Raw genomic sequence first — 57,671 nt, forward strand, 5'->3', positions numbered from 1 at the left:
TCAATCTGCTCAGCAATGATCTCTGAAGCCCCTAAAATATCATCTTCATTCTCGTATATCATGATGACTTTTGAATGACTGCTGCTCAAACTGGCTTTTGACGACATTGAGAATAGTTCCTTTATTGCAGTCTTTCTTAAATATTAGAGCTGTATGTATAAATAAGCGAGTTCAAAACCACAAAATATTACTGATATAACATTTTGATGTATATTTGCTGTTATGGATTAAAAATCACATTTCCCACCTGATTCACCGTACAGTGTAACTTCTTCACGTACCAAAATTAATGCCTTCTCTATATTTTCAATCAATGTACTGCATTGCAATTTATTTTTTATCTCGGCCGACTTTTCAAGTAATACTAATAGGTGCACAGACTGCTCAGCACCTACTGCCGCAGCAGATGTTTTTAAAAAATGTGCTTGTTCTTTTATTTCAGCAAATGCTTCATCATGATAAAAAACAATAATTTTTTTTAATGATTCCGTAGCTTGCTCTAAAAAATGAGTTTGAAACTTATGGATCATAACTGAATCATCTCCAATCAGATCCAACATGGTATGTCTATTTAATATTTTTAAATTTGAATCAGTCATCCACATGCCACTTATCGATGATGTCCTTTAAGTCTTTTAATAAAATAGGCTTATTAACAAAATCATCTATTCCCGTTGATAAACCGTAATCCACATCTTCAGTCATTGCAGCACCTGTTATAGCCACAATAGGTGTCGTTCTTTTGTTATATAATTTTTCTAAGTAACGAATTTTTTTGGTCATTTCATAGCCGTTAAGGTTAGGCATATTACAGTCAGTGAAAATAATTTTGTAATCGGCATTCTCCCAATGTTTTATACCATCAATACCATCTAGAGCCAGATCACATTGATAGCCTAATATAGACAGCTGTTCAAGGATTAGCTCTTGATATAAAAGGTTATCTTCTACAACTAAAACATCAGCTTTCATCGATGTTGTTGCTGTTATGTCTGACTCTATTTTGTCATTAATCACATCTCGCACTCCTCATTGTGACATAAGTATCCTTACCGATGTGATAAACAGCATACATATTATAGCGTACGATTTATCACAAAGAAGGCACGTAATGGATTGAATAGTTAGTTTATTAGGGTTCACTACTGTTCTTGAGCATATCGGTAAGAATAGCAGTTTTTTGCTATTTAGCTTGGCCATCAAAACTGATACGAAATTCACATCATTGGGTATCTATTTCTAGCAGATAATTTGCAGGGTATGGAAATATCATCATGAGTTAAGTCGTTTTAATCATAAAATTAAATAAGGGGGCATTGCCAGACACAAGTACCGCCCTAATAGAACAACAATCGCTGAGTAAGCACCCTAGAGAAAATCATACTCAGCAACCTATTCTGAAGCTAATCAGTCGATTTAGAGCCTGCAATCATATAGATTCGAAACAGAGCGATGTTAACAAACAACCCTAGAAACGCCACGAGCACTTCAACCATTAACTGTAGCGGGAAACCTACTGCTTGAGCTAAAGTTGAAAGTGATCCTCCTATCAGAGAGATGGGGATGTATAACATCAACACCATTAATGTTTTAAAAGCAATGGGTCCACTGAGTTTAAAACTCCCTTTGATCGCCTCTAAAGGAGTCAGTCGCTCAACGACAACCATGAAATTCACATAGGTAAGCCTAGCAAAGACATAGATGCTCATCGTCAGTCCAACCAACCATAAGGGACCAAATGCGGCAAATAGCATCACTGGAGCAAGGATCATCAAACCAGAAAGAACACCTGCGAGCAATAACCCTGGTACAAAGTTCAGACTAGTTTTAAGGATTAAAGCAGTATTGGCTTCATGGCCCTGTGAACGTAGTTCAAGAAAAATCGTTAATGTTGCAATGAGAAATGAAAATACCAATAAAAGTGCCATAACAGCTACCATATGGAGGCCACTGAATTGTGGATTCTCCATATCAATATTCATCATTTCCATTCCCAGCCACAGCTGAATGCTCACTTGAATGAACAATATTGGAATAGTAAGAGCTGCTAACTGACTAATATGATTGCGAAAGAAGTTATAAGCTTCGCTAAATATCGCGGACAATGACATGCAAATTTCCAGTAGATAAAAGTAAATATATTAATAGAGGAATAGGATACCCAAAAATCAGTTTTTTTGCACAGCTCAATTATCGATAGCTTAGTAATCGTTATCTAGGGTCTATTTATCTTTCGAGCTTGAATTTTGCTCAATCTCAATGGATTAAGTAAAAAGCCCGCAACACAGCAATAAATCCATTGAGATGAGCGCTAGTACAAGGTTCGCTGACCCTTTCTACTATGCTGTCACTTCTGTAAAATAACTGACTACACAAATCCTGCCTTGTATAAAAAATCAACACCCCCTTGCAAAAACAACCATGAAAGATCAACATACCCTAGTATCAAGAGTAAATAATGCTCCTTTGCTTATATTAAAAAAGCTAGAATAGTAGTGTAAATTCGATTTATACATTATAGGAATGACAAATATGAAACGAGTCACAACGTTTAGTTTACTGATAAGCTGCAGCCTACTAACAATACCCGCTACTGCAAGTTGGTTTGATGATCTCTTTGCCAAAGAGGAGGTGAAGCCTGCTGTAACACAACCCCAAGACACCGATCTTGTCAGTAATATAATGTCTCAACTCGGACTAAGCCAATCTCAAGCAGAAGGCGGACTAGGCAGCCTATTAACTTTGGCTAAATCGTCATTAGATGGGGGGGACTTCAGCTCTATTTCCACTGCTATTCCTAATGTCGATGAATTACTCTCTGCAACACCTGAAATAGACAATAAGTCTGGTTTATCAGGCATACTTTCACAAACTGGCGACCTTGGTGCATCATTGCAAGGTGGAGCGCAAGTGTATGATGCGTTCGCAAAATTGGGAATATCCAAAGAACTCGCTGCCCCGATGATAAATATAGTAAAAGGTTATTTAGATACTAATGCAGGTGATGGGACAAGTGACCTATTAATGAAAGGCTTAAGTGCCATTCTTTAATCAATTGATTCAACATTATCATTCATCTTATCTTTTTATTAATGAAGATAAGATGAACTCATCCGCTCTCCTAGACTCTAATAATCTAAACTTATTTAATCTAATGACTTATTGGTGGATCTGTTAATGATCGCAAAATTGAAACAATTTTTAACTTCACACTCCCAAGCTTTGACGCCAGAAGAGCAAGAACATAACCTCAACTTAGCCGCTGTGAGCCTATTACTTGAGGTTGTTTTTGCTGATGAAACACTCTCAAAAGAAGAACAAGTATTATTGCCCTCTATATTAACCTCTACATTGCGCTTGGCGCCTTCTGAAGCTGAAGATCTCATCGAAGAAGCAACCAAAAGACAAGCAAGTTCAACTTCACTGTATGAATTTACTAACGAAATTAATCAACGATTTAATGTTCAACAAAAACAAAAACTCATCTTATCGATGTGGAAGCTCGCCTACTCTGATGGTCACCTATGTCGATATGAAGATCAAATTATTCGCCGTACAGCTGAACTCCTCTACCTTAAGCACAGTGAGTTGATTCAAATGCGCAACCTTGCTATTGAGAAAGATTAGTACAAGCCCACTCATCAACAATCAAAAACCAAGCTGAAGATATTTGCACTATCCTCTAATACATTGAATGCGCATTAAATGGACTTTCTGCCACCACAAAAATGGATATAAGCCAGCAGTTAACAACAAGGCATAAACCATATTCAGTCCAAGTGCACTCGCCAGCAACAGACACAGCCCAGCACTTAAGCACACCAAAGGAAGAAAACGTCGACTCAGCAATTTAACTGCCGCGAACATAGAAGCCAGATAAATAATCACAAATACACCATTACTCCAAGCAATCAGCTGTGCTAATTCCTGTTCGCTCACATAGGCCAATACAATCACCACAGCCATTATGCTCAAAATAGCATTTAAAGCCCTAACTGGTACTTTATATTGATTAAGATGAGTAAAATATTTTGGTAATACCCCTTCTGTACTCAAACTCCACACCAAACGAGACAAACTCGCCGTATAGACATTAACAGTAGCTAGCCCACTCGCAATACCGAGAACACCGACCACTTGAGCGCCGTAACCACCAAATAGTACATCAAACACACCCACCATCGCGACATTGGCAGTACTTGGCAGCATGAGTAAGAGGAAGGTACAAGCAAGATAAACGAAACCAACCAAAACAGTGCCTATCATCATAGCTGGGATCATGTCTTTCTCAGGATGACGAAAATCATTGGCCAGATGCGTCATTGCTTCAACCCCGAGAAAGCTCCAAAAAGCAATGCCTGAAGCGGCCATAATCAAGCTTACATCTGGATTGACATTCATGGAAAATGACTTCATATCAGACAAATTCATGCCTCCAGCACCAAATAATGCAACCACTACAGAGACGATGGCTAATGTCAATGTAAACTGCAATTTCGCAGAAACCTGAATACCTCGAAAATTCAACACACACAAGATACCTAGCAACATCAGCTCCGTTGCAACTTGTGCCCAACCAGAAATAGACACTAATGCATTAACAAATTGAAATGTCATTATGATGGCAACAGGTGCCCCCACTGGCACCACAAGTAAGAAGAGCAAGCCTATCGTTCGACCTAACGTTTGTCCAAATGCTTTTTCCACGAAGTAAGCAGGTCCAGCGGCATGGGGATAAAGACTTGCCAAACGACCAAAAACCAGAGTGACAGGAATAATAGCCAAAGTCAGTATTAGCCACGCAATTAATGCCCCACTTCCAGCAACTTCTATGGTCATCTGTGGCAAAATAAATACTCCAGTCCCTAGTAAGGTTGTTGCCATTAACCCTGCACCTTGCCAGCGACCTATTGTTCCCTTACTACTTGAATTCATTTCACGTTCCTTAATGACTAAAACAACGACTGACAGCAATACACAAAATAAATGTTGCCACTATCATTGAGTACCATAAGTTTGTAGTCATACCTTGATATTGATAAGCTCAGTATAAGCGTTTACATAGCTGCAAACTGACGTCATCAACAGACAAACATACTGCTTACGCTGCCATAATATTGGCTTTAACCTCTTTTGCCGACAAAATGGCGGTGAGTGCACACAAGCTTACATAAATAACTCGCTATCTATTTTTGAACTATGGAAACTAATCACTTGGATAAATTCGATAAAGCCATCATTGGTTGCTTAAGACAGGACGCTCGTCAAAGCGTATCTCACATCGCAGGAACCGTTAATTTGTCACGTTCGGCGGTATCTGAACGAATTAAAAAATTAGAACAACAAGGCATTATTCGTGGTTATCAGGTACTACTGAGCGAATCACAAAAAGAGGGAGTGTCAGCCTATTTCGAAATCCAACATCAACGCCCTAGATGCGCCGATGTCGTGCACGTTTTTCAAGCTATTCCCGAAGTGATCACCTGCCGAGGGATCACTGGCGATATGGATTTACTTGTTTATGTACAAGCTAATTCAATGAAACGACTGCACGAAATACGTGAAAACATTGAGGTTCAAACCGATATTATCAAGATTAAAACCCACGTTGTAATGAGCGAATGGATTGGATAATGATAGCTAAACAATTTTCCTTTAAACTGAATAGGGGTACACTATGTACAAATCATCTCTGGTGTAGTGGCAGAATTCAGTCTGTCGTGCAGTAATAGCGTTCAAGGTCGTTAAGTACTTCTCGTATCTAGTATCCTGCCTCGCTCTACTTCATAACCCCATTTAGTCGTGCATTAACCAAATTTCAGGTAGCTATTCATGCAAACCAACAAAAAAGCCGAATTAAACCTGCTGTGGGGCACGCTCATTTTAGAAGAGCTTTCTCGCTTAGGCGTGCAACATATATGCATGGCGCCAGGATCTCGATCAACTCCGCTAACTTTAGCAGCAGCAAAACAAACTAAATTAAAACAACATCAGCATTTCGATGAGCGTGGCCTTGGTTTTATGGCTCTTGGCCTAGCCAAAGCGAGCCAAACGCCGGTTGCCATTATTACCACTTCAGGGACCGCTGTTGCCAATCTGTATCCGGCAGTGATTGAAGCTTGGTTAACCCGTGTGCCTTTAATTGTGTTATCTGCTGACACACCACCAGAATTGATCGATTGCGGAGCCAATCAGGCTATCACTCAACTAGCGATTTTTGCTCAATATGCAAAACAGATAAACCTACCAACACCCGATGTGAGCATACGCCCAGAAGCATTGCTAACCTTGCTGGACGAAGCTATCAGTAATCAAAACCAGCCAGTTCATATCAACTGCATGTACAGAGAGCCTCTTTACCCCGCAACAATGAGTGCTGATTTTTCTCAGTATCTAAACACCTTAGGTAACTGGCAACACACCAGCAACGCTTACAATCAGTATGGAAAATCGAGCTTAGTGAGTCTTCCGAGTCAAGAGACTATGATGCGCTTTGTTCACGGTAAGGGAGTGATCATTGTCGGTATTCACTCACCACAAGAAAACCCCGAAGCATTAATCACTCTGTCTCAAAAACTAGGTTGGCCATTACTCACTGACGCACAATCTCAGCTCAGGCAACATCCTGGTGTCATTGGTCATATCGACCAATTGCTGCATCAACCGAAAGCCAAAACCCTCTTAATGCAAGCCGAACGCGTCCTCGTTGTAGGAGGTCGTTTACTTTCTAAGCATCTTGTTGATTATCTTGCTGAACATAAATGGAAGAGCTACTGGCAAATATTACCAGAACAAATGAGACTTGATCCCAGTCATAATGCGAAACAAATCTGGCATGCCAGTATTGAAGAATTAACAGCACTTTCATGGCCTCGATCATCAGATGCAAACTGGGCTCTTCAACTGACATTACTCAACGACAGATTAGAAGAACTGTTCGAACAGCAGATAGATAATGCTGAATTTGGCGAAGCCATGATCATTCGTACGATTGCAAAATCACAGAACAAGCAGCAGCAATTGCTTATTGGCAACAGCTTACCTATACGTCTGTACGACATGTTTGCCCCTATCACTACAGAGCAAGGTGCTGTTTTTACTAATCGTGGTGCATCAGGCATCGATGGCCTACTCGCCACCGCTTGCGGTGTTGCTAAACACAAAGGTACGGCTACGACGTTAATTATCGGCGACCTATCTCAACTCCATGATCTAAACTCTTTAGCCATAGCCAGAACAAGTACTAGCCCGTTAGTGATTGTTATTTTAAACAATGATGGCGGCAACATTTTTAATTTACTGCCTATACCTGATGAGAAACTTAGGAATGATTATTATCGTCTCCCTCATGGACTTGAATTCGGTTATGGTGCCGCTATGTTTGGCTTACCCTACAACCGAGTTGAAGATCTAGAAGGGTTCATCGACGCCTATCAAGATGCCATTGGATATCATGGCACTTCTGTTATCGAAGTTATCATAGGACAAGAGCAAGCCAGCAAACAAATTACCCGCGTCGCTAATTGGATTAAACAAAGCTAATGAACACCTATGAACTAACAAGCATCATTACACTAAACTCATGTTAGCGGTAGCTTGTTACGGAAATAGTTCAAACCCAGTACTGGTGATGGTTCATCGTTTTCTCGGCAGTAATAACCACAAATTTTTAGCCTTAGCTGTACATTAGTAGAAACGAGCACAAATCAAGATACACACACGAATAAAACTGGCCACAACGTACACTTGGCTTACCCTAAAAATAACAGCCATAGGCTAATCCAGATATTACCCGAGGAAGCACTTTGAAGATCAATACTATCGAGCTCTATCAATATCAGGTCCCACTAGATAAATCACTCTCAGTAGGGAAGCAAAAAATAGATATTCGTCAAGGTCTTATCCTTAAAATAAATGCGTTAGATGACACCATGCTACCTTGTATTGAACAAGTTGAAATAAGCCCTCTATCGGGTCAAGATATAGAAGATAACCCTATAATAGGGTTTAGCAAGGAAAGCCTAGAACAAGTCATTAATGAAATAGAACAGACCTTGCCGCAGCTTATTGGCCTATCACTGGGCAGCTTGCTCGAATTAAGTCAGCAAACTCAACTCCCCTCTCTCGCTTTTGGATTAAGCTTACTTAATACCAAATTCAGGGGACAGTTAATCGGTCAGCGTATATCTTTAGAAACAATGAGATCTATCCCTCTTATCTATCCAGAGAAACATGAATCTTTGGCTATGATCCAAGAGCGAATTCATTCATTGCCACTAAATACACATTCAATTAAAGTCAACGTGGCTCAAACCTCACTAGAAGAGGACATTCAACTCATTCATGGCATTTTAGCCGTACGCCCAGAGCTCAAACTCAGACTAGCTGCCAATCGAGGTTTCGAGCTAGAACAAGCAATAGAGTTTGCCGCTTGTCTGCCACTGCACGCCATTGAGTATATTGAAGAGCCCTGTATCGATCCCAGAAAGAATCAAAGCTTTTATCATGCCATAGAAATGCCCTGGGCCTTAGACGAAAGCTTAAATGACCCTAATTACCAATTTACTATGCAAGATGGACTGATCGCCTTAATCGTTAACCCTATGCTTTTCGGCAATCTTGAAAAGCTACAGGCTCTACAAGTTCAAGCCCAACATGCTGGTGTTCGGATGATAATCAGCTCAAGTGTAGAGTCCAGCCTAGGCATAGAAGCATTAGCAAGGTTAAGCCAGATAATGACTCCTGATGAACTTCCTATACTGGATACCTTAAGCGCATTCAATACTGATATTTTGATATCTTCGGGCAAAGCTAAGCTGCTTGATTTAGATTCACTGACTTTAATCAAGCGCTATTAATCAGAGAACGCTTGGTTACAACCAATTCAATATTCATACGCTGATTTCTATTCAAAGGATCTCAAACTGTTCAATGCAAAGCAGTACAATATTTGAAAGTCTCCTATAAGTTGGTTTTCAAAGCTCTGCATGCTGTGTTGAATGATTTAGATATACGACTGTATGGATACAGGAGCAAAAATAGTCCTTTCTTTCAGGGCTTTGAATTTCTGTTGAATGAATAACGATTTAATGCAATTGGTATAACAGGGCTCATAATCAGAACATGGTGCGGTGGCTATCATAGAGAAATACCGCAATTTAATTCGTATATACCCAAACTACCTCATAATGCAGGGATCTGCCTGCCGGGAAGTGACAGGGTTCGAGGACGTTAATTGATCCTGTATTACTTTACCTTTTGCCATCAATGGCCTCGTACCTCCTATGTCCATATAGTCGTAATTCAATATTTCATAACGAAGAAATAAGGTGCTTTTTGCCCTGTGACAGTTGCCGTAAAATACCTGCATCGATATCAAGAAGCGAATAGCCATTATCTCAATCGCTGTCTTGCTAAGCTATCCTACCGAGACTCTGAAATGAGCATCTTGAAATAGCTGGGTATAATAGTAAAGAGCAACAATCAAAAAGCAAGGGATTAGGTCTTATCATAGAACGACAAAGCATTCTTTAGACGTCGATCTCAGAAAAATAGTGAAATGATCTACCGCTATCGTTTAGATAACATAACCAGTACGCCTTCTCTCAAGGCTCCACCAGATAAATGTAAGCTATCAATTTCAAGCAAGTCAAATAGAGCAAGTAAAATAGACAATCCAGCAGCAAAAGTGGGAGCTCTCTCTTCGCTAATGCCAAGAATATCAAGCATTGAAGCAGATGATTGAGATAACACTTCTTGTTTTAATTGTTTAAGTACATCCAATGTGATCGTACCTGGCAACTTTCTATTATCAAGGATCTCTGCCACAGATTGTACACTGCCAGAGGCACCCACAACACTATGCCAACCTAATTGCTTAAGTGCACCCAAATGATCGCCCAGCACTGATCTAACTTCAGAGTTGGCATCATCAAAATTTAACTGTTTGAATGGAAAAGAGGCAAAGAACTTATGATTAAAAGTCACACAACCGATGGCTAAGCTATTTTTTAATAAGACAGTATCACCATCACCGATAATAAACTCTGTACTTGCTCCACCAATATCTATCACTAAACGGCGGCCTATTCCTGACGTCGTTGCTACCATACCTTGATAAATAAGCTCAGCTTCACGCATGCCTGAAATAATCTCAATAGGGTAACCTAAAATGGGGATCGCACGCTGACAGAAGTCATCTGCGTTGGTGATATTTCTGAGCGTTGCAGTTGCAATAATAGTAATCTTGTCAGCAGGGATTGCGTGTTTTTTAAGCATATGGCTAAACATGAATAAACAATCCAAGCCACGTAATAACACCTCCTCACTTAAGGAACCATTATATAGGATCCCATCTGCAAGCCTAACCTTACGTTTGTATTTAGCAATAATATGTGGGCGGCCACCAAGCGTCTTAGCAACCAACATATTAAAGCTATTCGATCCTAATGTGATCGCAGCATAAAGAGGTGTTTTAGGCATTAATGAACCATTTAAGAGTGCCTGCGTACTTGATCATGTCGACGTGGTGTACTGTTTCGATTACCACTACGGTTACCACTTTGAGGCCGTGCACCATTACGCCCTTGAGGACGAGGATTGTGTTTTCTATGTACTCGCACCGGAGCAGGAATATCGTCTAGTAACCCTTCACTGTCATAGTTAGACACAGGAATAGAATGGGTAATATATTCCTCAATCGCTGGTAAGTTTAAAGCATACTCTTCGCAAGCAAAACTGACCGAAACACCCTTTTTCCCTGCACGACCTGTCCGGCCGATTCGGTGTACATAGTCTTCACAATCATCAGGTAAATCATAGTTATATACATGTGATACATTTGATATATGCAAACCACGAGCCGCAACATCCGTCGCCACAAGAATGTCTAATTGACCTTCGGTAAACTGTTCAAGGATGCGAATACGCTTCTTTTGAGGAACATCGCCAGTTAATAATCCAACTCTATGCCCATCACCTTCTAACCATGACCAAACATTTTCACAGCTGTGTTTAGTATTGGAAAATACAATCGCTTTTTCCGGCCAATCTTCTTCAATCAAGGTGAGCAGAAGGCGAATTTTCTCATCCATAGACGGGTAGAAAATTTCCTCTTTAATATTTTTAGAGGTCTTTTCATTGGGTGATATAACGACTTTTTCAGGCTCATTCATATGATCATAAGCCAGTTCTTGTACTTTCATCGACAGTGTCGCTGAAAACAGCATATTTAAACGTGATTTAGCATCAGGCATACGCCTAAATAAAAATCGAATATCTTTAATAAAGCCAAGATCGAACATACGATCAGCTTCATCTAAAACAACAGTTTGAATAGCACTTAAATTAATAACACCTTGACGCACATAGTCGATAATACGGCCTGTCGTACCAATAAGAATATCGATGCCTTGATCCAACACTTTACGTTGAGTATCGTAGCTTTCGCCACCGTAGACAATACCCACTTTTAAACCTGTATGTTTCGCGAGTAATCCTGCGTCTTTCGCTATTTGAATTGCCAATTCACGTGTCGGCGCCATAATCATCGCTCTGGGCTGATTTAACTGACGGCCTTCAGGGATAGATGTAGAAAGAAGATGTTCAAAGGTCGCAACAAGAAAAGCAAGTGTTTTGCCCGTTCCTGTCTGTGCTTGACCCGCAATATCTTTTTTCTGTAATAAAATAGGTAAAGATAGGGCTTGAATCGGTGTGCAATATTCAAAACCGCTCTCGTTAAGTGCTGTTTTTATCTCTGTATGTAGAGAAAAGTCGGCAAACTTTTGATTTGATAAATGTGTTTCGCTCATAGCGGCAGCATACCAGTTAGGGGGGCAATAAGAAACTCAATCGTTTGAAATAGCGCCTAATTATAAAAACTAGCATTAAAGGCAAGAAATTGGGCCTTGAAAAGTTATTTCAAAGCCCAATATACAGGTTAAGCCATTAACAAACCAGCAATGGCCACCCAACTGGAGAACATCATGAGCGACAAAATAATACACCTCACTGACGATAGCTTTGAAAATGACGTAATAAAGTCAGCATTACCTGTCGTCGTCGATTTTTGGGCGGAATGGTGCGGGCCCTGCAAAATGATAGCACCGATCCTAGATGACATTGCCGACGAATATGCCGATAAAGTAACAATCGCTAAAATGAATGTTGACGCTAACAGTGTTTCACCTGCTAAATATGGGGTCCGTGGTATACCGACTTTACTCATATTCAAAAATGGTGAACTTGCAAGTACAAAAGTAGGTGCTCTTTCTAAAACTCAGCTTAAAGAGTTTATTGATACGGCCTTAAACACGCTTTAAGCACATTAAATCACCGATTAAATACCCTAAAAGCGCCCTTCGACAACACTTATTCAATAAATGTTGTCGAGTTTAACTAATATACCTAGACGCACAGCGACTATAGTGCTACTTTAATAAGCAGACCTATTTCCAACTAGCTACTTTTCGCTATTCATTCAATATTCATCCTTTTATAATCATTGAATAAAAATAGCATTTATCTCGCATAAAAAAGACCCATCTACGATGAATTTATCAGAATTAAAAGACACCTCAATTTCAGATTTAGTATTGCTCGCACAAGAAATGAATGTTGAAAACCCTGCTCGAGCACGAAAGCAGGATGTTATATTTTCAATACTAAAAGCCCACGCCAAAAGCGGTGAAGATATTTTCGGTGGTGGCGTATTAGAAATTCTACAGGACGGATTTGGCTTTTTACGAAGTGGAGACGCTTCTTACCTAGCCGGTCCTGATGATATTTATGTATCTCCAAGCCAAATCCGTCGTTTCAGTTTACGGACTGGTGATTCTGTTTTTGGTAAAATTAGACCTCCAAAAGAGGGCGAACGTTATTTCGCACTTTTGAAAGTATCCGAAGTCAATTTTGACAAACCAGAAAACTCTCGAACAAAAATTTTATTCGAAAACCTGACGCCTCTACATGCCGAAGAACGCATACGCATGGAACGTGGTAACGGTTCGACTGAAGATATTACTTCACGGATCCTTGACCTATGCTCACCAATTGGTAAAGGTCAACGTGGACTCATTGTTGCGCCACCTAAAGCAGGTAAAACACTGCTTTTACAAAATATGGCTCAAAGCATTACCTACAACAACCCTGATGTGGTGTTAATGGTATTGCTGATTGATGAGCGTCCAGAAGAAGTGACTGAGATGCAACGCATGGTTAAGGGAGAAGTGATTGCTTCAACCTTCGATGAACCAGCGAGCCGACATGTACAAGTTGCTGAAATGGTGATAGAAAAAGCTAAGCGTTTAGTTGAACACAAGAAAGATGTTGTCATCTTACTCGACTCGATCACACGCCTAGCACGTGCTTACAACACTGTCATTCCATCATCAGGTAAAGTACTGACTGGTGGTGTCGATGCCAATGCACTACATCGCCCTAAACGTTTCTTCGGTGCTGCGCGTAATATTGAGCACGGCGGGAGCTTAACCATCATAGCCACAGCATTAGTTGATACCGGCTCTAAGATGGATGAAGTTATCTATGAAGAATTTAAAGGTACCGGTAACCAAGAGTTACATTTATCTCGTAAAGCGGCTGAAAAACGCGTCTTCCCTGCTATTGACTTTAATCGCAGTGGTACACGTCGTGAAGAAAAGCTAACCACAGCAGATGAACTTCAGAAAATGTGGATTTTACGTAAAATCTTACATCCAATGGATGAAGTCACAGGCATGGAATTTCTTATCGATAAATTGGCAATGACCAAGACTAACGATGAGTTTTTCACCGCGATGAAGCGCGCTAAAAGCTAGATAACATTCCTGTTGTAAAAACGATAAAAGCCACACTTGTTGTGGCTTTTTTGCGTCAGAAACGCTTATATTTTAACTTAGTGACACATGCTCAAACTTACCCCATCATAAAAATAATCATCATGTTAAATATGATTTATCAACCTCACCGCATAGTAAACTTCAACATGATGGCTCTATTTCTTATTTGTCTTACTTTTAAATACTGCATGGTATAATACCTATAATTGCAGCATTTACTCGAGACAATCCCATGCCTTGGATCCAATTAAAAATTGATACAGACAATCAACACGCCGATGCACTAAGTGATCTATTAATGGAGGAAGGTTCTCTATCTATTACCTTAGAAGATGGTAAAGATACCCCAATTTATGAACCTACATTAGGCGAAACCCCATTGTGGAACCACACCGTAGTCACCGCACTGTTCGAAGCAGATCGCAACCTAAATTTGGTAGTGGAAGCATTAGCATTACAGCCATACTTAGGCCACAGTTTTAGTTATAAAATTGAGCAAGTCGAAGATAAAGATTGGGAACGAGAATGGATGGATAATTTCCATCCTATTAAGTTTAGTGAGCGTTTATGGATATGCCCTAGCTGGCGTGAGATACCCGATCCTACGGCCGTTAACATTATTCTCGATCCAGGCCTTGCTTTCGGAACAGGGACTCATCCAACAACTGCCTTGTGTCTAGAATGGTTAGATAGCCTTAATTTTGACAATAAGGACGTGATCGATTTTGGTTGTGGCTCGGGTATTTTAGCGGTTGCAGCTTTAAAGCTGGGTGCAACAAAAGTGACAGGTATCGATATCGATTATCAGGCTATTGACGCTTCTAAAGCAAATGCACAGCGTAATGGCGTAGAAGAGCAGCTCACATTATATCTTGCCGAAGATCAACCTAAAGAGCTTAAAGCAGATATATTAGTTGCCAACATATTAGCTGGTCCACTTAAAGATCTCGCGCCACTTATTGCAGAGAAAGTAAAATCAGGAGGCCAACTTGCGCTATCAGGCTTACTGCAAGAGCAAGCATTGGAAGTCTCTGACTTTTATAATCAATGGTTCGATATGGACGAACCAGCTCACAAAGAAGAATGGAGTCGCTTGACAGGAATACGTAAATAGCGCTAGAGAAAACGCTCCTTTACTACCGATGACTTCTCCCCTTGTAAAAGTCAAGAAAAAAAGTTTCGCTCAGGTTATTTATTGACCTTTTCACTGACTCAAAAAAGGCGTACTATGACGCCCCTTTGAAGAGCAAGGTATGTCAGATATGCAAATTGGACCCTATCACCTGAAAAATCAGCTGATCGTGGCACCAATGGCAGGTGTCACAGACCAAGCTTTTAGAAATCTTTGTCTTCGATATGGTGCTGCTATGGCAGTATCAGAAATGCTTTCATCCAATCCTGATGTTTGGGATACAGATAAAAGCCGCCAGCGTATGCTTCATGCTGGTGAAGATGGAATTCGATCAGTACAAATTGCAGGTGCCGATCCTGAATTGATGGCTAATGCGGCTGTTGTCAACGTACAACAAGGCGCACAAGTCATTGATATTAATATGGGCTGCCCTGCAAAAAAAGTGAATCGAAAGCTAGCAGGCTCAGCGTTACTGCAAGACCCTGTGCTCGTAAAATGCATTTTACAGGCCGTTGTTGCCGCAGTCGATGTACCTGTAACACTGAAAATTAGAACTGGCTGGGTACCAGAACACAGGAATGGTGTTCAAATCGCCCAGATAGCTGAAGATTGTGGTATTGCCGCCTTAGCCGTACACGGCCGAACAAGGCAATGCATGTATAAAGGTAATGCTGAATACGACACGATTAAGGCGATTAAAAAGAATATTTCGATCCCTGTTATTGCTAACGGAGATATCACCACCCCAGAGAAAGCACAATTTGTGCTCGAACACACGGGTGTTGATGCTCTAATGATAGGTCGAGGCGCCCAAGGAAGGCCTTGGATTTTCCGAGAAATACAACATTATCTGGCAACAGGTAGCACACTAGCGCCTGTTGAGGTGAATGAAAAGCGTCAAGTGATGCTGGAACACCTTAACAACTTATACTCGCTTTATGGTAATTATAAGGGGATACGTTTCGCTAGGAAGCATGTTGGATGGTATTTGGACCAAGATGAACAGCGTCCATTTCGCGCCGAGTTCAATCGGCTGGAAACGGTTGAAGAACAGGGTTCCATGGTGGAACGCTATTTTGACAAAATTGCACAGAATTAATTAAAGAGCAGAATACGAATGTTTGATCAGACTACTAACACAGAAACTCATCAGCTTACAGTTGGCAAAATTGAAACCGCTAACGGTACTATCAAGCCTCAGTTATTACGTGACGCAGTAAAGCGTGCAGTAACTAACTTTTTCGCTCAGATGGATGGCCAAGAAGCTGAAGAAGTGTATGAAATGGTATTAAGCGAAGTTGAAGCACCTCTACTCGATATCATTATGCAGCACACTCGTGGTAACCAGACTCGCGCAGCAAACATGCTAGGTATCAACCGCGGTACTCTGCGTAAGAAATTGAAAAAGTACGGCATGAACTAAGACTTACCTCTTAGTTTGTTGTATTAAAACGGGCTTTTCAGTAATGGAAAGCCCGTTTTGTTACACACATTACTTCACTTTCCGGATGTTAACTCTTTATACTTCATTTCACATTTTCAACTCCCAAACCTTATCAGCTAATTCTGCTTTACTGACATATATTTTTATCGTCAATCAGTCACAATCAAAAAACAAACACTTCAGCAATAAGTTGGTTGATAACACAAGCCTATAGGGCTAACATTTGACTAACTTAAGTCACATGCAAATATCTTTTTTTACAAAGTGGATATTGTTAACACTCATTAACTTGGAGTTTTCGAATGGAGTCAATCGTCACAGCGCAAAGTGGACTGGTTACACTTGTTAAAGGCAAGATAACCATGACATTGGATGGGGTAACCAAACCGATCTCTTCAGGTACACAACTGCCAACTGCAACAACATTAGTTATTGAAGACGGCGCTCAAATAGAAATATTATATGCCGATGATTCGACATATTCTAACATCACCTCTGAAACGCTGTTAGATCAGGATGTTCTCGATGAAATTGAAACTCTTCAGACGCTCATCGCATCAGGAGAAGATCCAACTCTGGACCTACCAGATACAGCCGCAGGCCAAGTCAATGGTAATCAAGGTAGTTCAAATATTATATCGATCACTCGCAGTGCTAATGAAACTCTCGCAAACGCTGGCTTTAACACAGATGGCGCTCAGCAAACCGAATTCTCACTCCAAAGTACAAACAGTGCAATTCTAGCTGACAACCCATCAATACCTACAAATGATATTGATACCATTAATGAAGATACGGTAGCCACCGGAAATGTGTTAACCAACGACAGTGATATCGATAGTGATTTAAGCATATTGAGCTTTAGCGTTAATAACACAATAATCAGTGCAGGCAATACAGCCCAGATAGAAAGTGGCTCATTAATCATTAATGCCGATGGTTCTTACATATTCACTCCTAATAACAACTGGAATGGCCCACTCCCATTAATCACCTACACCACCAATACTGGTGCAAGCGCCACACTAACAATTAATATTATCCCCGTTGATGATCCCAGCATTCTGGTTAATGACACTAACATCACCAATGAAGGCACCGTCGCCAGCGGCAATGTTCTTGACAATGACGACGATGTCGATAACGAACTCACTGTTTTTAGCTTTGAAATTGAGGGATCTAACTACGATGCTGGCACCGAAGTGACACTCGACGCAGGCATATTGATCATTAACCAAGATGGCCAGTACACGTTCACACCCGAAACTAACTGGAATGGCCAACTCCCGATTGTCACTTACACCACCAATACTGGGGTAAGTGCAACACTGACACTTGACGTTAACCCCATCAACGATGACTTTACTGACAATGACGAAGTGCGCAGCATCGATGAAGACAGCGGCACCACTTTGGGCAACGTCATTGATGGCAGCAGTGTCGATGGGCCATTAACCGTGCAGAGTTTTACCATTGCTGGAGAAACGGGACCTTTCACCCTCGGTGAAAACATCAATATTACCAATGTCGGCAGCTTCAGCTTGTCAGCAAGTGGGGCGTACAACTTCACCCCTGCGGCCAATTACAACGGCGCAGTGCCTGTGATAACCTACACCCTGACTGACGGCAGCGGCACGGTGGACACATCCACTCTCACCATCACCGTCAACCCCATCAACGATGACTTCACTGACAACGATGAAGTGCGCAGCATCGATGAAGACAGCGACGTGACCACTGGCAATGTTATTGATGGCAGCAGCGTCGATGGACCATTAACCGTCCAGAGTTTTACCATTGCTGGAGAAACGGGACCTTTCACCCTCGGTGAAAACATCAATATTACCAATGTCGGCAGCTTCAGCTTGTCAGCAAATGGGGCGTACAGCTTCACCCCAGCGACCAATTACAACGGCGCTGTACCGGTGATCACCTACATCTTGACCGATGGCTCTGGCGACACCAACACTTCCACACTCACCATTGACGTTAATCCAATGGATGATGACTTCACTGACAACGATGAAGTGCGCAGCATCGATGAAGACAGCGGCGTGAGCACTGGCAACGTCATTGATGGCAGCAGTGTCGATGGACCGTTAACCGTGCAGAGTTTCACCATTGCTGGAGAAACGGGACCTTTCACCCTCGGTGAAAACATCAACATTACTAATGTCGGCAGCTTCAGCTTGTCAGCAAGTGGGGCGTACAACTTCACCCCAGCGGCCAATTACAACGGCGCTGTACCTGTGATCACCTACACCCTGACTGACGGTAGTGGCCCAGTGGACACATCCACTCTCACCATCACTGTCAACCCCATCAATGATGACTTCACCGACAATGACGAACTGCGCAGTATCGATGAAGACAGCGGCGTAACCACTGGCAACGTCATTGATGGCAGCAGTGTCGATGGACCATTAACCGTGCAGAGTTTCACCATTGCTGGAGAAACGGGACCTTTCACCCTCGGTGAAAACATCAACATTACCAATGTCGGCAGCTTCAGCTTGTCAGCAAGTGGGGCGTACAGCTTCACCCCAGCGACCAATTACAACGGCGCCTTGCCGGTGATCACTTACATCTTGACCGATGGCTCTGGCGACACCAACACTTCCACTCTTACCATTGACGTCAACCCCATCAATGATGACTTCACCGACAATGATGAAGTGCGCAGCATCGATGAAGACAGCGGCGTGACCACTGGCAACGTCATTGATGGCAGCAGTGTCGATGGACCATTAACCGTCCAGAGTTTTATCATTGCTGGAGAAACGGGACCTTTCACCCTCGGTGAAAACATCAACATTACCAATGTCGGCAGCTTCAGCTTGTCAGCAAGTGGGGCGTACAGCTTCACCCCAGCGACCAATTACAACGGCGCCTTGCCGGTGATCACTTACATCTTGACCGATGGCTCTGGCGACACCAACACTTCCACTCTTACCATTGACGTCAACCCCATCAATGATGACTTCACCGACAATGATGAAGTGCGCAGCATCGATGAAGACAGCGGCGTGACCACTGGCAACGTCATTGATGGCAGCAGTGTCGATGGACCATTAACCGTCCAGAGTTTTATCATTGCTGGAGAAACGGGACCTTTCACCCTCGGTGAAAACATCAATATTACCAATGTCGGCAGCTTCAGCTTGTCAGCAAGTGGGGCGTACAACTTCACCCCTGCGGCCAATTACAACGGCGCAGTGCCTGTGATAACCTACACCCTGACTGACGGCAGCGGCACGGTGGACACATCCACGCTCACCATCACCGTCAACCCCATCAACGATGACTTCACTGACAACGATGAAGTGCGCAGCATCGATGAAGACAGCGACGTGACCACTGGCAATGTTATTGATGGCAGCAGCGTCGATGGACCATTAACCGTCCAGAGTTTTACCATTGCTGGAGAAACGGGACCTTTCACCCTCGGTGAAAACATCAATATTACCAATGTCGGCAGCTTCAGCTTGTCAGCAAATGGGGCGTACAGCTTCACCCCAGCGACCAATTACAACGGCGCTGTACCGGTGATCACCTACACCCTGACTGACGGTAGTGGCCCAGTGGACACATCTACTGTCACCATCACTGTCAACCCCATCAACGATGACTTCACCGACAATGACGAAGTGCGCAGCATCGATGAAGACAGCGGCGTGACCACTGGTAACGTCATTGATGGCAGCAGTGTCGATGGACCGTTAACCGTGCAGAGTTTCACCATTGCTGGAGAAACGGGACCTTTCACCCTCGGTGAAAACATCAACATTACCAATGTCGGCAGCTTCAGCTTGTCAGCAAATGGGGTGTACAGTTTCACCCCAGCGACCAATTACAACGGCGCTGTGCCGGTGATCACCTACATCTTGACCGATGGCTCTGGCGACACCAACACTTCCACACTCACCATTGACGTTAATCCAATGGATGATGACTTCACTGACAACGATGAAGTGCGCAGCATCGATGAAGACAGCGGCGTGAGCACTGGCAACGTCATTGATGGCAGCAGTGTCGATGGACCGTTAACCGTGCAGAGTTTCACCATTGCTGGAGAAACGGGACCTTTCACCCTCGGTGAAAACATCAACATTACTAATGTCGGCAGCTTCAGCTTGTCAGCAAGTGGGGCGTACAACTTCACCCCAGCGGCCAATTACAACGGCGCTGTACCTGTGATCACCTACACCCTGACTGACGGTAGTGGCCCAGTGGACACATCCACTCTCACCATCACTGTCAACCCCATCAATGATGACTTCACCGACAATGACGAACTGCGCAGTATCGATGAAGACAGCGGCGTAACCACTGGCAACGTCATTGATGGCAGCAGTGTCGATGGACCGTTAACCGTGCAGAGTTTCACCATTGCTGGAGAAACGGGACCTTTCACCCTCGGTGAAAACATCAACATTACCAATGTCGGCAGCTTCAGCTTGTCAGCAAGTGGGGCGTACAGCTTCACCCCAGCGACCAATTACAACGGCGCCTTGCCGGTGATCACTTACATCTTGACCGATGGCTCTGGCGACACCAACACTTCCACTCTTACCATTGACGTCAACCCCATCAATGATGACTTCACCGACAATGATGAAGTGCGCAGCATCGATGAAGACAGCGGCGTGACCACTGGCAACGTCATTGATGGCAGCAGTGTCGATGGACCATTAACCGTCCAGAGTTTTATCATTGCTGGAGAAACGGGACCTTTCACCCTCGGTGAAAACATCAACATTGCCAATATAGGCAACTTCAGCTTGTCAGCAAATGGGGCGTACAGCTTCACCCCAGCGACCAATTACAACGGCGCAGTGCCGGTGATAACCTACACCCTGACTGACGGCAGCGGCACGGTGGACACATCCACGCTCACTATTGACGTTAATCCAGTGGATGATAGCTTCACTGACAATGATGAAATCATCAGTGTGAATGAAGACAGTAACGCGATCGGTGGTAATGTCATTGATGGCAGCAGCGTCGATGGACCATTAACCGTGCAGAGTTTCACCATTACTGGAGAAGCTGGTCCCTTTAATCTGGGCCAAGCCATTAATATTACTGATATCGGCAGCTTCAGCTTGTCAGCAAATGGGGCGTACAGCTTCACCCCTGCGGCCAACTACAACGGCCCTGTGCCTGTGATAACTTACATCTTAACCGATGGCTCTGGCGACACCAACGCATCCACTCTCACCATTTCGGTAAGCCCAATGGATGATGACTTCACTGACAACGATGAAGTGAGCAGCATCGATGAAGACAGCGGCGTGAGCACTGGCAATGTCATTGATGGCAGCAGTGTCGATGGACCATTAACCGTGCAGAGTTTTACCATTGCTGGAGAAACGGGACCTTTCACCCTCGGTGAAAACATCAACATTACCAATGTCGGCAGCTTCAGTTTGTCAGCGAATGGGGTGTACAACTTCACCCCAGCGGCCAACTACAACGGCCCTGTGCCTGTGATCACCTACATCTTGACCGACGGCTCTGGCGACACCAACACTTCCACTCTCACCATTGACGTTAATCCAGTGGATGATAGCTTCACTGACAATGATGAAGTGCGCAGCATCGATGAAGACAGCGGCGTGACCACTGGCAACGTCATTGATGGCAGCAGTGTCGATGGACCATTAACCGTGCAGAGTTTCACCATTGCTGGAGAAGCTGGACCCTTTAATCTTGGCCAAGCGATTAATATTACTGATATCGGCAGCTTCAGCTTGTCAGCAAATGGGGCGTACAACTTCACACCTGCGGCCAACTACAACGGCGCTGTACCTGTGATCACCTACATCTTGACCGACGGCTCTGGCGACACCAACACTTCCACTCTCACCATTGACGTTAATCCAGTGGATGATAGCTTCACTGACAATGATGAAGTGCGCAGCATCGATGAAGACAGCGGCGTGACCACTGGCAACGTCATTGATGGCAGCAGCGTTGATGGACCGTTAACCGTGCAGAGTTTTACCATTGCTGGAGAAACGGGACCTTTCACCCTCGGTGAAAACATCAACATTACCAATGTCGGCAGCTTCAGCTTGTCAGCAAATGGGGCGTACAGCTTCACCCCTGCGACCAACTACAACGGCCCTGTGCCTGTGATCACCTACGTCTTAACCGATGGCTCTGGCGACACCAACACATCCACTCTCACCATCACTGTCAACCCCATCAACGATGACTTCACCGACAATGATGAAGTGCGCAGTATCGATGAAGACAGCGGCGTAACCACTGGCAACGTCATTGATGGCAGCAGCGTCGATGGACCATTAACCGTCCAGAGTTTTACCATTGCTGGAGAAACGGGACCTTTCACTCTCGGTGAAAACATCAACATTACTAATGTCGGCAGCTTCAGCTTGTCAGCAAGTGGGGCGTACAACTTCACCCCAGCGACCAATTACAACGGCCCTGTACCGGTGATCACCTACACCCTGACTGACGGTAGTGGCCCAGTGGACACATCCACTCTCACCATCACTGTCAACCCCATCAATGATGACTTCACCGACAATGACGAAGTGCGCAGTATCGATGAAGACAGCGGCGTAACCACTGGCAACGTCATTGATGGCAGCAGCGTCGATGGACCGTTAACCGTGCAGAGTTTCACCATTGCTGGAGAAACGGGACCTTTCACCCTCGGTGAAAACATCAACATTACTAATGTCGGCAGCTTCAGCTTGTCAGCAAGTGGGGCGTACAACTTCACCCCAGCGACCAACTACAACGGCCCTGTGCCTGTGATCACCTACGTCTTGACCGATGGCTCTGGCGACACCAACACATCCACCCTCACCATTTCGGTAAGCCCAATGGATGATGACTTCACTGACAACGATGAAGTGCGCAGCATCGATGAAGACAGCGGCGTGAGCACTGGTAACGTCATTGATGGCAGCAGCGTCGATGGACCGTTAACCGTGCAGAGTTTTACCATTGCTGGAGAAACGGGACCTTTCACCCTCGGTGAAAACATCAACATTACCAATGTCGGCAGCTTCAGCTTGTCAGCAAGTGGGGCGTACAACTTCACCCCAGCGGCCAATTACAACGGCGCAATGCCGGTGATCACTTACACCCTGACTGACGGTAGTGGCCCAGTGGACACATCCACTCTCACCATCACCGTCAACCCCATCAATGATGACTTCACCGACAATGATGAAGTGCGCAGCATCGATGAAGACAGCGGCGTGACCACTGGCAACGTCATTGATGGCAGCAGTGTCGATGGACCATTAACCGTCCAGAGTTTTATCATTGCTGGAGAAACGGGACCTTTCACCCTCGGTGAAAACATCAACATTGCCAATATAGGCAACTTCAGCTTGTCAGCAAATGGGGCGTACAGCTTCACCCCAGCGACCAATTACAACGGCGCAGTGCCGGTGATAACCTACACCCTGACTGACGGCAGCGGCACGGTGGACACATCCACGCTCACTATTGACGTTAATCCAGTGGATGATAGCTTCACTGACAATGATGAAATCATCAGTGTGAATGAAGACAGTAACGCGATCGGTGGTAATGTCATTGATGGCAGCAGCGTCGATGGACCATTAACCGTGCAGAGTTTCACCATTACTGGAGAAGCTGGTCCCTTTAATCTGGGCCAAGCCATTAATATTACTGATATCGGCAGCTTCAGCTTGTCAGCAAATGGGGCGTACAGCTTCACCCCTGCGGCCAACTACAACGGCCCTGTGCCTGTGATAACTTACATCTTAACCGATGGCTCTGGCGACACCAACGCATCCACTCTCACCATTTCGGTAAGCCCAATGGATGATGACTTCACTGACAACGATGAAGTGAGCAGCATCGATGAAGACAGCGGCGTGAGCACTGGCAATGTCATTGATGGCAGCAGTGTCGATGGACCATTAACCGTGCAGAGTTTTACCATTGCTGGAGAAACGGGACCTTTCACCCTCGGTGAAAACATCAACATTACCAATGTCGGCAGCTTCAGTTTGTCAGCGAATGGGGTGTACAACTTCACCCCAGCGGCCAACTACAACGGCCCTGTGCCTGTGATCACCTACATCTTGACCGACGGCTCTGGCGACACCAACACTTCCACTCTCACCATTGACGTTAATCCAGTGGATGATAGCTTCACTGACAATGATGAAGTGCGCAGCATCGATGAAGACAGCGGCGTGACCACTGGCAACGTCATTGATGGCAGCAGTGTCGATGGACCATTAACCGTGCAGAGTTTCACCATTGCTGGAGAAGCTGGACCCTTTAATCTTGGCCAAGCGATTAATATTACTGATATCGGCAGCTTCAGCTTGTCAGCAAATGGGGCGTACAACTTCACACCTGCGGCCAACTACAACGGCGCTGTACCTGTGATCACCTACATCTTGACCGACGGCTCTGGCGACACCAACACTTCCACTCTCACCATTGACGTTAATCCAGTGGATGATAGCTTCACTGACAATGATGAAGTGCGCAGCATCGATGAAGACAGCGGCGTGACCACTGGCAACGTCATTGATGGCAGCAGCGTTGATGGACCGTTAACCGTGCAGAGTTTTACCATTGCTGGAGAAACGGGACCTTTCACCCTCGGTGAAAACATCAACATTACCAATGTCGGCAGCTTCAGCTTGTCAGCAAATGGGGCGTACAGCTTCACCCCCTGCGACCAACTACAACGGCCCTGTGCCTGTGATCACCTACGTCTTAACCGATGGCTCTGGCGACACCAACACATCCACTCTCACCATCACTGTCAACCCCATCAACGATGACTTCACCGACAATGATGAAGTGCGCAGTATCGATGAAGACAGCGGCGTAACCACTGGCAACGTCATTGATGGCAGCAGCGTCGATGGACCATTAACCGTCCAGAGTTTTACCATTGCTGGAGAAACGGGACCTTTCACTCTCGGTGAAAACATCAACATTACTAATGTCGGCAGCTTCAGCTTGTCAGCAAGTGGGGCGTACAACTTCACCCCAGCGACCAATTACAACGGCCCTGTACCGGTGATCACCTACACCCTGACTGACGGTAGTGGCCCAGTGGACACATCCACTCTCACCATCACTGTCAACCCCATCAATGATGACTTCACCGACAATGACGAAGTGCGCAGTATCGATGAAGACAGCGGCGTAACCACTGGCAACGTCATTGATGGCAGCAGCGTCGATGGACCGTTAACCGTGCAGAGTTTCACCATTGCTGGAGAAACGGGACCTTTCACCCTCGGTGAAAACATCAACATTACTAATGTCGGCAGCTTCAGCTTGTCAGCAAGTGGGGCGTACAACTTCACCCCAGCGACCAACTACAACGGCCCTGTGCCTGTGATCACCTACGTCTTGACCGATGGCTCTGGCGACACCAACACATCCACCCTCACCATTTCGGTAAGCCCAATGGATGATGACTTCACTGACAACGATGAAGTGCGCAGCATCGATGAAGACAGCGGCGTGAGCACTGGTAACGTCATTGATGGCAGCAGCGTCGATGGACCGTTAACCGTGCAGAGTTTTACCATTGCTGGAGAAACGGGACCTTTCACCCTCGGTGAAAACATCAACATTACCAATGTCGGCAGCTTCAGCTTGTCAGCAAGTGGGGCGTACAACTTCACCCCAGCGGCCAATTACAACGGCGCAATGCCGGTGATCACTTACACCCTGACTGACGGTAGTGGCCCAGTGGACACATCCACTCTCACCATCACCGTCAACCCCATCAACGATGACTTCACCGACAATGACGAAGTGCGCAGCATCGATGAAGACAGCGGCGTGACCACTGGCAACGTCATTGATGGCAGCAGTGTCGATGGACCGTTAACCGTGCAGAGTTTCACCATTGCTGGAGAAACGGGACCTTTCACCCTCGGTGAAAACATCAACATTACTAATGTCGGCAGCTTCAGCTTGTCAGCAAATGGGGCGTACAGCTTTACTCCAGCGATCAATTACAACGGCCCTGTGCCGGTGATCACCTACATCTTGACCGATGGCTCTGGCGACACCAACACTTCCACTCTCACCATTGACGTTAATCCAGTGGATGATAGCTTCACCGACAATGACGAAGTGCGCAGTATCGATGAAGACAGCGGCGTGACCACTGGTAACGTCATTGATGGCAGCAGCGTCGATGGACCATTAACCGTGCAGAGTTTCACCATTGCTGGAGAAACGGGACCTTTCACCCTCGGTGAAAACATCAACATTACCGATGTCGGCAGCTTCAGCTTGTCAGCAAATGGGGCATACAGCTTTACTCCAGCGGCCAACTACAACGGCGCTGTACCGGTGATCACCTACACCCTGACTGACGGTAGCGGCCCGGTGGACACATCCACCCTCACCATCACTGTCAACCCCATCAACGATGACTTCACCGACAATGACGAAGTGCGCAGTATCGATGAAGACAGCGGCGTCACCTTAGGTAATGTCATTGATGGCAGCAGTGTCGACGGGCCATTAAACGTCCAGAGTTTCACCATTGCTGGAGAAGCTGGTCCCTTTAATCTGGGCCAAGCCATTAATATTACTGATGTCGGCAGCTTCAGCTTGTCAGCAAATGGGGCGTACAGTTTCACTCCAGCCGCCAACTACAACGGCGCCGTGCCGGTGATCACTTACACCCTGACTGACGGTAGCGGCCCGGTGGACACATCCACTCTCACCATCACTGTCAACCCCATCAACGATGACTTCACCGACAATGATGAAGTGCGCAGTATCGATGAAGACAGCGGCGTAACCACTGGCAACGTCATTGATGGCAGCAGCGTTGATGGACCGTTAACCGTGCAGAGTTTCACTATTGCTGGAGAAGCTGGTCCCTTTAATCTGGGCCAAGCGATTAATATTACTGATGTCGGCAGCTTCAGCTTGTCAGCAAATGGGGCGTACAACTTCACCCCTGCGGCCAATTACAACGGCGCCGTGCCTGTGATCACTTACATCTTGACCGATGGCTCTGGCGACACCAACACTTCCACTCTTAGCATTGACGTTAACCCAGTGGATGATAGCTTCACTGACAATGATGAAGTGCGCAGTATCGATGAAGACAGCGGCATGACCACTGGTAACGTCATTGATGGCAGCAGTGTCGATGGACCATTAACCGTCCAGAGTTTTACCATTGCTGGAGAAACGGGTCCCTTTAATCTGGGCCAAACCATTAATATTACTGATGTCGGCAGCTTCAGCTTGTCAGCAAATGGGGTGTACAACTTCACCCCAGCGACCAACTACAACGGCGCAGTGCCGGTGATCACCTACATCTTGACCGATGGCTCTGGTGACACCAACACATCCACTCTCACCATTTCGGTAAGCCCAATGGATGATGACTTCACTGACAATGATGAAGTGCGCAGCATCGATGAAGACAGCGGCGTGACCACTGGCAACGTCATTGATGGCAGCAGTGTCGATGGACCGTTAACCGTGCAGAGTTTCACCATTGCTGGAGAAACGGGACCTTTCACCCTCGGTGAAAACATCAACATTACCAATGTCGGCAGCTTCAGCTTGTCAGCAAGTGGGGCGTACAACTTCACCCCAGCGACCAACTACAACGGCCCTGTGCCTGTGATCACCTACGTCTTAACCGATGGCTCTGGCGACACCAACACATCCACCCTCACCATTGACGTCAACCCCATCAATGATGACTTCACCGACAATGACGAAGTGCGCAGCATCGATGAAGACAGCGGCGTGACCACTGGCAACGTCATTGATGGAAGCAGTGTCGATGGACCATTGACCGTGCAGAGTTTCACCATTACTGGAGAAGCTGGTCCCTTTAATCTGGGCCAAGCCATTAATATTACCAATGTCGGCAGCTTCAGCTTGTCAGCAAATGGGGCGTACAGCTTCACCCCAGCGACCAATTACAACGGCGCCGTGCCGGTGATCACTTACATCTTGACCGATGGCTCTGGTGACACCAACACATCCACTCTCACCATCACTGTCAACCCCATCAACGATGACTTCACCGACAATGATGAAGTCCGCAGTATCGATGAAGACAGCGGCGTAACCACTGGCAACGTCATTGATGGCAGCAGCGTCGATGGACCGTTAACCGTCCAGAGTTTTACCATTGCTGGAGAAACGGGACCTTTCACTCTCGGTGAAAACATCAACATTACTAATGTCGGCAGCTTCAGCTTGTCAGCAAATGGGGCGTACAGCTTCACCCCAGCGACCAATTACAACGGCGCCGTGCCGGTGATCACTTACACCCTGACTGACGGTAGCGGCCCGGTGGACACATCCACTCTCACCATCACTGTCAACCCCATCAACGATGACTTCACCGACAATGATGAAGTGCGCAGTATCGATGAAGACAGCGGCGTAACCACTGGCAACGTCATTGATGGCAGCAGCGTCGATGGACCGTTAACCGTCCAGAGTTTTACCATTGCTGGAGAAACGGGACCTTTCACCCTCGGTGAAAACATCAACATTACCAATGTCGGCAGCTTCAGCTTGTCAGCAAATGGGGCGTACAGCTTCACCCCTGCGACCAACTACAACGGCCCTGTGCCTGTGATCACCTACGTCTTAACCGATGGCTCTGGCGACACCAACACATCCACTCTCACCATTGACGTTAATCCAGTGGATGATAGCTTCACTGACAATGATGAAGTGCGCAGCATCGATGAAGACAGCGGCGTGACCACTGGCAACGTCATTGATGGCAGCAGTGTCGATGGACCGTTAACCGTGCAGAGTTTCACCATTGCTGGAGAAACGGGACCTTTCACCCTCGGTGAAAACATCAACATTACCAATGTCGGCAGCTTCAGCTTGTCAGCAAGTGGGGCGTACAACTTCACCCCAGCGACCAACTACAACGGCCCTGTGCCTGTGATCACCTACGTCTTAACCGATGGCTCTGGCGACACCAACACATCCACCCTCACCATTGACGTCAACCCCATCAATGATGACTTCACTGACAATGACGAAGTGCGCAGTATCGATGAAGACAGCGGCGTGACCACTGGTAACGTCATTGATGGCAGCAGTGTCGATGGACCATTAACCGTGCAGAGTTTCACCATTGCTGGAGAAGCGGGTCCATTTGTGATAGGCCAAGTCGTTAATATTGCCGATATCGGCAGCTTCAGCTTGTCAGCAAATGGCGCGTACAGTTTCACTCCAGCCGCCAACTACAACGGCGCCGTGCCAGTGATCACTTACATCTTGACCGATGGCTCGGGCGACACCAACACATCCACGCTCACCATTTCGGTAAGTCCAATGGATGATGACTTCACTGACAATGATGAAATCATCAATGTGAATGAAGACAGTAACGCGATCGGTGGTAATGTCATTGATGGCAGCAGCGTCGACGGGCCATTAACCGTCCAGAGTTTCACCATTGCCGGAGAAACGGGACCTTTCACCCTCGGTGAAAACATCAACATTACTAATGTCGGCAGCTTCAGCTTGTCAGCAAGTGGGGCGTACAGCTTTACCCCAGCGGCAAATTACAACGGCGCAGTACCGGTGATCACCTACACCCTGACTGACGGTAGCGGCCCGGTGGACACATCCACTCTCACCATCACTGTCAACCCCATCAACGATGACTTCACCGACAATGATGAAGTGCGTAGCATCGATGAAGACAGCGGCGTGAGCACTGGTAACGTCATTGATGGCAGCAGCGTCGATGGACCGTTAACCGTGCAGAGTTTTACCATTGCTGGAGAAGCTGGTCCCTTTAATCTGGGCCAAGCCATTAATATTACTGATGTCGGCAGCTTCAGCTTGTCAGCAAATGGGGCGTACAACTTCACCCCAGCGGCAAATTACAACGGCGCAGTACCGGTGATCACCTACACCCTGACTGACGGTAGCGGCCCAGTGGACACATCCACTCTCACCATCACCGTCAACCCCATCAACGATGACTTCACTGATAATGACGAAGTGCGCAGCATCGATGAAGACAGCGGCATGACCACTGGCAACGTCATTGATGGCAGCAGTGTCGATGGACCGTTAACCGTGCAGAGTTTCACCATTGCTGGAGAAGCTGGTCCCTTTAATATGGGCCAAGCCATTAATATTACTGATGTCGGCAGCTTCAGCTTGTCAGCAAATGGGGCGTACAGCTTTACCCCAGCGGCAAATTACAACGGCCCTGTGCCAGTGATCACTTACGTCTTAACCGATGGCTCTGGCGACACCAACACTTCCACTCTCACCATTGATGTTAATCCAGCGGATGATAGCTTCACTGACAATGATGAAATCATCAGTGTGAATGAAGACAGTAACGCGATCGGTGGTAATGTTATTGATGGCAGCAGTGTCGATGGACCGTTAACCGTGCAGAGTTTCACCATTGCTGGAGAAAGCGGACCTTTCACCTTCGGTGAAAACATCAACATTGCCAATATAGGCAACTTCAGCTTGTCAGCAAATGGGGCATACAGCTTCACACCAGCGGCCAACTACAACGGCCCTGTGCCTGTGATAACTTACGTCTTAACCGATGGAACAGGGGACACCAACACATCCACTCTCACCATTTCGGTAAGTCCAATGGATGATGACTTCACCGACAATAATGAAGTACGCAGCATCGATGAAGACAGCGGCGTGAACACTGGCAACGTCATTGATGGAAGCAGTACCGATGGACCATTAACCGTGCAGAGTTTCACCATTGCTGGAGAAACGGGTCCCTTTAATCTTGGCCAAGCGATTAATATTACTGATATCGGCAGCTTCAGCTTGTCAGCAAATGGGGCGTACAGTTTCACACCAACGGCCAATTACAACGGCCCAGTACCCGTCATCACCTATGTTCTCACCGATGGTTCAGGTGAAAATGATACTTCAACCTTAACGATTGATGTCACCCCTGTAAACGATATTGTAAATATCACAGCGATCACCAATGTTAGAGTTTCGGAGGAAGGATTAACCAATGGTTTAGCTGATAATGTTGGAAATTCAGATCAAACAGATGCTGTTATATCGAGTGGCATTATTGAAATTTATGATGCTGATGAAGATGCACTGACTGTATCCTTATCAGGTCCTCTTAATATCACATCAGGTGGAAATACTGTTCAATGGTCTTGGGATGATACCAATACATTGACAGGCTATATTGGCAGCGAGGGGGCAAGTTCCTATATTGCCGTCATGACCCTCGCCTTAAGCCCCCCAGCAGAAGGATCTAATGGCGAATGGATTTATAATACCACTCTGCTAGCACCTGTCGATCACCATGATGTATTGTCTGAAGATAACTTAGCTTTAGATTTCGGTATCAAGGTCACTGACGGAAATGGTGAAGTCACTAACGATAGCTTTACTGTAGTAATTGAAGATGACACCTTAGAAATGTCAGATACTGCAGCAGTCGCAGTATCTGACTCAAACATCCCAGATACTTTGGTCGGTAATTTCTCATTCACAACTAATAATGGGGGGCATGATACTCTTGATTTTAACGGCTTCACAGTCATGGCTAATGGCTTTACATCAGCAACTGACTCAACATTAACTTCGGCAATAGTCTATGGTAATAATAGTGGAATTGGAGTCAAGAGTGTGGCTGCGCCCTATCACAATATCGATGCTGAAATTGATTTCCGTAAATTCGCTGATGGTACCGAAGCCTCAGAAGAAATTGTGATAACACTAGACTCTGGTACTCTTGCTTACGGTACCAGCATCCAATTTGCAAGCATGTTTGGTGGCGAGCTAGAAGTTGGAGTGGTTGAGTTTTATCGCGATGGACAGTTGATTACGACACAAAAATTTAGTTCAGATGCTAATGATGGTAACTATGCTGCTGTTTTTGAAACCCTTCAAGGCGGTTTCGATAAAATGATCATAAAAGCGACTGACAACGGTATTGGTAACACTTCAGATAATAGTGATTTAGCCATTAAATCAATCGAATTTTTAGGTCGTGAAGGGCTCGCTATTGCCTACGCAACAGGGAGTACTAACATTCAGTGGGGAGCTGATCAAAAAGGAACATTACAGTTTACTGGCACCGATGAAACTGATTTATTTACAGAAAGTGGCGAGAGTATCACCATATCCCAATCAGGCAATACCTTACTTGGCCAAACAGCGTCAGGTGCACTTGCCTTCAAGGTCGAATTTACACCTGGCACAGGACAATGGGATTTTTATCAATATCAAGTTATGCAAGTTCAGACTGATGGGCAACTCGATTTTAATCTTATTGCCACTGATGGTGATGGTGATAGTGTCATTGGGCATTTTGCTGTTATTCCAGATACTCCAGCTATTCCATTGATAGATTATGATTATAATCAGGGTACTAGTGGCGACAATACGATTGACGGCACCGATAATCATGACCTTGTTATCAGTGATGTGCAAGGTATACAAATTATTGCAGGAGAAGATTACAATGTCGCCTTTATCTTTGATACTTCAGGCAGTATGCAGGACAGTATCAGCGAAGCCAAAAACCAACTAGAAATAGTATTTGAACAATTAGTACAAAGTGTATCTGGCAACCATTCTGGCGTCGTCAACGTTCTATTAACCGACTTTGCGAGTCAGTCTAACGTGAGCGTCTCTGTTAATCTCGCCGATCCCAACGCACTCAACACGCTTAAAAGTGCTATAAACGACATCAGTGATGCCATAGGAGGCACCAATTATGAAGCAGGTTTTGAATCTGCAATAAACTGGTTTAGTGGTGCTCAAATCATTAATAATCAAGGAAAAAATATAACCTACTTCATTACTGATGGAGAACCAAATCGAGCAATCGAAGATAAAGATCCGACAACTTTTGCTGTCGGCTACAATACCAGCGAAAAACAATATATTATTCTTGGAGATTTAATCGGTTCTGACTTCAAAAAAGGAGATACGATTCAAGTTGATGGGGAGGTCATTGTCGACGCTAAAGGTAAAGTCTTCTCTTATGGGACCAATAATGAAATAGGCGAATTTAAGTTTAATAACAATGACTCAGTTAAAAGCTTTTCAGATAAGAAAATAGATGACGACACTCAAGCACTGCATGCTTTTAATCTTTTGGCTTCAATTTCAACTGTCGAGACCATTGGCTTAGGTGATGGTATATCGGCAAGTGACTTAGCACTTTATGATTCAGACGGAAACGTTCGCGCTAAAATTGATGTCGACAAGTTAGCCAGTGTTATCTTGGGTTCTGAAAACCTACTTTTACAAGGTAATGATACGATTGCTGCTGCTATGGGTAATGATATTATCTTCGGCGATCTCGTTAAATTTGATCATATTCCAGGGCAAGGATATGCTGCACTGCAAAAATTTGTTGCATCAGAAACGGGTGAAAACACATCATCTATATCAGTGCAAGATGTTCATGAATTTATCACTACTAACTCAACTCTTTTTGACATATCTCGTACAGACGATGGTAATGATGTAATAGACGGAGGCAAAGGAGATGATGTTATTTTTGCCCAGGGTGGTGAAGACAAGCTTAACGGGGGAAGTGGAGAAGACACATTACTCGGTGGTAGCGGTAACGACATTCTGATTGGTGGAGACGATTCAGATACACTTATAGGTGGCTTAGGTAACGACATATTAACGGGTGGAACATCCAGCGATGATCATCATACTGACACCTTCGTTTGGCAGCAAGGAGATACAGGAACTGACCACATTGTTGACTTCAATATTACCGATGACAAACTCGATTTAAGTGATCTGCTTCATGGCGTCAGCGCTAAAGAACTTGCCGATCACCTCGACTTCAGTTTCGACAATACGACCCACACAACCACTATCGCTGTGAATGCCGATAGCCAAGGAGAAGTTGAACAATATATCACTCTAGACGGAGTAGATTTAAGAGATGCATTCAATGTACAACCAGGTGATGATATTGAAACAACGATCATCCAAGGTCTATTAGGCCATAATGGCGATGGAGCATTAATCATAGACAGTACTGAATCTAATACATCTACTCGATTTGCAAACGCAACTGAGCCAACCCAGCTTCATGAGGAGCTTTCTACTTATTACAATATCCCTTAAATAGATTCAACACATTTTCATTGGAACAGTTAGGGATAGCCTATGTAATAGGCTATCCCTATTTTAGATTGGTATACGACTAAATAAGTAACATAAGATCTTCAATACGACTTATCTCTAAATGAGGTAGGCTCCCCTTAGCTTGCCCCATATCTTCAGCGCCAAAAGCTGGATTAAGCCACACTGATTGGCATCCCGCTAACCTAGCCCCCATAACATCCGCGCAATGGCTGTCTCCAACATGAAGTAAGCGATGAGCTGATATACCTAACCTGTTAATTGCAATATTAAACATATCAGGCGCAGGCTTCATTCGTACCCCAAGACCTGGAGATAATACGAACTCGAAAAGCGGGCCTAGACCAATACGATCAGCATCAGCATTGCCGTTAGTTAGCCCCACTAAAGGCCATTTTTGACCTAGAATTTGCAGTAAGCTTAACACTGGTGAAGAAATAGCAAAGTCAGATCTGTGTCGTAAAAAACAATTAAGCCCATCTTGTGCACCTGTTTCAGCCTCTTTTATCGAGTATCCTAACTGATGTAAACCTCGACTAAGCACTGTTTTTCTGGCCAATCCTGTGTCATGACAAAGCTCAGGTTGTGCTCTGAATAAGGCTTTCTTTAAGTCTGACCAATCGCTTTTTTTTAATCTTGCTGTCAACGGGTATTCTTGATGCAGAAAATGCACTAATTCATCTTCGGCCTTTTGAATAATTGGGAGGTTATTATAAAGCGTATCATCAAGATCAAAACTTATCGCATCTATATTGCTAGGGTTTATGTAACAACGGATCATTCATTTTTATCCTTTTTTTCTTTCGTCGCCCTAGGGTGAGCTCCATCATACACCTTAGCTAAATGTTGAAAATCAAGACTCGTATAAATCTGAGTTGTAGATAGATTTGCATGGCCGAGTAACTCCTGTACAGCACGAAGATCAGCACTAGACTCAAGCATATGAGTTGCAAAAGAATGGCGCAATTTATGAGGATGAACTCGCATGTTCAACGCCTGTTCTTGCCCCCATTTAGCCAAACGAGCCTGAATACTTCGATGAGCCAAACGCATCCCTTTATGCGTAACAAATAGAGCATTACTATCACACATAATGTCTCGTCTACAGTCTAACCAATGAGCAATCGCTGTGATAGCCACCTTACCGATAGGGATAATACGTTCCTTACTCCCTTTCCCCATGACTTTAACTAAACGCTCAGAGAACTGAATATCCATCACATCTAACGCTGCTAATTCAGCTAGCCGTAACCCTGATGAGTAAAAGAGCTCCATGATCGCCTTATCTCGTATACCTAAGGGATCCCCAGCTTCTATGTCCAACAAATGAGTAACTGAATCCAGATCCATATTTTTAGGTAACAGTTTATTTTGTTTAGGTGCACTTAAGCTAATAGCGGGATTAACTTGAGTCATTCCCTCACAAATTAGGAATTCATAAAACTGCTTAATAGATGATAACGTAAGAGAAAGAGAACGTGGGCTTAAGCCCTTTCGATGTAATTGACTCAGTACGCTTTGAAGCTGCTCTCGAGAAACATTGTCCCATGTGGTTAAATCACCTAAAAGGCGATCAACTCTGTTTAGTTCACGCAGATAATTTTGTACTGTATGCTTAGAGAGTTGACGTTCGCTACATAAATAACTCTCAAAGTGTTGAAACCAATTAACGTCCATTTTTCCCTTTTGACAACGATTAGACCACTTGTATAGACAAGTTCCTTAGGTGTATTTAAATGTTAGCTTAGCTTGTATAGACAAGCTTAATGATATCGAGAAACTTGGCTTTAACTTGTATAGACAAGTTAAAGCCAAGTTATTCACTAAAATTTAAGCAACAAATGATCCAAAAGCTGTTTAAGTTGGTCCAACAGCAGATGATCCATCTCAGGATGAAAATGCATAGCGTCTTGACTAGCAATAGCAAAAATCATTTTCCCACATTGTGCAGATAAGCGTGACAGCGCGACAGAGCCGACTTCGACACCAAATAATTTTGTCGACTCCTCGATGGTTAAACGTCCGAAATAGTACCCATTATAAAGACGTTTGCTCCAAAACTGTGATAATTTACTATCCAGATCATTAACTGCAATCAAGCGCACATGACTAAAATGAAACTGCGATTTTAATCCTACTTCAAGTTCTTGCCTAAGCTCTCTAAGATCTTCACACTTAAGTAATTTAAGAGACAGTGCAGTATTGAACATATAAATCATTTCATTACGTGAAGCCATACCTAATAATGAAGTAATTTCTTCTTCTAATTGTTGAACTCTATTGCGATATATTTCCTGTTTTCTCTCAACTAATGAAACGACACCACGCTCTGCATGCGGAATACGCATTGCCAATAACAATTCAGGATAGCGATTAAAAAAGTCAGGATTATCCAATAAGAATTCGCGAATAATACTCTCATCAAATGGAGCAGGCGTGTTATCTTTTGGCGCTTTACTCATTGTGCTATCTGCCCATCATATACATGCTCTGCAGGTCCTGTCATCCACAAGGGGCTACCTTCGCCTTCCCAGTTTATCGTCAGGGTCCCACCAGGGAGGTCGACGCGTACTTGTTTGTTCAACTTTCCTTGCAGCTGGCCTACCGCAGCGGCAGCACAAGCACCTGTACCACAAGCAAGAGTTTCTGCAGCACCTCGTTCATAAACTCTTAACTTGATATGGCCAGCGTCAATTATCTGCATAAAGCCCACATTGACACCTTTCGGAAAACGTTCATTTTGAGTTAACAGAGAACCTATTCGCTCCACTTCAGCAATATTGATGTCATCAACTTCCAAAACACAATGAGGATTGCCCATCGATATTGCACCACAAAGAAATGTTTCTATTGATTGTTGCGGGCTGCTCGATTGTAATAAATAAGTTTTTTCGATTTTTTTTGCTTTAAAGGGGATCCTGTCAGGCTCTAAGATAGGTGTTCCCATATTCACAGTAACATTGCCATCATGTTCTAATCGTAAGGTAATTTTACCGCTTGATGTACTCACTTTAATTTTATTCTTGTTCGTTAATCCTTTATTACGAACAAATCGTGCAAAACAACGAGCACCATTACCACACTGCTCAACTTCACCACCATCTGCATTAAAAATACGGTAATGGAAATCAAGATCGGGATCATAAGGAGGTTCAACCAAGAGCAACTGATCAAAACCAATACCACAATGTCGATTAGCTAAACGCTTGATTTGTTCAGGCGAAAAAAACACATTTTGTGTTATGCCATCAACCACCATAAAGTCATTACCTAAACCGTGCATTTTAGCGAAATGGATCAAAGTCTACATCCTTAAAATCGAAGCGTGCTACATAACGACATGCAGCACAAACAAAGCCTTATGACTTGAGTATAGTCTAGGGCAATAACTGCTCACCTTGCCAGAGTTGTGACAACTTTTCTCGCTCACGAATAATGTGAGCCTGATCGCCATCAACCATAATTTCGGCAGCTCTGGGGCGTGAATTGTAATTTGATGACATTGTAAAACCATAGGCTCCAGATGATCGCACTGCTAAATAATCATTAGGCTCAAGACATAATTCTCTGTCTTTACCCAAAAAGTCACCCGTCTCGCAAACTGGACCGACAATATCATAACGACGATTTTCACCAATACGCGGCACCACAGGAATAATATTCTGCCAAGCACTGTAGAGTGCGGGACGAATAAGGTCATTCATCGCACCATCAACCAAAGCAAAGTATTTCTGATTATTACCTTTGAGGTAAAGAACTTGTGTGACAAATATACCAGCGTTAGCAGCAATAGCACGACCGGGCTCAAAGATCAGCTTCAGCTTTCTCTCACCTAAGCGTTCGAGTAACGCCGCAGCATAAACATCAGGCTGAGGAGGTGTCTCATCATCATAAGTAACCCCTAATCCACCACCAACATCAAAGTGTTCAATATTTATTCCTTGTTCAGCAAGACGATCGATAAGCGCTAACATGCGATCCATCGTATCAAGAAAAGGGGTCATATCCGTTAATTGTGACCCAATATGGCAATCGACACCTTTCACCTGTAAGCCAGGTAACACATTGGCACGAGCAAATATTGATAGTGCTTCTTCCATTGCAATACCAAACTTATTATCTTTCAATCCTGTTGATATATAAGGATGAGTACCCGCATCAACATCAGGGTTAATTCGTAATGATACTGGTGCCACTTTACCTAATCGTAAAGAGACTAAATTCAGTTGTTCAAGTTCTGCAGCAGATTCTACATTAAAGCAGTATATCCCAAGATTAAGCGCCATCTCCATTTCAGCAACCGTTTTACCAACGCCTGAAAAAACCACTTTTTTCGGGTCGCCACCAGCTTCTATCACACGGGAGAGTTCTCCCCCCGACACAATATCGAAACCACTGCCTAAGCGTGCCAATACATTAAGGACTGCAATATTGGAATTCGCTTTAACAGCATAACAGATAAGGTGGGGATGATTAATCACAGCACGATCAAAAGCGTGCCAATGACGCTCCAATGTCGCACGAGAATATACGTAAAGCGGAGTTCCATGGGTACGAGCCAACTCTGCAACCTGACAATCTTCAGCTAGCAACTCACCGTTTTTATAGAGAAAATGATCCAAACCTTTATTCCTTAATACTTTGTTTCTTTGACTGTTCTTGATTCTTATTATCTTGTTTATCTGGCGATTTATACAAAGGCCCTTTTTGACCACAAGCGACGATAAAAAGGCTGGTCAGCAATATGAGTGAACACAGTTTCATTTTTTTCAACATCTATCTATCCAATTATTTTTTATATCCGATGTTTGTTAGCTACAAAGGTGTTAACCATACTAACGCTTAATCGCTTCTCAACATTTATTGGGTCAATTCCACTCGAGTTACCGATGTTGCATAGTTAGTCTTTCTACGTCAAGCCAATAATGGTGCTAATACCTACTATTGCGCTAAATTAAGCTAAAAATAAAAATAAACATGAAATAAATATGAATAATAAAAAAGAAAGAGTAAAAATAGGTTGGAGCATAAAGCGGCGGGTTGATAGAATAATTAACAAGCCTAAATCATCAAGGATCAAGACACAATGTCAATAACAGACACCGAGTTTCATCAGCTAGCCGATGCGATGTTTCAAGCAATAGACAATGCGATTGAGGTCGCTATCGATAACCAAGATGCCGATATCGATATTGATGCCTCTGGTAACGTTCTACAGCTAACATTCGAAGATACTTCAAAGATTGTGATCAATAAACAAGAACCTTTACATCAAATCTGGGTTGCCACTAAATTTGGTGGTTACCATTTCTCATTTGTGGAAGACAAATGGATTGATCAAAGAAATGGCGGAGAATTTATGGCATTTGTTGTCGACTCAATACTGAAACAAGGTAATATACAACTCGCCCTGTAAACGATAAAGAAGAAGTCATGATCACGATAGTTACCGATTTAACAATTACCAAAAAGTTATCTAACTTCTTCTATTACATATCTATTCAAACAAGGTCATTAAACACTGGCCTGCTTTAAAATTCAAAATCAATTTCATCAACTGATACTCCAAATGGCAATGCCCTCAATCTTCCATCAACACGGAGCAATCGAAAAAATTGCGGAAGATTAAACCTCTGCTGCGAAGTGCCAAATTCTGCAAACGCATGATGATGACTCACTTGACTCACCAACTCATCGATATCGAAGCCTGATTGTTTATAATATTCCAACTCATTATTTTCATTAAGAATAAATACATCTAATCCTTGGGCACCTTGTCGTAAGAAATACTGAATAGCACCACGAGCAGCAAAATCTTGGATAACCTCAGGTATCTTACTGAAAGGCTCATCGCCTAAATTAGGCCTAGGAAGCTCGATCAATTTCTTCTTTGTCAGCTGCTGAAAAAGTTCATTTTTATCATTAATATTTCGGTATACCATCCCTTTACTGTTAAAAAACAATCCATATTCTACTCCACTCACTTTCAGTGGGTACACTAAAGTTGCAGAGCTGGATACTTGTAAACTCAATCGCACAGTCCGCTGAATTAAGTTCCCCAGAGTACGCTCGAATTGAGATGCTAATTTTACAGAGCAACTGATCACTTCAATAGCTAAATCGCGAGTTGTTCGCCTTATCCCTCCAGTAATAAAAGTCAGTGTATCCAGTACACAAAACTGACCTTCATAATGATGACAATGCCACTCCCCCCAAGAGTTCAAGCAAATAATATCAATCGACTCAAGCATGTTTTGCTGATCTCGGCCTAATGAAAATATATTCGCATTCATATAATCAACCATGATCTCTTGACCTTGCCATTGAGCCGTTGAATCACTATTAAAGTTGAGTAAAAACATTAATTTTTTATACCGCCAAGGCTGGCAGAAATCCATTTTAGACACTTTAATCTGAGCACTACCAAAAAAAGCGACTAATCGTTTTGAAGCTTTGATTAAGCTCACCGACTTGCGTTTACTGACACTCAAATCATACCAATGAGTTAACTCACTTGACACTCCATTTAAACAAGCCCAAGCCATCAATTTAGCTTTACTATGTGACCGATAAACAGCACGCTGACCAATGAAGTTTCTGGGCTCAGGTTTACAACGATATAGGCAATACTCATTATCATTATGACTAAAAATAATGGTTAAATCTGCTTCGCTAATCGAATCACTCCATAAGCGATTTAAACTAATAATCTGTTGTATATCAGAGCTAAAATAAGTATGCAGTTTCCGAGTCAGTAATCCAAGTTCTGATAATTTCAAACTCTTACTTAACTTTTGAATCGAAGCAAACTTCAGTAACGTTTGATAACTACCTAGCATAAGTTCATTGAGCTGTTCGTTAAACCATTGCAATTGACCACAATGCCAATCTTCACAGTAGTCTAAGGTTTGTAATACACTATTTGACCAATCCCACCCTGCAACTAATTTACTAAACTTATGGTAACGCCAATCTTTTGTTTGAACTTTATCACTTAGCCTTAAGCCACATTTCAAATAAAAACATTGCCGCACGATTTCTAGCCGACGTAGATCACCTTGTTTAAGCAAATAAGTTTCTATTGACTCATACAAAAGAAAATAGGCATCATTTTCAGCAGAAAAATCGCCTTCGATGGTTCTTTGCCACACCTTATCACTCACTAAACAGGTCTGAGGATATTGGCTGGCATACGCTTCTAATAACAGCACTTTTAAAAGAGCTTTATGTGGCTTTTCTAGGCCTTTATAAAGCTGCCAAAGTGATGCGCCAAAATACTCACTGGCAGGTATTTGACTCACATGCCCTAAAAAGAGGAGCTCATCGGAACGCTGAGCATTTGGCCACCATGCGACGGTTTTTCCTGCAAAACATATTTGACTACGATAAAATTCTTCAAGCAAAAGCCAATGTTGAGCGCTACCGCTATGCTCCAACCCTATTGAACTTTGCAATTCCCCTGCTGAGTCTACAGTCTTAATAAACTGTTCTGGATGAACTAAGTAAATATTAACTTCAAATCCATACTGACTAAACCAAGTACTGATTAACTCTGATTTTTCTTCGAGCAATCGACAATCATTAGCGCTCAGTAACGGATCATGGACTAACCAAATATCCACATCACTTTTAGCGTTTTGACCAAAACTAGACATGCTACCCATGCTATACACGCCATCAATGGTCGAATGATTAACAAGATGTAAATCGGGGCGGATCAATCCTAAGGTATCACACGCTGATAATTCACTGTCACTCGGCTTATAACCAAAAATACCGTAGGGAGTTAATGGGCCATTATAACCAGGGTAGCCTAGCCTATGATAATGAAAAAAGAGTGGAATGAGACGTAATAAATCTCGTTTTAACGGTGACAAAATAGCCAACGCACGAGCAAACCTGATCCGATTTAATCTCTGGGCAGTTTCAACAAAATGAATGTGTTCATTAACCATATCCAACAAATCGAATAGCTTCTTGCAGAATGGGATAAAAGAGGGTGATATTAACAGCTTTGTTCTACCTTTGAAATAAACGAGATCACGCTCACACTTAAATCTTTGATCTCAGCACTAAGGCCAAAGAATCAAATGCTCTATGTGACATCTGCTCCTGAGCAATGTTAACATTGCTTCAATTAGGCCCCCGATGGAATATCGAGCATGTCCCAAAATGTCATTCGAATCGCGACACGTAAAAGCCCTCTAGCACTGTGGCAGGCTGAATTTGTTAAAACTGAATTGGAAAAATTTCATAAGCACCTCACGGTAGAACTGCTACCTATGAGCACTAAAGGTGACATAATTCTTGACACACCTTTAGCAAAGGTTGGCGGTAAAGGTTTGTTTGTTAAAGAGTTAGAAATAGCAATACAAGAAAACAGAGCAGATATTGCAGTCCACTCAATGAAAGATGTCCCGGTCGACTTTCCCGAAGGGCTTGGCCTAGAGATTATCTGTAAACGTGAAGATCCTCGTGATGCATTCGTTTCGAATAACTACAACAGCATTAGCGAACTTCCACAAGGGGCCATTGTTGGTACATCAAGTCTACGTCGACAGTGCCAAATCAGAGCGACTCGCCCAGATCTAAAAATCCAAGATCTGCGCGGCAATGTAGGCACACGCTTAGGAAAACTGGACTCAGGCGCATACGATGCTATCATCTTAGCTGCTGCAGGTCTTAAGCGTCTAAAACTCGAAGAACGCATCACTTGTTTTATCTCAACTGAGGAATCTTTACCAGCTAATGGTCAAGGGGCTGTAGGTATTGAATGTCGTAACAATGATGAACGAGTTAAAGCATTATTAGCACCACTTGAGCACGCTGAGACTCGCTTTCGCGTTACTGCTGAGCGCGCCATGAATACGCATCTTGAAGGGGGCTGCCAGGTACCGATTGGGGCTTATGCCGAAATTCAAAATGATACTTTAACCCTACGCGGCCTAGTAGGTAGCCCTGATGGCACTCAGATAATTGAAGCAACAAAAATAGGCCCAAAAACGAATGCTAAATCACTTGGTATTGCACTTGCAGAAGAGCTACTTAGTCAAGGTGCAAAAACTATTCTTGATGCTGTTTACATCAAGTAGACACGGTCGATGAAGGTTTTACTCACACGAGCAAAAGACCGAAATCAGTTAATGTCTGAGGCCCTAGAACAACTTGGGGTCTCATATATAGTGACGCCTTTACTTGAGATTAAAGCAACTGACACAACCGATGAGCAAAATGCTATCGCTCATGTTAACTCTGCCGATATTGTGATATTTATCAGCACCAATGCCGTCAAATTTTCCTCTCAAGCAATCGCGCTAAACAAACATAAAGCGGCAACGTTTTATGCCATAGGTAACGCCACTTTTCAGGCTCTACAAGAACTGGGAATCGCCTCATTATCAACCCCAGCAGATAATCAACAGACTGAAGGTTTACTTTCACTCCCAGAACTACAAGATTTATCTAACAAAAAAGTCGTTATTGTAAGGGGGGATGGAGGACGTGAAACGCTCGCAGAAACCCTAATACAGCGTGGTGGTAAAGTTAATTATTGGGAAGCCTATCAAAGAACCTGCCCATTAATTGACAAGTGTATTCCTACTCAATGGCAAGATGCAGGAGTCGATACTATTATCATCACAAGTGGGGAGATTCTACATAGCCTAATTAAACTTGTGCCAAAAGAGTTATTTGCTTGGCTGCTTACATGTCATATTATAGTCCCAAGCTCCAGAGTCAAGGAGCAAGCTTTAGCTTATGGACTACACCAAGTTACTAACGCCAAAGCCGCAAATTGTAAGGCCATGATTTCCGCATTAGGCTTATGAATTTAGCTATACACGGCCTTATACTCGTTATTATTGTAGCAGTATTCCCTCAAGGACTGTTTAATGGACAACAAAAAGTTAGATAAAAACCAGCAAGAGCCAAAGAATGAGCTCATCTCTAACGAGAAAATTCCAGAATCAAGCGCAGCCACGAGTACCAAGCGATCCTCATCAGAAAATCAACATTCTGATCGTAGTTCCAATATATCTTGGGGGCTTTTATTCACCTTTATGCTAATTTTACTGTTGACTTTTACTTGCTTAGGAGGCGGATATTACCTACATCAGGAAATAAATAAGCAAACAGACCGCACTCAGCGCTTAGCTCAAGAGTTAACATTAGCACTCAAAGAGCCTTTAGAAAAAGTATCAAAACTCGATCAACAACAACGTCAAACAGAAAGTAAACTCACTCAACAATTAACGCTTATAAGTGCCAGCCAATCAAGACTCAATAATCGTGTGGCCACATTAGCTCAGCGAAATCCTAATCGTTGGATGGCTGAAGAGGCCAAGTACTTGGTGAGAATGGCGGGAAGTAAACTATGGTTAGAGCAAGATCCCATCACGGCTGTAAGTTTGCTTAAGGCTGCAGATCAAAGAATTCAGTCAATGAAAGACCCAGCCTTAACGCCACTAAGAAAAACATTAGCTCGAGATATTGCCGCAGTATCCATCATCAAAAGTACTGACATAGCTGGGACAGTACTCATGCTAAACAGTATCATTGAAAACCTAGACCAACTCCCATTGAATAGGGTCGATTTAGTCAATGCAGCAAACAAAATTGATAATGCGAAGATGACAGAATCAGTCAGCGACTGGCGAAATAATCTAACCAAATCATGGCAATCGTTAATGGAAGACTTCATTGTCGTGCGCAAGAGAACCACTGACATCACTCCACTATTAAAACCCGATGAACAATGGTATTTAGTTGAAAATATAAGAAATAAACTGCTTCAATCTCAACTAGCCCTCTATCACCAAGATGAAGTCAATTATCGTCAGTCACTGACTTTAGCAAGAAAATGGATTTTTCAATATTTCGATCTTAAAAATACGCAAACAAAAGAAACATTAGCCGCTTTAGATGCCTTAAGCACATTAGAGATCCAAACTCCAAAAATTCAAAATTTTGCTTCAACTCCTTTACTACAACAACTCGTTACCCATGGTAATTTAATGGGATCTGAGGAGCCTTCGATATGATCAAAGTGCTTGCATATCTGTCGATTATTTTAATTGGCCTGTGTATTAGTCCATTTTTTGATGGTATGAATGGTTACCTCTATTTAGCTTTCTGGGACTACGAAATAGAGATGGGAGTTATCGCAGCTCTCATTTGCTTAGTGTTATTTTATTGCCTATTACAGCTTGTAGAATGGTGTTTGGTTTTAATTCTACATCTGATTTTTAGCAGCCGTTTACTACCAGATAAATGGCGGAAAAAAGCTTCAAAAAAACACACTTTACTCGGCGAACTTGCATTAGCTGAAGAAGATTGGGCTGTGGCAGAAAAAGCCATGGTCAAAGGAGCAAAAAAAGGTGAGAGTCCTTCCTTTAATTTACTCGCAGCCGCAAGAGCTGCTCAGCATCAAAACAACATAGAATCTAGAGATTATTATCTACTAGAAGCCGAAAAAGAACCCATGGTTACCAAAACCGTCGCAACAATTCGTACCCGCTACTTGCTTCAACAAGGTGAACTAATTGAGGCACGAAAACAATTGGATAAACTAGTACCCACAAGTAAAAGCAAACTTCCGGTACTTAAACTTGCCCTCGAACTCTATCAGGCGCAAGCAGATTTTAATGCCCTAAAACTTCTCCTACCGATCATCAAAAAACGACAATTACTCAGTGAACAAACATTTGCTGAATTAGCCTTATCGACTCATCAGGCATTACTTATTTCTGCAACAAAAACAAGTCTTCAAGAATTAGAGAAAGTCTGGCACAGCTTCAGCCGAGCCGAACGAAAAGAAATGAGTAACCTCGCACTCTATTGTACCGGGTTAACTCAATACGATAAGAAACCGCAAGCATTAAAGTTGCTAATGAAACAGCTTAATCACTCCCCTTCCCCTGAAATATTAACCAGTTTAGGGGCGGTTTTACTCCCTAGTGACGTTAATGAAAGAGAGTTAATTTTTGCTGCCGAAAAGAAACATAATGACAACATTCATCTTAAGATTCTAGTCGCCAAACTTCATCAACAAAATAAAGCATACCGACAGGCGATGGAACATTGGCAACACATCTGTAAAATGCAACCGAATAAGACCCACTGGTTAGCACTTGGTGAGATGCAGGAACATTTAGGAGAACAAAATTCAGCGATATTAAGCTACAGAAACGCCATAAAATCCGCTTGATTTATCATACCAATTTCTAATAAGAAAACGAGGATTTAGATAGTTTTCTTATTAGAAAATCCATTTTAAACACACGAGACTGAGTTAATCATCTGAATAGCTAAGACTATTACTCATTTCTATCTACAGGCTTATTTAATCACTATAAACATCTAAGCGTCATTAATTTGACAGCTGCAAGATCTGAATTAAGCTTTAAGGTTAAGACGCTAAAATTATGCGAAGGTATGCTTACTTCAATGCAAAAAGTATCAGTGTAAAATATATAGCATTAGCTCAGGAATATGATTATGGGTGTAGCAGTAACAGCACAAGATGCCGTTATTACCAATCTAATCGGACAGCTAGAAGCCAAGGATGTAACAGGCAATATACGTGATTTAACCATTGGTGATGCAATCAACAGTGGTGAGCGGCTCATTTTTTCACCTGAGACTCAATTTACTCTGCAAATGGCTGACGGTACACTTGTTAATGAGCAAAGCATTATACAATTAGAGTCTGACATTACGCTCCCTAGTAACCTAGAACAAACCTTCGCTATAGATACCACTGAAGATTTAAACATCGATGATGAAATTGCCGCGATACAAGCACAAATATTAGCAGGGGATGATCCCTCTCTCGACTTACCTGCTACTGCAGCAGGTTCAGGTACTGGCGGCAATGAAGGTAGTTCTAGTTTTATTACTTTAGCTCGCTCTGGTAATGAGACTATTGCTGGTACAGGCCATGAATCTGAAGCCGTGACAGAAGCAACTCCCCTGCCCACCCAAAATGATACCGTTATCATTGATACCACTCCCCCGATATTAACGATTACCTTAGATGAGAACGTGACCACAGATGATGTCATCAATTTTGCTGAAGCCCTGCAAGATATCGCGATAACCGGAGTCGTCAGTGGCGAGTTCAGTGCTGGTGATACTGTTACCCTCACCATTAATGGAGTCAACTATACAGGTCAAACTGATACAAATGGCCAATTTAGTATCCTCGTCTCTGGCGCTGATCTCGCCGCCGACCCAAACACTGTGATCAATGCCAACGTCACCACAACTGATACCGCAGGCAACAGCAACAATGCCACCGATAGCGAAGGCTATTCAGTCAACACCAATACACCAAGTGTCGTCGTTAATATTGTCGATGCACAATTAACTGTAAGTGAAACCAGTGAAGTGACCTTTACCTTCACTGAACAAGTCACTGGCTTTACAGTAGAGGAACTTGATACCTCTGGTGGTACCGTCACTGATCTCACCACCGATGATAATGGCATTACGTGGTCGGCAACGTTTACCCCAAATTCAAATTTTACTGGTAGCGCAAATGTCACCGTCCTCAATAACAGCTACACCGACCTCAATGGCAACCTAGGAATAGGTGGCAGTGATATTACAGAGATCACCATTGATCTTAATAACCTTAATGAAGCCCCAGAGTTTCGCTCCGGCATCGATGTCGCAGGTGATGCTGCAAACCTTGATACCTATGATTTTGGCAGCCTCAATGAAGGCGCGGCCTCGGGAATCTTGGTCGGCACGGTTATCGCTGACGACCCGGATACAGGCGATAACTTACGTTTCAGCTTTGAAGGTGGTGGCCTCACCAACGGCATCTTCGATATTGATGCAACCTCTGGGCAGATCACCTTAAATCAAGACATCGATGACGCCGAGTTAGGCGCCTTTGATTTTAATGTACTGGTCACCGATCTCGCAGGCCTTACCGACATTGCCGCCGTGGCCATTGATCTTAATAACCTCAATGAAGCCCCAGAGTTTCGCTCCGGCGTCGATGTCGCAGGTGATGCAGCAAACCTTGATACCTATGATTTAGTCAGCCTCAATGAAGGCGCGGCCTCGGGAACCTTGGTCGGCACGGTTATCGCTGACGACCCGGATGCAGGCGATAACTTACGTTTCAGCTTTGAAGGTGGTGGCCTCACCAACGGCATCTTCGATATTGATGCTACCTCTGGGCAGATCACCTTAAATCAAGACATCGATGACGTCGAGTTAGGCGCCTTTAATTTTAATGTTCTGGTCACCGATCTCGCAGGCCTTACCGACATTGCCGCCGTGGCCATTGATCTTAATAACCTCAATGAAGCTCCAGAGTTTCGCTCCGGCATCGATGTCGCAGGTGATGCAGCAAACCTTGATACCTATGATTTTGGCAGCCTCAATGAAGGCGCGGCCTCGGGAACCTTAGTCGGCACGGTTATCGCTGACGACCCGGATGCAGGCGATAACTTACGTTTCAGCTTTGAAGGTGGTGGCCTCACCAACGGCGTCTTCGATATTGATGCTACCTCTGGGCAGCTCACCTTAAATCAAGACATCGATGACGCCGAGTTAGGCACCTTTAATTTAAATGTTATAGTCACCGATCTCGCTGGCCTCATCGACATTGCTGTGGTCAATATCACACTAGACAATGTCGATGACATCCCAGAAATAACCAGTATTACCTCAACCCGAGTCTCTGAGGAAGGATTGCTTAATGGCATTAAAGATAATGGTATAGCGCCTGCAGACACGACAAACGAGGTAACAGACTCTGGCGTGATCAGTTTTACAGATGTAGATAGTAACGCTTTCAGTGTTACACTCACAGGCCCCATAGGCATGACATCTGGCGGCGATGATGTCGATGTATGGAGCAGAAACGGCGATACCTTTACTGGTAGTACCCAAGGTGGGCTACTTGTTATCACCTTAGTATTAGGTGAGTTTCAAGGGATCAGTCCGGATTTTAGTATCAATTATGATACCACTCTTCATGCTCCTATTGATCACCCACTAACAAATGCTGAAGACGTATTGGAATTTAATTTTGGTGCCATCATAAACAACCTCGCAGGCGATAGTATCAATAGCAATTTATCTATTATTATTGAAGATGACGCCCCGATAATAACAGATGAATCGGCCATCCTCGTTTCTGATTCAAATATTCCAGATACTTTATTAGGAAATTATTCATTCACAACGAGTAATGGAAATCATAACATCCTTGATTTTGACGGCTTCACAGTAACAGCTAATGGGTTTACATCTGCAACTGATTCGACATTAACTTCTGCAATTGTCTATGGCAACAACAACGGGATCGGTGTCAAGAGTGTCGCTTCGCCTTATCACAACCTCAATGCAGAAATTGATTTTCGCCAATTCGCTGATGGAACTGAAGCATCAGAAGAAATGGTGATAACACTAGATTCTGGTACGCTAGCTTATGGTATCAATATGAAATTTGCGAGTATGTTTGGTGGTGAACTTGAGGTTGGCCTTGTCGAATTTTACCGTGATGGACAATTAATTATAATACAAACATTTAGTTCAGATGCTAATGATGGTAACTACGCTGCCATTTTCCAAACTCTTGAAGGTGGCTTCGATAAAATAATCATAAAAGCCACCGACAACGGCATCAATAACAATTCAGATAATAGTGATTTAACAGTTAAATCAATCGAATTTTTAGGTCGTGATGGCCTAGCCATAGGTTATGCTACTGGGGTTATTGAGACTCTGTGGGGGGCTGATGAGAGAGGGTTATTAGTATTTACTGGCACTAATGAGACTGGTTTACTCACGCAAAATGGCGATGCTATTATCATATCTCAATCAGGTAATACACTCGTTGGTCAAACAACCTCAAACACACTCGTCTTCAAGGTCGAATTCACACCTGGAACAGGGCAATGGGATTTTTATCAATATCAAATGATACAAGCTCAGATTGATGGACAACTTGATTTCAATCTTATTGCCACTGACGGTGATGGCGATAACTTAACTGGACACTTTGCCGTTATCGCTAAAACAATTCCACTTGTACCAGATCAATATGCATTACAAAATGGCACAATGGGCACTGACGAACTAACAGGAAGTATAAACTCTGATTATTTAATTGGCGGAACAGGGAATGACACGCTAAATGCGGGCGAAGGTAACGATATACTAATAGGAGGTAAAGACACTGATAGCCTAGACGTCGGTATAGATTTAGATGCTGATGTTCTCATTTGGCAAGCTGGGGATGCTGATGGTAGTACTGATACAATTTATAACTTTAATGTGTTGCACGATACATTAGATATTTCTGAAATCCTACTTGATGAAGAAAGTCATTCCTTAGAGTCTTATTTTAGTATTAACTTTACAGCAGGAAACACCAGTATCACCTTAGACAGTAATGGGGCCGATCTCGGAGGTGATACATTAATCATCGAATTGATAGACGTAGATTTGTCGGTGCTGTACAGCGATACCAATGAAACTGTGATTATTGACAGCCTACTCTTTGACGAAGCTATTATTGTAAATACTTTACCTTAAAAAAGAGGAATAGCAGACTCAACCTCCCCTTACCAAACACACAATAACGCCACCATCTAGTCATTGAAAAATAAGATACCCCAGCCTAAAAAATGTCATTTAACCAACAAAAAAGCCACATATTTTTATAATCAACACTTATCCGATACTACCAAAATCAAATAAAAATAATGATTTAAATAAAAATCGAGTTTTTTGTTTTCAATTATGTAATATAATAGGCGCAGAACAGTAACAAAAGGTAAGGACCAATTTTTCAGTGTCCACATCAGCCCCTAAAAAAAATGAACAATGGACCATTTCAGCCTCTCAACGAGTGACTGTCGATCCCTTACTGGACAGCTTAGTACTATTAACTGAGCATTTCGGTAGTCCTTGCTCCAGTGAATCTATGGCGGCAGGACTCCCTTTGTCTTCAAATGTACTCACACCAGAACTGGTCCCCCAAGCTGCAGCAAGAGCAGGTTTAGCTGCAAAGTTAGCCCAAAAAAGCTTGAATCATATCTCTCCTATATTTTTACCTTGTATCTTACTATTAAAAGATAAAAAGGCCTGTTTACTTCGAGAGCTAAATATTGACAAAGATAAAGCAGTGATCCAATTACCTGACATTGGTGGAGAGCAAGTGTTAACACTAAAAGATTTAGAAGCCATCTATGTGGGTTACCTATTTCTTGTCAAGCAACAATATCGTGGTGATATGGGGTTCGATGTTCATCAATATGACAACAAAACACATTGGTTAGTACAAACCCTTAAAGATTCTGCACCCATTTATCGGGATGCACTATTGGCTTCTGTGTTGGTTAATTTATTTGCACTCGTGTCGCCACTATTTATCATGAATGTCTATGATAAGGTAGTCCCAAATCTCGCTTTTTCCTCGCTTTGGGTACTCGCAATTGGTGCAAGTGTCGCCTACATTTTTGATCTAATCATGAGGCAACTACGAGCCTACCTTATTGATGTGGCAGGCAAAAAAGTCGATATTATCGTTTCATCAAAATTATTCGCCAAAGCCATTGGCATCCCCTTGGCAAAACGCTCACCCAGTGTAGGAGGAATGGCTAGACAACTGGGTGAATTTGACAGTATCAGAGAGATTTTAACATCGGCAACGATCACAACATTAGTTGATCTTCCTTTTGCTCTATTTTTCATGATTATCATTTATATCGTTGCTGGCGATCTTGCCATCATTCCTTTGATCGGCAGCATTCTGATCATAGGCTACACCTTAATAATGCAGCCAAAACTGAAGGCTGCAATTGAAGAAAGTAACAAGTTCGCCAGCCTCAAACATGGCCATCTAATTGAATCTCTTGCGTCATTAGAGTCCATTAAATCCAGCGGTGCTGAAGGTATCGTACAAAAAAGCTGGCAACAAATGATAGGCCATACTGCCAATTGGCAATTAAAATCAAAAAAAATATCCACCTCAGTCACTAACTTAGCCAACTTTATCGTCCAACTCTCAGTAGTTTGTGTCGTCATCCTGGGCGTCTACCGAGTGGCCGATAATGCAATTTCTATGGGAGGGATTATTGCTGCAGTGATTTTATCTAGCAGAGCGATATCCCCCATGGCACAGCTCGCAGGACTCATGACTAGAGGAAATCATACCGCCAGTGCGCTACGTCAACTCAACGAAATAATGACTCAAGAAGGTGAGTTCGAAAATAAAGGTCATCTTGTTAGTCGCCAGCGTTTACAGGGAAAAATTAAAGCAGAGCACATTAGCTTCTCTTACACTGGCTCAGAGAAACCTATCTTGCATCCTATGTCGATCAATATTGAGCCAGGTGAACGTATCGCTATCATAGGTCGCAATGGTTCTGGTAAGAGTACATTAGCTAAAATATTAGTCGGCCTCTACCAACCAACGCAAGGCAGCTTACGATATGATGGACTTGACTCAGCTCAGATACATCCAACAGACTTAAGACGTAACTTTGGTTATTTACCACAAGATATAACACTTTTTCACGGCACAATTAGAGATAACATTCTATTTGGCACTCGACAAGTCACAGAGCATCAACTCATCAGAGCCGTGCAACTTTCAGGGATTAGTCAATTTACCGATTTAGAAAGTGAAGGGTTAGATCAACAAGTTGGTGAAGGTGGTCAAACACTGTCTCGCGGACAAAGACAAACGATTGCTTTAGCCAGAGCAACACTTAATGACCCACCCGTTTTACTCATGGATGAACCCACTTCAAGCTTGGATGCTAGGGCCGAGAAACAATTCATTCATGCAATGCAAAATGTTAGTAAAGACAGAACATTACTACTCATCACTCATAAAACGCATCTACTGAAATTAGTCGATCGTATTATTGTACTGAACCGAGGTCATGTCATTATCGACGGCCCTAAAGCTGACGTCCTAGACAAGTTAAATAAAGGCTTATTATCAGCAGAGACTGGACAATGAGCCAACATCTAACAACAGATGATCTGGAAATGATCGATGATGTTTATGGTGCAATGATGACCGATGCGCCAAGCAGTCATAGATTAATTATTTGGGTACTGACAGCATTAATTTTATGCTTTCTTATTTGGGCGTTTTTTTCTGAGCTGGATCAAGTCACCACAGGAATGGGCAAAGTCATCCCTTCATCCCAAATACAAGTGATTCAAAGCCTAGATGGGGGGATAATGCAGGATATGTATGTAAAAGAGGGCATGCTGGTCACAAAAGGACAAGCATTAGTCCGTATTGATGCAACTCGGTTTCGTTCTGACTTCGCCCAACAAGAGCAGGAAGTCTATAGCTTACAAGCTAATGTAAGACGACTAGAAACTGAATTAAACAGTATCGTGATCACTGACATGTCATCAAATTGGCGAGAACAAGTCAAGATTACTAAGCTCCCTTTACGTTTCTCTAAAACCCTGAGTGAAAAAGAACCTGAACTTATCAAAAGACAGTCAGCAGAGTATTCAGGTCGATTAGATAGCCTTAGTAATCACATTGAGATTTTGGCTAGACAGATATTGCAAAAACAACAAGAAACAGAAGATCTTGCATCAAAAATAACCACGTTAACAAAAAGCCACCAATTAGTATCCCGAGAATTATCACTAACCAGACCTTTAGCTGATAAAGGGATCGTGCCAGAAGTGGAACTACTTAAACTTGAACGTATTGTTAATGATATTCAGGGAGAGTTAGCCAGCCTACGTTTACTACGCCCCAAAGTTAAAGCCTCACAAGATGAAGCTATTTTAAAAAGACGCGAGGCCATTTTTACATTTTCAGCAGAAACGCGAACTCAATTAAGCGAACTGCAAACCAAACTCTCTCGTATCAATGAAGCCCAAGTTGGTGCACAAGACAAAGTGAATAAAGCTGAAATTACCTCCCCAGTGAATGGGACGATTAAAACAATACATATCAATACATTAGGTAGCGTCGTTCAGCCTGGGGTTAATATCATTGAAATTGTTCCATCTGAAGACCAACTGCTTATTGAAACCAAAATCACCCCGAAAGACATCGCATTTTTACATTCAGGCTTAAAGGCGATCGTTAAGATAACGGCTTATGACTTTACTCGCTATGGAGGCCTTGATGGCGTCGTTGAGCACATCAGTGCTGATACGTCACAAGATGAAGAGGGAAATAGCTTCTACATAGTGAAAGTACGAACTGAATTATCAAGCTTAACAAGAGATGATGGCGTAGAAATGCCTATCATACCTGGAATGCTGACCTCCGTTGATGTTATTACAGGCCAAAAATCCATTCTAGAGTACATACTGAATCCAATTTTAAGAGCGAAAGATACAGCGTTAAGAGAGCGGTGATTTTAACATTCAATCAGGAGGGATTAATAACATGAACACAGGTAAAACTTGTCGATTAACGCACAGCGCTATAGCATTAGCTATTAGCACACTGCTCATGTCAACATCAGCTTATAGCCAAACACTGGAACAAGCTGTTGCTCATACTCTGGATACTAATCCTGAGATCCGTATTGCCTTTAATCGCTTTAAAGCTCGCGAAGAACAGGTCAATCAAGCTTTTGCTGGTTACATGCCTAATGTAGACCTTAGCGGTGGCTATGGCTGGGAACAAACAAATAGCCCTTCGAGTCGCCGCAAGAAAAACCAAGGTGACGTCGATGCTGATGGTGTTATCGAACTTGAACGAGGAGAAGCTGGTTTTAGCATTAAACAAATGTTATTCGATGGGTTTTACACCAGTAGCGAAGTCGATAGATTCAGTTTTGAAGCCAGCGCCGATCAATGGGCACTATTCTCAGCTGCAGAAGATATCGCCCTTGATGTAACACGGGTTTATATCAATTATATTCGAACTGAGCAGGTGATGACGCTAGCCGAAAAGAACATCGTGAGCCACCAAGATATTTATGGCCAAATTAAAGAAAGAACCGACTCAGGTTTAGGTTCCATTGCCGATTTATCGCAAATAACTGGACGTTTAGCCCGTGCAAATGCCAATCTAATCTCTGCCAAAAATAATTTTTATGATGCTAAAGCTCAGTTTATAACCGTAGTAGAATCAGCACCCGAAGACTTAATTGTCCCCGTGCCTGATGATGATATGATGCCAAAAGATCTCAATACAAGTATTCAAATCGCTCAAGAGAATCATCCAATATTAAAATCTGCTACTAATGATATCGAAGCAGCTAAAAATGAAAAGTCATCAGCACAGTCTAATTATTATCCTCAGCTCTCTCTTGATCTAGCGGGTAACTGGGACAATAACTTAGCGGGCGAAGACGGCTTTAGTTCTATTGCTAGTGCAAATGTCGGCGGCCACAGTAACGATCTCATTGCCATGGTTAGAATAAAATACAACCTCTTCTCTGGCGGTAAAGATCTTGCTCGAGAAAAAGAAGCCGCTTATAAGATCGGTGAAGCAAAAGAAGTCCGCCAACGCGCATACCGCCAAGTTGTTGAGGGCGTTAACCTTGCTTGGAATGCGTATGAACTCCTCGAACCACAGAAGATGTATATTCGAGATCATGTTATTGCAGCCAAAGACACACAAATAGCCTATAGCCAACAGTTCAACTTAGGCCAACGTACACTCCTCGATTTACTCGATACTGAAAATGAACTATTCGAAGCTCGTAAAGATTACTTAGAAGCCGAATATGACCAAATCATTTCAGAATACAGAGTATTAAATTCAACAGGCAGACTACTGGAATCATTAAGAGTCACTCGTCCAGAGATATGGCAAGGTGAACGAAACTACGAAGGAGGAGTAAACCAATGAGAACATTCACTCTACTATTAAGCATCGTCCTATTATCAGCCTGTTCCATGAGAGATATCGCCACTATGGACACAGCTACAAATCAAGTAAACGACCTCAATGATCATGATAAAGATGGTGTTATCCTAGCTCGAGAACGCTGTAATGACACCCTTAAAGGCGTAGAAATTGACAACTATGGCTGTAAAAAAACTCAGCCACTTTATGAAAATAAAGCACTGAATATTTTATTCGCTAATGACTCTTATTACATCGACCCTATGTACTATGATCAAATTGAGGCCATAGCAACATTTATGCGTGATTTCCCTAATACTAAAATAACCATCGAAGGTCATTGCAGTAAAACAGGGTCTTACGATCATAACTTGACCCTTTCCCAAAATAGAGCTAATGCTGTGACAACAGAACTTAACCAACGCTTTGGCATACTATCTGATAGACTTATTGCTATTGGATACAGCTTCGATAAACCCATAGACACCAGCGACACAGACATAGCTCACACTCAAAATAGACGAGTTATCGCTGAGGCTAAAGGTGAAGATAGTACAGTGAATATGAAATGGCATATCTATTCGGTAGATGAAAAAATAGAATAAGGAACTTAATCTAACATCATGAACGCCAGACTTAATCATAATTTAACTTATATAAAAGTCTGTCGATTTTCTTTAATCGCTGTGATGTTAGTGACGTCTTGTCTTTATGCTTCTCCAACACAAAAACTCGATAAGGCGCACATAACGTCAACGCTCGAGTCAAGATATGGTCAACGAGCCGGTAAGCGAGTTAAAGCGTGGTTTAAGGTGTTGGACGAAGCAAAAAGTCTACATGAAAAAGAGAAGATAACTAAGGTCAATAATTTCTTTAATTTATTTCGTTTTGTCGATGATATAAAGCTCTGGGGAGATAAAAATTACTGGGCAACGCCAATGGAATTTATCGGAGTCAATGGTGGTGACTGTGAAGACTTCTCCATTGCTAAATACTTCACGTTACTCCAGTTGGGTGTAGCAGAAGATAAGTTACGGATAACAATGGTCAAAGCAACATCTGTGAACCAATATCATATGGTTCTCGCGTATTATGAGTCTCCAGGTTCTATCCCTTTAGTACTGGATAATTTAGATAAAAAAATTAAACCAGCAACACAAAGAAAAGATTTGCTCCCAGTATACAGTTTTAATGGTCGGCAACTTTGGCTTAACAAAGAAAAAGGACGAGGGGTTCTAGCAGGCTCATCTAAAAAGCTTGCCAAATGGAACGATCTCAAAAACAGATTGGGTGTCGAAA

At 43.3% G+C, this 57,671-nt stretch carries 37 protein-coding genes (2 of these 37 running past the window's edge); 23 read left to right on the plus strand and 14 right to left on the minus strand.

The window, feature by feature from the left end:
- The 4 genes from HQQ94_RS21365 to HQQ94_RS21380 all read right to left on the minus strand — a co-directional run.
- A protein-coding gene (locus HQQ94_RS21365; protein ID WP_254304121.1) for a response regulator crosses the window boundary here: on the minus strand, positions 1 to 107 show its 5' portion. Its footprint begins 1,012 nt before the window's first position; the window shows 107 of its 1,119 coding nt (coding positions 1-107); its start codon is at positions 105 to 107; its stop codon lies off the left edge, out of view.
- 120 nt (positions 108 to 227) lie between these two features.
- Positions 228 to 599, minus strand: a complete 372-nt coding sequence (locus HQQ94_RS21370) for an Hpt domain-containing protein (RefSeq protein WP_173296309.1) — start codon at positions 597 to 599, stop codon at positions 228 to 230.
- Positions 592 to 1,017 (minus strand): response regulator, encoded by a 426-nt coding sequence (locus tag HQQ94_RS21375; protein WP_309247265.1) that lies wholly within the window; start codon positions 1,015 to 1,017, stop codon positions 592 to 594. The genes HQQ94_RS21370 and HQQ94_RS21375 overlap by 8 nt, the downstream gene beginning before the upstream one ends.
- A gap of 386 nt (positions 1,018 to 1,403) precedes the next feature.
- Positions 1,404 to 2,111, minus strand: coding sequence for a hypothetical protein (locus HQQ94_RS21380; protein ID WP_173296310.1), 708 nt, complete (start codon positions 2,109 to 2,111; stop codon positions 1,404 to 1,406).
- A gap of 421 nt (positions 2,112 to 2,532) precedes the next feature.
- Between HQQ94_RS21380 and HQQ94_RS21385 the strand changes: the two genes are divergently transcribed.
- Positions 2,533 to 3,051, plus strand: coding sequence for a DUF2780 domain-containing protein (locus HQQ94_RS21385; protein WP_173296311.1), 519 nt, complete (start codon positions 2,533 to 2,535; stop codon positions 3,049 to 3,051).
- A 126-nt stretch (positions 3,052 to 3,177) separates the two neighbouring features.
- Entirely contained in the window at positions 3,178 to 3,627 is a 450-nt protein-coding gene (locus tag HQQ94_RS21390; protein WP_173296312.1) for a TerB family tellurite resistance protein, read from the plus strand.
- Between the two features lie 48 nt (positions 3,628 to 3,675).
- On the opposite strand, the gene yjeH is transcribed toward HQQ94_RS21390, so the two are convergent.
- On the minus strand, positions 3,676 to 4,935 hold the full coding sequence (gene yjeH, locus HQQ94_RS21395) for an L-methionine/branched-chain amino acid transporter (protein WP_173296313.1): 1,260 nt from the start codon (positions 4,933 to 4,935) through the stop codon (positions 3,676 to 3,678).
- Between the two features lie 279 nt (positions 4,936 to 5,214).
- Here yjeH and HQQ94_RS21400 point away from each other — a divergent pair, with 279 nt between their 5' ends.
- From HQQ94_RS21400 to menC, 3 genes are all read left to right on the plus strand, one after another.
- Positions 5,215 to 5,634: an Lrp/AsnC family transcriptional regulator gene (locus HQQ94_RS21400; RefSeq protein ID WP_173296314.1), complete on the plus strand. Its 420-nt coding sequence runs from the start codon at positions 5,215 to 5,217 to the stop codon at positions 5,632 to 5,634.
- Between the two features lie 198 nt (positions 5,635 to 5,832).
- Positions 5,833 to 7,542: a 2-succinyl-5-enolpyruvyl-6-hydroxy-3-cyclohexene-1-carboxylic-acid synthase gene (gene menD / locus HQQ94_RS21405; protein WP_173296315.1), complete on the plus strand. Its 1,710-nt coding sequence runs from the start codon at positions 5,833 to 5,835 to the stop codon at positions 7,540 to 7,542.
- 263 nt (positions 7,543 to 7,805) lie between these two features.
- The gene (gene menC, locus HQQ94_RS21410; RefSeq protein ID WP_173296316.1) at positions 7,806 to 8,858 is read left to right on the plus strand and encodes an o-succinylbenzoate synthase; all 1,053 of its coding nucleotides are present in this window, start codon (positions 7,806 to 7,808) and stop codon (positions 8,856 to 8,858) included.
- Positions 8,859 to 9,570: 712 nt separating this feature from the next.
- Here menC and HQQ94_RS21415 read toward each other — a convergent pair.
- Both HQQ94_RS21415 and rhlB read right to left on the minus strand, forming a co-directional pair.
- Positions 9,571 to 10,482, minus strand: coding sequence for an exopolyphosphatase (locus HQQ94_RS21415; protein ID WP_173296317.1), 912 nt, complete (start codon positions 10,480 to 10,482; stop codon positions 9,571 to 9,573).
- Positions 10,483 to 10,493: 11 nt separating this feature from the next.
- Entirely contained in the window at positions 10,494 to 11,810 is a 1,317-nt protein-coding gene (rhlB, locus tag HQQ94_RS21420; protein ID WP_173296318.1) for an ATP-dependent RNA helicase RhlB, read from the minus strand.
- Positions 11,811 to 11,984: 174 nt separating this feature from the next.
- Between rhlB and trxA the strand changes: the two genes are divergently transcribed.
- From trxA to HQQ94_RS22780, 7 genes are all read left to right on the plus strand, one after another.
- Positions 11,985 to 12,320, plus strand: a complete 336-nt coding sequence (trxA, locus tag HQQ94_RS21425; protein ID WP_173296319.1) for a thioredoxin TrxA — start codon at positions 11,985 to 11,987, stop codon at positions 12,318 to 12,320.
- A 228-nt stretch (positions 12,321 to 12,548) separates the two neighbouring features.
- A complete protein-coding gene (gene rho, locus HQQ94_RS21430) occupies positions 12,549 to 13,814 on the plus strand; it encodes a transcription termination factor Rho (protein WP_173296320.1) in 1,266 nt (421 codons plus the stop codon).
- Positions 13,815 to 14,067: 253 nt separating this feature from the next.
- Positions 14,068 to 14,949 (plus strand): 50S ribosomal protein L11 methyltransferase, encoded by an 882-nt coding sequence (prmA, locus tag HQQ94_RS21435; RefSeq protein WP_173296321.1) that lies wholly within the window; start codon positions 14,068 to 14,070, stop codon positions 14,947 to 14,949.
- 148 nt (positions 14,950 to 15,097) lie between these two features.
- Positions 15,098 to 16,066, plus strand: a complete 969-nt coding sequence (dusB, locus tag HQQ94_RS21440) for a tRNA dihydrouridine synthase DusB (RefSeq protein WP_173296762.1) — start codon at positions 15,098 to 15,100, stop codon at positions 16,064 to 16,066.
- 18 nt (positions 16,067 to 16,084) lie between these two features.
- Positions 16,085 to 16,390 (plus strand): DNA-binding transcriptional regulator Fis, encoded by a 306-nt coding sequence (fis, locus tag HQQ94_RS21445; protein WP_005496187.1) that lies wholly within the window; start codon positions 16,085 to 16,087, stop codon positions 16,388 to 16,390.
- Positions 16,391 to 16,713: 323 nt separating this feature from the next.
- Complete coding sequence (locus tag HQQ94_RS21450) at positions 16,714 to 25,224, plus strand: tandem-95 repeat protein (RefSeq protein WP_173296322.1); 8,511 nt, start codon at positions 16,714 to 16,716, stop codon at positions 25,222 to 25,224.
- A 19-nt stretch (positions 25,225 to 25,243) separates the two neighbouring features.
- A complete protein-coding gene (locus HQQ94_RS22780) occupies positions 25,244 to 34,537 on the plus strand; it encodes a tandem-95 repeat protein (protein ID WP_309247291.1) in 9,294 nt (3,097 codons plus the stop codon).
- Positions 34,538 to 34,616: 79 nt separating this feature from the next.
- Here HQQ94_RS22780 and HQQ94_RS21465 read toward each other — a convergent pair whose 3' ends face one another.
- The 6 genes from HQQ94_RS21465 to HQQ94_RS23170 form a co-directional block, all read right to left on the minus strand.
- Positions 34,617 to 35,333: an HAD-IA family hydrolase gene (locus HQQ94_RS21465; protein ID WP_173296764.1), complete on the minus strand. Its 717-nt coding sequence runs from the start codon at positions 35,331 to 35,333 to the stop codon at positions 34,617 to 34,619.
- Positions 35,333 to 36,232 carry a tyrosine recombinase XerC gene (gene xerC / locus HQQ94_RS21470; protein ID WP_173296323.1) on the minus strand — a complete coding sequence of 300 codons (900 nt, stop codon included), beginning with the start codon at positions 36,230 to 36,232 and terminating at the stop codon, positions 35,333 to 35,335. The genes HQQ94_RS21465 and xerC overlap by 1 nt, the downstream gene beginning before the upstream one ends.
- 146 nt (positions 36,233 to 36,378) lie before the next feature.
- On the minus strand, positions 36,379 to 37,017 hold the full coding sequence (locus tag HQQ94_RS21475) for a DUF484 family protein (RefSeq protein WP_173296324.1): 639 nt from the start codon (positions 37,015 to 37,017) through the stop codon (positions 36,379 to 36,381).
- Positions 37,014 to 37,856, minus strand: coding sequence for a diaminopimelate epimerase (gene dapF, locus HQQ94_RS21480; RefSeq protein WP_173296325.1), 843 nt, complete (start codon positions 37,854 to 37,856; stop codon positions 37,014 to 37,016). The genes HQQ94_RS21475 and dapF overlap by 4 nt, the downstream gene beginning before the upstream one ends.
- A 76-nt stretch (positions 37,857 to 37,932) precedes the next feature.
- The gene (gene lysA, locus HQQ94_RS21485) at positions 37,933 to 39,177 is read right to left on the minus strand and encodes a diaminopimelate decarboxylase (protein WP_173296326.1); all 1,245 of its coding nucleotides are present in this window, start codon (positions 39,175 to 39,177) and stop codon (positions 37,933 to 37,935) included.
- A 4-nt stretch (positions 39,178 to 39,181) separates the two neighbouring features.
- A complete protein-coding gene (locus HQQ94_RS23170) occupies positions 39,182 to 39,331 on the minus strand; it encodes a lipoprotein (RefSeq protein WP_173296327.1) in 150 nt (49 codons plus the stop codon).
- A gap of 310 nt (positions 39,332 to 39,641) precedes the next feature.
- Between HQQ94_RS23170 and cyaY the strand changes: the two genes are divergently transcribed.
- Positions 39,642 to 39,971 carry an iron donor protein CyaY gene (gene cyaY, locus HQQ94_RS21495; RefSeq protein ID WP_173296328.1) on the plus strand — a complete coding sequence of 110 codons (330 nt, stop codon included), beginning with the start codon at positions 39,642 to 39,644 and terminating at the stop codon, positions 39,969 to 39,971.
- 115 nt (positions 39,972 to 40,086) lie between these two features.
- Here the strand turns inward: cyaY and HQQ94_RS21500 are convergent, their stop codons facing one another.
- The gene (locus tag HQQ94_RS21500; protein ID WP_173296765.1) at positions 40,087 to 42,510 is read right to left on the minus strand and encodes a class I adenylate cyclase; all 2,424 of its coding nucleotides are present in this window, start codon (positions 42,508 to 42,510) and stop codon (positions 40,087 to 40,089) included.
- A gap of 207 nt (positions 42,511 to 42,717) precedes the next feature.
- Here HQQ94_RS21500 and hemC point away from each other — a divergent pair, with 207 nt between their 5' ends.
- The 10 genes from hemC to HQQ94_RS21550 all read left to right on the plus strand — a co-directional run.
- A complete protein-coding gene (gene hemC / locus HQQ94_RS21505) occupies positions 42,718 to 43,647 on the plus strand; it encodes a hydroxymethylbilane synthase (RefSeq protein WP_173296329.1) in 930 nt (309 codons plus the stop codon).
- Positions 43,648 to 43,656: 9 nt separating this feature from the next.
- Positions 43,657 to 44,382 (plus strand): uroporphyrinogen-III synthase, encoded by a 726-nt coding sequence (locus HQQ94_RS21510; protein WP_173296330.1) that lies wholly within the window; start codon positions 43,657 to 43,659, stop codon positions 44,380 to 44,382.
- Between the two features lie 63 nt (positions 44,383 to 44,445).
- Positions 44,446 to 45,594 carry a uroporphyrinogen-III C-methyltransferase gene (locus HQQ94_RS21515; protein WP_173296331.1) on the plus strand — a complete coding sequence of 383 codons (1,149 nt, stop codon included), beginning with the start codon at positions 44,446 to 44,448 and terminating at the stop codon, positions 45,592 to 45,594.
- Positions 45,591 to 46,760: a heme biosynthesis HemY N-terminal domain-containing protein gene (locus HQQ94_RS21520; RefSeq protein WP_173296332.1), complete on the plus strand. Its 1,170-nt coding sequence runs from the start codon at positions 45,591 to 45,593 to the stop codon at positions 46,758 to 46,760. Before HQQ94_RS21515 ends, HQQ94_RS21520 begins: the two co-directional genes overlap by 4 nt.
- Before the next feature lie 290 nt (positions 46,761 to 47,050).
- Positions 47,051 to 51,112, plus strand: a complete 4,062-nt coding sequence (locus HQQ94_RS21525) for a retention module-containing protein (protein ID WP_173296333.1) — start codon at positions 47,051 to 47,053, stop codon at positions 51,110 to 51,112.
- A 259-nt stretch (positions 51,113 to 51,371) separates the two neighbouring features.
- Entirely contained in the window at positions 51,372 to 53,549 is a 2,178-nt protein-coding gene (locus HQQ94_RS21530; protein ID WP_173296334.1) for a type I secretion system permease/ATPase, read from the plus strand.
- Entirely contained in the window at positions 53,546 to 54,928 is a 1,383-nt protein-coding gene (locus tag HQQ94_RS21535) for an HlyD family type I secretion periplasmic adaptor subunit (protein ID WP_173296335.1), read from the plus strand. The genes HQQ94_RS21530 and HQQ94_RS21535 overlap by 4 nt, the downstream gene beginning before the upstream one ends.
- A gap of 31 nt (positions 54,929 to 54,959) precedes the next feature.
- Positions 54,960 to 56,375: a TolC family outer membrane protein gene (locus HQQ94_RS21540; RefSeq protein ID WP_173296336.1), complete on the plus strand. Its 1,416-nt coding sequence runs from the start codon at positions 54,960 to 54,962 to the stop codon at positions 56,373 to 56,375.
- Entirely contained in the window at positions 56,372 to 56,977 is a 606-nt protein-coding gene (locus HQQ94_RS21545) for an OmpA family protein (RefSeq protein ID WP_173296337.1), read from the plus strand. Before HQQ94_RS21540 ends, HQQ94_RS21545 begins: the two co-directional genes overlap by 4 nt.
- An 18-nt stretch (positions 56,978 to 56,995) precedes the next feature.
- Positions 56,996 to 57,671, plus strand: partial view of a transglutaminase-like cysteine peptidase gene (locus HQQ94_RS21550; RefSeq protein ID WP_173296338.1) — the 5' portion only. 32 nt of this gene lie beyond the right edge of the window; only the first 676 of its 708 coding nucleotides appear in the window; it begins with the start codon at positions 56,996 to 56,998; the stop codon falls past the right edge of the window.

It is taken from the genome of Shewanella sp. VB17 (genome assembly GCF_013248905.1).
Classification (GTDB): domain Bacteria; phylum Pseudomonadota; class Gammaproteobacteria; order Enterobacterales; family Shewanellaceae; genus Shewanella.

What these genes read in the sequence shown, in the direction of transcription:
- trxA (WP_173296319.1), top strand. Translation starts at nt 11,985, where the DNA reads ATGAGCGACAAAATAATACACCTCACTGACGATAGCTTTGAAAATGAC.
- rho (WP_173296320.1), top strand. Translation starts at nt 12,549, where the DNA reads ATGAATTTATCAGAATTAAAAGACACCTCAATTTCAGATTTAGTATTG.
- HQQ94_RS21525 (WP_173296333.1), top strand. Translation starts at nt 47,051, where the DNA reads ATGGGTGTAGCAGTAACAGCACAAGATGCCGTTATTACCAATCTAATC.
- HQQ94_RS21510 (WP_173296330.1), top strand. Translation starts at nt 43,657, where the DNA reads ATGAAGGTTTTACTCACACGAGCAAAAGACCGAAATCAGTTAATGTCT.
- dusB (WP_173296762.1), top strand. Translation starts at nt 15,098, where the DNA reads ATGCAAATTGGACCCTATCACCTGAAAAATCAGCTGATCGTGGCACCA.
- HQQ94_RS21450 (WP_173296322.1), top strand. Translation starts at nt 16,714, where the DNA reads ATGGAGTCAATCGTCACAGCGCAAAGTGGACTGGTTACACTTGTTAAA.
- HQQ94_RS21385 (WP_173296311.1), top strand. Translation starts at nt 2,533, where the DNA reads ATGAAACGAGTCACAACGTTTAGTTTACTGATAAGCTGCAGCCTACTA.
- HQQ94_RS23170 (WP_173296327.1), bottom strand. Translation starts at nt 39,331, where the DNA reads ATGTTGAAAAAAATGAAACTGTGTTCACTCATATTGCTGACCAGCCTT.
- menD (WP_173296315.1), top strand. Translation starts at nt 5,833, where the DNA reads ATGCAAACCAACAAAAAAGCCGAATTAAACCTGCTGTGGGGCACGCTC.
- hemC (WP_173296329.1), top strand. Translation starts at nt 42,718, where the DNA reads ATGTCCCAAAATGTCATTCGAATCGCGACACGTAAAAGCCCTCTAGCA.
- xerC (WP_173296323.1), bottom strand. Translation starts at nt 36,232, where the DNA reads ATGGACGTTAATTGGTTTCAACACTTTGAGAGTTATTTATGTAGCGAA.
- HQQ94_RS21545 (WP_173296337.1), top strand. Translation starts at nt 56,372, where the DNA reads ATGAGAACATTCACTCTACTATTAAGCATCGTCCTATTATCAGCCTGT.
- cyaY (WP_173296328.1), top strand. Translation starts at nt 39,642, where the DNA reads ATGTCAATAACAGACACCGAGTTTCATCAGCTAGCCGATGCGATGTTT.
- yjeH (WP_173296313.1), bottom strand. Translation starts at nt 4,935, where the DNA reads ATGAATTCAAGTAGTAAGGGAACAATAGGTCGCTGGCAAGGTGCAGGG.
- HQQ94_RS21380 (WP_173296310.1), bottom strand. Translation starts at nt 2,111, where the DNA reads ATGTCATTGTCCGCGATATTTAGCGAAGCTTATAACTTCTTTCGCAAT.
- fis (WP_005496187.1), top strand. Translation starts at nt 16,085, where the DNA reads ATGTTTGATCAGACTACTAACACAGAAACTCATCAGCTTACAGTTGGC.
- HQQ94_RS21390 (WP_173296312.1), top strand. Translation starts at nt 3,178, where the DNA reads ATGATCGCAAAATTGAAACAATTTTTAACTTCACACTCCCAAGCTTTG.
- HQQ94_RS21540 (WP_173296336.1), top strand. Translation starts at nt 54,960, where the DNA reads ATGAACACAGGTAAAACTTGTCGATTAACGCACAGCGCTATAGCATTA.
- HQQ94_RS21515 (WP_173296331.1), top strand. Translation starts at nt 44,446, where the DNA reads ATGGACAACAAAAAGTTAGATAAAAACCAGCAAGAGCCAAAGAATGAG.
- HQQ94_RS21475 (WP_173296324.1), bottom strand. Translation starts at nt 37,017, where the DNA reads ATGAGTAAAGCGCCAAAAGATAACACGCCTGCTCCATTTGATGAGAGT.
- HQQ94_RS21520 (WP_173296332.1), top strand. Translation starts at nt 45,591, where the DNA reads ATGATCAAAGTGCTTGCATATCTGTCGATTATTTTAATTGGCCTGTGT.
- HQQ94_RS21370 (WP_173296309.1), bottom strand. Translation starts at nt 599, where the DNA reads ATGACTGATTCAAATTTAAAAATATTAAATAGACATACCATGTTGGAT.
- prmA (WP_173296321.1), top strand. Translation starts at nt 14,068, where the DNA reads ATGCCTTGGATCCAATTAAAAATTGATACAGACAATCAACACGCCGAT.
- rhlB (WP_173296318.1), bottom strand. Translation starts at nt 11,810, where the DNA reads ATGAGCGAAACACATTTATCAAATCAAAAGTTTGCCGACTTTTCTCTA.
- HQQ94_RS21415 (WP_173296317.1), bottom strand. Translation starts at nt 10,482, where the DNA reads ATGCCTAAAACACCTCTTTATGCTGCGATCACATTAGGATCGAATAGC.
- HQQ94_RS21535 (WP_173296335.1), top strand. Translation starts at nt 53,546, where the DNA reads ATGAGCCAACATCTAACAACAGATGATCTGGAAATGATCGATGATGTT.
- HQQ94_RS21500 (WP_173296765.1), bottom strand. Translation starts at nt 42,510, where the DNA reads ATGGTTAATGAACACATTCATTTTGTTGAAACTGCCCAGAGATTAAAT.